Here is a 57,671-nt window from a genome sequence, read left to right on the forward strand (position 1 = left end):
AAGCCCCGACACTTTGACCATCGATTTCCAATTGGCGACAGGCACCTATGTGGGACAGCTGGCCTCCGAAGTCATCAACGGCTGCACCAACCTGCTGTTAAGCAAACAACACTAAGGACCAAAATGAAGACAACAATACTGGCCTTTGCCATGGTCCTCGGGCTTGGCCTGAGCCACGCCCCTGGGGCGCTGGCCCAAATAAGCAGCAAATCAGGCGCTATGGTCAAAGTCGAACGTGCCTACGAAACCAGTCTGGCGCTAGGGAGCAGTACCAGCATCGCCCTGAACTTCAAGGGACCGGCCAATACCGCCCTGGAAGTGCGCTACACCACCGACCCCGGTCTGCAGCTGGAATCCACCAGCCACACCGTGCTGCATACCAACCAGGATGGCTTGGCGTCAGACAGCCCCACTCTGCGCACCCTGGCCGAAGGGCGGCAGTATCTGAATATTTTCATCCGTCAAAACGGTCAGCAGCAGGCCGTATCTGTGCGCATCACAGTGGGCCAGGGCAAGGCTGCCAAACGGCAGAAAAACACCCAACAACTGACCACCCCCGAAGGACAGAACCTGATCATCCTACCGTCTGAATAAACCGGTTCAAACGGCCAGATCCAGCGGCAGGTCGGAAATATCCTTAAGCCGCCTGCCGTCTACCATGACGCGCAGCAAGTCTTCAGCGTCATCCATCCCTAAGCTTCGGATCGTGTCTTGCAGCTCATACAGGGCAAAATGGTAGACACAGTCAATATCACCGGTCCCCAGCGCAATGGAAGCCAATCGGCTGGGGGTGGGTTCTGCCGTGACCGCCATGATATGGGGCAAATGTCCCTTGCGGTTGCGCATCAGATTCAATGCTTCGGATCGGGAATTCTGTGCCCGATCGCTGCGAATGGTCCACTTGCACGAAATACTGGCATGCAACAGAGGTTTCCCACCGTTGTTCCTGCGCAGACTGGCCAAGGTGGAAACCCCCATATCGACCAACTGGCCTTGCGCGTTGACCGCCTCGTCTTCTTCCAGCTGGCGCACCACCACGATATCAGGGGTAATCGTGTAATCACTGCCCAGGGCTGCTGCTAATTCAGGGTCTTTTTTGGCTGCATTATCCAATGCAATCAAATGCGCGTATTGCTCGTATCGGGCAATTTCCAGGCGATTGCGACTGGACACCTGATGCACATCCCAAGATCCGGGCCGAAGATGATTCAAGTGCGTGAAGGTTTCCTGTATGAATTCAGCACAGACGCTTTCGAATTTATCACCAGCTGTCTGGCCTGCGCTCCGTTCGCTTATGGTTTCCGCCTGCAGGCGTTCGGCAATGCCCTGAGCAATTGCCTTGCTTGCCCTGTTGCTACTGTCCGCATTGCTGACGACACCAGCTGCATTGATGGTCAGGATAGACTTTAGAAGATTGGCATGAAAACGCTTACGCGCCAGCAAAAAATGCGCCGTTTCAGTCATCAAGCCACCCTGAAAATACGTTTTGCGCCCAGTGCAATCGACAGCTGCCGAGCCACTGCGGCGGCTACCGGAGGGGGAAAGGCGTTGCCAATCTGACGATAGGCGGCGGTTTTTCGCCCGAATATCTGCCACGCATCCGGAAAGCCTTGAATTCGTGCGGTCATCCGCGTAGTCAGGCGCGGCATGCCTTCAAAATCTGGTCCCGGCGCAGCATCCCAAAGACCCATCCCATCCACCCCAAGCGCAGCCCAGGCGCGCTTCGCCCGGGTCGGCCCCAGGTCTGGACCCCCATGTTTCTTAGAGCCGCCCACCAAGGTAGGGGCAATCGCATTTGCCTGCTCGACCCAGCGATTTACACCGCGCCAGCCGTTTTCCGCCATCAAATCGCGCAGCAACTCACCCACCGTAGGCGGTTGAATGCCCAACGGATCAGGCCAAGAGAAGTGATCCGCCAAATCCTTGCGAATACCGACGAAAATAACCCTGGGGCGCAGTTGTGACACCCCATAATCTGAAGCATTATGCAGCCGCCATCCAGGGACATAACCGAGCTTTTTCAGCTGATTTTCAACCTTGCAGCGATAATCCTCGAACACAGCATCCAACAATCCCCTGACATTTTCCAGCATGACTGCCCGAGGCCGGATTTCGTCAACCAGACGGATGGCTTCAGGAAATAAATCGCGCTCGTCCTGATCACCCAGTTGCTTGCCAGCCTTCGAGAATGGTGGACACGGAACACCTCCAGCTACCAAATCAACGCCTTGATAGGGTCTGCCATCAAATGTCTTGATGTCACCTTCGATGACGTTCCACTCAGGGCGATTTAGCCGCAAAGTCTGACAAGCTGCCGGTTCAATTTCAATCAAGGCAGAATGACCAAAACCACCCTGTTCAAGCCCCAAAGCCTGTCCTCCTGCGCCTGCGCATAATTCGACGGACGTGAAAGGGGTGACGGGGAGTTGGCGCATGAATCCTCCTTTGGTGACACAGGCAGCGATCTTCGCGCAAAACCCATATTGAACCAAAGATACCCAAATCAGCATCTGAAGACAATGGGTCGAGCAGCTTTGAGCGCAGCGTCTATGCGAGCACACAAACAGCAAAAAACCCGCAAGACAATGTCTACGCGGGTTTCGCTTTTTCTGATGTCAGTAGACATCGTACTGAATTGGACTTCTTTATAAAAGAAGTGGTGCCCAGGAGAGGACTCGAACCTCCACACCTTGCGGCACATGGACCTGAACCATGCGCGTCTACCAATTCCGCCACCTGGGCACGGCATAACGTGTATGCTATTGCTTTCGTTGAATCCGCCGCATTTTTTGTGCGCCGCCTCAGCGAAGACAGAACTATACAATACATTTTTTTTGGATGCAAACAGCCTTTGAAAAAGCGAACCAACAACGACAATAACCGCGACGCTTCTCCGGTGCCGACGACCGATCAACCCTCTGATTTCGACCCTAACATCCCCAGCCGCGAACAAGTGCTGTCGATGCTGCGCCAGGCAGGAAAACCCTTGTCCCCCGAGGCCCTGGCCGATATCACGCAGGCTTCAATCCCCCTATCGACCGGATTCATCCGCCGCATCAAAGCCATGGAGCGCGACGGCCAGGTGCGTTTTAATGCCCAGGGAAGGTTGCAAATTTGCGACAACACCAACTTTATCGACGGGATCATCCAAGGGCACCGCGATGGCTTCGGTTTTCTGATCCCAAATGACGGCAGCCGTGACCTGTTTCTGTCGCCACACGAAATGGCCAAAGTCCTGCACGGCGACCGGGTGCGGGTCAAACCCAACGGCGAATACCGGGGCCGCCCCGAGGCCGTCATCGTCGAGGTCCTGGAACGCCGCACGGTAAAGCTCGTCGGCCGCTTCCTGAAAGAACATGGCACCTTCGTCGTTGCCCCCGAAGACCAGCGTATCAAGCTCGATATCCTGATTTCCCCCGCCGACACGGGCGGTGCCGAACCCGGCCAGGTGGTCGTGGTGCAGATCCTGCGCCAGCCCGCCAGCCATATTCAACCCCTGGGCCGCGTCATCGAGGTCCTGGGCGAGATCGACGACCCCGGCATGGAGATCGAGATCGCCGTGCGCAAATTCGATGTGCCGGTTGACTTCTCAGCCGCCACGCTGCGCCAACTGGAAAGCCTGCCTGATCATGTGCAGGACGGCGAATACGCCGGGCGCATCGACCTGCGCGACATCCCCTTCATCACCATAGACGGCGAGGACGCACGCGATTTCGACGATGCCGTCTTTTGCATGGCCGCCGACCTGGGCACCGCCACACGCGCCCGCCCCGGCTGGCGACTGCTGGTGGCGATTGCCGACGTCAGCCACTATGTACAGCCCAACAGCGCCCTGGACGAAGACGCCATCGACCGCGGCACCAGCGTTTATTTCCCGCGCCGGGTCATCCCCATGCTGCCCGAAGCCCTGTCCAATGGCGTCTGTTCACTGAATCCGGGCGTTGATCGCCTGGTGATGGTCTGCGACATGATGATCCCGGCTGGCGGCACAAAATCCGGCACAGTAACGGCCTATCAATTCTACGAAGCCGTCATCCATTCACACGCCCGCACCACCTACACCGACATCTGGGCCGCCTTGCAGCAGCCCACCGGCCCCGCCGCCCAGAATCTCGGCGACCTGTACCCACACGTGCAGACCGCCTACGAGCTTTTTCAGTCTTTCGCACAAGCTCGCCGCAAGCGCGGGGCCATTGATTTCGACACGGTAGAGACCCGCATCGTCTGCAATCCTCTCGGGCGCATCGAAAAAATCGAACCCTATGTGCGCAACGACGCCCATAAACTCATTGAAGAATGCATGCTGGCGGCCAATACCTGCGCCGCAGATTTCGTCGTGCGCAACAAGCGCCAGGCCCTGTTTCGGGTACACGATGGCCCCACCCCGGAAAAACTCCAGGCCCTGCGCGAATCTCTGCGCCTGCTGGGACTGACGCTGGACGGCGGCGATGACCCCCAGACCGCCGACTACGCCAAGCTGATCCAGATCAGCCGTGCCCGGCCCGACTTCGACGCCATCCAGACCATGTGTCTGCGCTCCATGCAGCAGGCCATCTACAGCCCCGAGCAAACCGGCCATTTCGGGCTGTCCTATGATCACTACGCGCATTTCACCTCGCCCATCCGGCGCTATCCGGATCTGCTGATGCACCGCGTCATCCGTGGTATTTTGCACAAGGCGCCCTACCAGCCACCCACCCTGCCAGGTGACATGGCCGATCCCACCCTGCCCGCCAAAATCCGTGAACACGATGCCTGGGATGCCCTGGGCGCCTTGCTGTCAGCACGCGAACGCCGCGCCGACGACGCCTCGCGCGACGTACAGGCCTGGCTGAAATGCTGGTTTGTGCGTGAACACGTGGGCGAGGTCTTTAGCGGTCACATCACTGGCGTCACCAGTTTTGGCGTCTTCGTCACCCTGGACACACTCTACGTCGAAGGTCTAGTTCACATTTCCGAGCTAGGCGGCGACTACTTTCAGTTCAACGAAGCCCTGCACGAACTCCGCGGCGAACGCTCCGGGTTCCGTTATCAGTTGGGCGACGCACTGCAGGTTCAGGTTTCACGCGTAGACCTCGAAGCCCGACGGATCGACTTCCGCCCAGTCCGCGGCGAAGACTACAAGACCCTGCAGGCCGACATCGAAGGCGAACCACGCAGCACCGAGTCCCGTCCCCACAAAAAGGCCGCCAGCACCAAGCCCGCAGCCCTACGTGGCACGACAGCCCGACAGCGCCGCGCCGAAATCAAACGAGCCACCCGCCAGGCTGCACCTCGCAAGCGACGCTCCTGACCTTCATAGGCCAACCACCATGCGTCCTGCGCCCACAGGACGCCCCACTCCCCGATTTTGCCACACAGGAAAACCATGTCTTCCCAACAAATTCTGGCCGGTTTTCATGCCGTACAGGCCCGCTTGCGCCATGCCCCCGACTCCATCCGGGATGTGTACCTGGACACTACCCGGCAAGACGCCCGCATGCAGCGCTGCATCCAGCAGTTGGAATCCGCCAATGTCCGCTGGCACGCCGCCGACGCGCAACGTCTGGAGGGCCTGGCCCGAGGCGTGCGCCACCAAGGCATCGTGGCCCTGGCCCAGGCACGCCCTCTGGCCATTGCCGTCGACGAGGTCCTGGATGTACTGGAAGACCGCCAGGAACCAGCGCTACTGCTGGTGCTCGACGGCGTCACCGATCCACATAACCTGGGCGCTTGTCTGCGCACCGCCGACGCCGCCGGGGTACATGCCGTGATCGCCCCGAAGGACCGCGCGGTGGGCCTGAACACCACCGTGCAGCGCGTGGCCTGCGGCGCAGCCGACACAGTGCCCTACCTGATGGTGACCAATCTGGCCCGCACACTGCGATCCCTGCGGGAACGCGACATCTGGCTAGTGGGCACCGACGACAGTGCCAGCCACAGCCTGCACCAGGTGGACGCCCAGCGCGCCATGGCCTGGGTCATGGGTGCCGAGGGCGAAGGTATGCGCCGCCTGACCCGTGAAACCTGTGACGAACTTGTCTCCATCCCCATGCTGGGGTCGGTCGAGAGCCTGAACGTCAGCGTGGCCAGCGCCGTCTGCCTGTACGAGACCGTGCGCCAACGCACCAAACCCTGATCCTCTTGCGCGGCCTGCCGAAGCACGCTTAAGCACTTTTAGACATATAGGCATGCGCAAAGCAAAAGCCCGCCCGGGTGCATAATCCTAGTTTTCTCCTATCTGCTGCCACTTTCATGTCCGAGCCAGGTTTCACCACACAAACTGTCCACTTCGGCCACCGGGCCGACACCACGCACGGTGCCGTGCACGCCGCCATCCACCCCTCGACCGAATACACCTACCGCGACGCCCACGAACTGGCAGCCGTGTTTCAGAACCGCCAGAAGGGCTATACCTATGCCCGCACCGGCACGCCCACCACGGCGGCCCTCGAAGCCCAGGTCAACACCATGGAGCGCGGCATCGGCACACTGGCCTTTGCCACTGGCATGGCGGCCCTGAATGCGGTGTTTTTTGCCCTCTTGCGCCAAGGCGATCATCTGGTCGCCAGCAAATATATATTCGGCAACACCAACAGCCTGCTGATGACGCTGGAATCCTTCGGGGTAGAGTTGACCCTGGTGGATGCCACGGATGTGGCCCAGGTGCAGGCGGCTTTACGCTCCAACACCCGGATGGTGTTTGTCGAAACCATCGCAAACCCCGGCACCCAGGTGGCGGACCTGAAAGCGATTGGCGATCTATGCCAGGCGCATAAACTCGTCTACGTGGTGGACAGCACCCTGTCGTCGCCCTACCTGCGGCCCAGCCGGGATTTTGGCGCCTCGCTGGTGGTCAACTCCTTGTCCAAGCATATCGGCGGCCACGGCAATGCGCTGGGGGGGGCCGTCACCCAGACTGGCCTGTACGACTGGGCGGATTTCCCCCACATTTACGCACAATACCGCAAGGACGACTCCCACACATGGGGATTGCTGCAAATCAAGAAAAAGGGCCTGCGCGACATGGGTGGCACCCTGTCCTCCGACATCGCTCACCGGCTGGCGGTCGGTGCCGAAACACTGGGCCTGCGCATGGACCGCATTTGCAGCAACGCCCTGGCGCTGGCCCAGTTCCTGGAAACCCAGCCCCTGGTCGAGCGCGTCCAGTACCCCGGTCTGGCCAGCCACCCCCAGCACCAGCGGGCCACGGATTTCTTCGGCCCGCACTACGGAGGGCTGCTGGGGGTAGTCCTGAAGCCGGAGGTCGATGTGTTCGCCTGCCTGAACCGCCTGCAGGTCGCTGCACTGGCGACGCATCTGGGGGACAACCGCACGCTGATCTTGCCGGCCGCACACACGATTTATTACGAAATGGGCCCCGAGCGCCGCGCCCTGATGGGCATACCCGATGGCTTTCTGCGAATTTCCGTGGGGATCGAAGATCCGTCCGATCTGCTGCAAGACTTCGCCAGCGCCTTGGCAAACGGTTAAAATCCCCCTTCCGGCAACTGTCCGACAATATTAGAAGCGTCAGGAAACACGCGGATCTCCAGCGCTTTTCTCTTGACAGCAAAGGCCATTCAAAGGCCTAATACGGCTTAACCACCAAACAGACAATAACCTTCAGGGGTAATTTTTAATGAACAAAACCGAGCTGATCGAGCATATTTCCTCCAAGACCGATCTCTCCAAGGCCGACGTGGGTCGCGCCCTGGAAGCCTTCATCGGTGCCGTCAAGACCACCCTGAAGAAAAAGGACTCGGTCACCCTGGTTGGCTTTGGCACCTTCGCCGTCTCCGAACGCGCTGCCCGTACCGGGCGCAACCCGCGCACCGGCGAGGCCATTAAAATCAAAAAAGCCCGCGTGCCAAAATTCCGCCCAGGCAAAGCCTTGAAGGATGCAGTGAACTAATCCCCATCCCTGGCACAGCCACCTTCGGGTGGCTTTTTTAAAATCCGGCACAATCGCCTGATTTGCCCAACACCGTCGGCCCAGATATAATTGCGCCCTGACTTTGCCGGGACGTATAACTGGTTCGGGCAAAATCATCCGGGTGCTTAGCTCAGTTGGTAGAGCGGCGCCTTTACACGGCGTAGGTCGGGGGTTCGAACCCCTCAGCACCCACCATCTCCCGGAAAACCCAGGCCACAATGGCCCAACGGTCATCTCCCAGCCGTACAATTCCGACATGACTCAAACAGCCCACCCACCCGGCGCATTTCGCTGCGGCCTGGATACGCTCGCCCAATTCGATGAAATCATCGACGTCCGCACCCCGGCTGAGTTTACTGATGACCATCTCCCCGGCGCCCTCAATGCCCCGGTGCTCAGCAACGAAGAACGCGTCCGGATTGGCACCATGTACGCCCAGGAATCCGCCTACCAGGCCACGCGCCTGGGGGCAGCCCTGGTGGCACGCCACATCGCCGACTATCTGGAAACCCTGTTTTCCGACCGGCCCCGTAATTGGCGACCCTTGATCTATTGCTGGCGTGGCGGCAAGCGCTCCGGCGCCATGACGACCTGGTTCAACCTGATCGGCTGGCGGGCGCGGCAACTGGATGGCGGCTACAAGACCTGGCGGCGCCACGTCATCGATCAACTGGCCATGCGCCCCGACAAGCTGCAATTCGTGGTGCTGACCGGCCCGACAGGCTCGGGCAAGACCCGATTGCTGCAGGCCCTGAACCAGGCTGGCGCCCAGACGCTGGATCTGGAAGGGCTGGCCTGCCATCGCGGCTCTTTGCTGGGAGCCTTGCCCGATCAGCCCCAACCCAGCCAGCGCGGCTTCGAGTCCGTCCTGTTTCAGGCCCTGGACGCGCTGGACCCTGAGCGCCCCGTTTTTGTCGAAGCCGAGAGCCGCCGTATCGGTCAAATCAGCCTGCCCGACCAGTTGCTGCACCGCATGTACGCCGGACGCTGCGTGCGGGTGCAAGCCAGCCTGCCACAGCGCATCGGATTTTTACTGCAGGATTACGCGCATCTATTCCAGACTCCGGACGACTTTGGCCAGACCCTGTCACGCCTGGTGGGCCTGCATAGCCGCCAGACCATTCTCGACTGGCAAGCGCTGATCCAGCAGGACCGGCGAACCGAACTGTTCGAAGCCCTGGTGTGTGAACACTACGACCCGGCCTATCGCCGCAGCAGCCAGGGGCATTACAGCCAACTGGGCCAGGCCATCCAATTTGATTTCGACCCCACGGCCAGCGATGGCCAGGGCCAGGCCGTGCGCCTGCTGGCGCAGCTGGGCCTGACGCCCAGCCAGTAGCCTTAATATCCTGACATATGGCGCGGCGAACTTCATCCCAACCGTGCCTTCGGAGATCTGAATGAGCAACACCACGATTCCCAGACTGACATCCCTATCCCATGGCGGCGGCTGCGGCTGCAAGATCGCCCCGGATGTACTGGCCAAGCTGATGCACAACACCCTGCCGATCGGGCCATTTCCTGATCTGATGGTGGGTACTCAGTCCTCGGATGATGCGGCAGTCTATCGCCTGAACGACGAACAAGCCCTGATCGCCACCACGGATTTCTTCATGCCCATCGTGGACGACCCACACGACTTCGGACGCATTGCCGCCACTAACGCCCTGTCGGATATCTACGCCATGGGCGGGCGCCCCATCATGGCATTGGCCCTGGTGGGCATGCCGCTAAAAACCCTGCCGCACGACACCATCAGCGCTATTTTGGCGGGTGGCGCTGCGGTCTGCCAGGCGGCAGGCATCCCCATTGCCGGCGGCCATTCTATCGACTCAGTCGAACCCATCTATGGCCTGGCGGTCATGGGGCTGGCCCATCCCGACCACATCAAGCGCAATGACCAGGCCCAGGCAGGCGACCTCCTGATCCTCAGCAAAGCCCTGGGGGTGGGCGTGCTGTCGGCCGCCCTAAAAAAAGACCGATTAAACGCCGCTGGCTATCAAGCCATGATAGACAGCACCACGCGCCTGAACACCCCAGGCGCACAGCTGGCCGCCCTGGATGCCGTACACGCCCTGACGGACATTACAGGCTTTGGCCTGCTGGGCCATACCCTGGAAATGTGCCGGGGCTCTGGCCTGCAGGCGCAGATCGATTATGCGGCTTTGCCCTGGCTGCCCGACGTCCCCGCACTGGTGCGTGACGGCATCCTGACCGGGGCATCCGCCCGTAACTGGACAGCCTGCCAAGCAGGGGTCACCTTGGACGCCACTCTGCCTCCCGAGGCCCAGGCCCTGCTGACCGATCCACAGACCTCTGGGGGTCTGCTGATCGCCTGCCACCCGGACATCGGCGATCAAGTCATGGCATTGCTACAGGCCGACGGCTTCACCCAGGCCGCCCGCATCGGCCACCTGTCTGCAGGCCAGCCCCACATTCAGGTATCCTGATTTCCTTTACTCCTTGAAGACTGCCCAGGATCGCTCATGACCACGCCGCTGATCATCGCCCGCAACTCGGATACCCAAGCCGCTCTGCTGCCGCAAATGGCCAATCGACACGGCTGCATCACCGGGGCCACCGGCACAGGCAAGACCATCACCCTGCAGGTGCTGGCCGAGGCCTTTTCGCGCATCGGCACCCCAGTCTTCATGGCCGATGTCAAAGGCGATCTCAGCGGTATTTCACAGGCGGGCATCCCCTCCGAGAAACTCAATAAGCGCCTGCAAAGCCTTGGTCTGCCCGAGCCTGTCTGGGGCGCCTGCCCCACCACGCTTTGGGATATTTTTGCTCAGCAGGGCCATCCGATTCGGGCCACGGTTTCCGACCTGGGACCCATGCTGCTGGCGCGTATGCTGGAACTCAACGACACCCAGGAAGGCGTGCTCAATATTGCTTTTCGCGTGGCCGACGACGAAGGCATGATGGTGCTCGACCTAAAAGATTTGCGCAGCATGCTGCAGTATCTGGGCGAACACACCGCAGAGCTGCGCACCCGCTACGGCCAGGTATCCACGGCCTCTATCGGCGCTATCCAACGCAGCCTGCTGCGCCTGGAAACCGAAGGCGCCGAGCAGTTTTTCGGCGAGCCCATGCTGGATGTATTTGATTGGTTGCGCACCGATGCCCAAGGCCGGGGCATGATCAATATCCTGGCCGCTGACCGTCTGATGCAAGCTCCCCGGCTCTATGGCGTATTCCTGCTATGGATGCTGGCTGACCTCTACGAACGCCTGCCCGAAGTCGGTGACCTGGAAAAACCAAAGTTTGTGTTTTTCTTTGATGAAGCCCATTTGCTGTTCAAGGACGCCCCCAAAGCGCTGCTAGAGAAAATCGAGCAGGTCGTGCGCCTGATCCGCTCCAAAGGCGTCGGGGTGTACTTCATCACACAAAACCCCAGCGATATCCCTGATACTGTGCTGGGGCAATTGGGCCACCGCGTACAGCACGCCTTGCGCGCCTTTACACCCCGCGACCAGAAAGCGGTACGGACAGCCGCCCAGACCATGCGGCCCAACCCCACCCTGGACATCGAGTCCGCCATCACCGAGCTGGCCGTGGGCGAGGCCCTGGTATCTCTGCTGGACGCCAAGGGTCAGCCCAGCCCCACCCAGCGCGTCTGGATGGCTGCCCCCGGCAGCCGTATCGGCCCGGCCACAGATACTGAACGCCAGGCACTGCAGGCCGCCTCTCTGTTGGGCGGCAAATACGACCAGACTCTGGATCGCGAATCCGCTTACGAAATTCTGCTGCAGCGTGCCCAAACCGGCACCGGCATCCAGGACCAGAAAACCGCCCAGGGCAGCAACAACGAGGGCGGCGGAGGAATCCTCAGCGACTTCCTGTTCGGCTCGGTCGGCCCCCGCGGCGGGCGCCGCGAGGGCATGGTCCAATCGGTCGCAAAAAGCATGATGCGCAATGCCGCCAATCAACTGGTGCGCGGAATTTTGGGATCCTTGGTAGGTCGGCGCCGCTAAAGCTTGCAGCCAAAAGCACCGCCTGGGATTTTCCCTGATGGGGGCAGGCATGCCGACCTGCCCCAGTCTGCTAAGGTATCAGCTTTGCCTGACTCTGGACGGGATACCCCATGCCTCAATTACTCACGCGCCACACCGCTTTCCATGTGGTCGTCGGCCTGACCCTGCTATGCGCCTTGCTGGCAATGCTGTTCAGCGCGGCCTGGTGGCTGCCCTGTTTGTTGTTTCTCGCGCTATCCGCTCTGGGGGTCTACGACCTGAATCAGACCCACCATGCCATCCGCCGCAACTACCCAGTCATCGGCAACCTGCGATTTCTATTCGAATACGTGCGCCCGGAGGTCCGCCAGTACTTCTTCGAAGACGACACCCTGAAAATGCCGTTCTCCCGGGTGGATCGGTCTCTGGTCTATCAACGCGCAAAACAGCAAATGGACCAACGCCCCTTTGGCACCCAGGGCGACGTCTACGATCAAAGCTACCAATGGATCAATCACGCCATGGTGCCCAAACATATCCAGAACACGGATTTCCGCATCACCGTCGGAGGGCCGGACTGCACTCAGCCCGTGGATCTGTCGGTCTTCAACATTTCCGCCATGAGCTTTGGCGCCCTGTCAGCCAATGCAGTGCGTGCCCTGAACAAAGGCGCGGCTCTGGGCAATTTTGCCCATGACACCGGCGAAGGCGGGGTCAGCACCTACCACCTGGAACACGGCGGCAGCCTGATCTGGAACATCGGATCGGGCTATTTCGGCTGCCGCCAGCCAGACGGCAGTTTCTCGCCCGAGCGCTTTGCCGAAATGGCCCGCCGGGACAACATCCGCATGATCGAAATCAAGCTCTCGCAGGGGGCCAAGCCCGGCCACGGCGGTGTGCTGCCCGCCCCGAAAGTCACCCCGGAAATTGCGGCGGCCCGGGGCGTACCTGCAGGCAAAGACTGCATCTCGCCATCCAGCCACAGTGCATTTGACAGCCCCATCGGCCTGATGAAATTTATCGCGCAATTGCGCGAATTGTCCGGCGGCAAGCCCATCGGTTTCAAGCTGTGCATCGGCCACCCCTGGGAATGGTTTGCCATCGCCAAGGCCATGCTGGCGACCGGCATTACGCCGGACTTCATCGTGGTCGATGGCGCAGAAGGCGGCACAGGTGCCGCCCCCATCGAATTCGTCGATCATGTCGGCACCCCGTTGCGCGAAGGACTGCGGCTGGTACACAACACGCTAGTGGGCATCGGTCTGCGCGAAAAAATCCGCCTGGGCGCTTCCGGCAAGGTCATCAGCGCCTTCGACATGGCCCATATCATGGCGCTGGGAGCCGACTGGTGCAACAGCGCCCGGGCCTATATGTTTGCCATCGGCTGCATCCAGGCCCAGGCCTGTCACACGGGCCGCTGCCCCACCGGGGTGACCACCCAAGATCCAGAACGCCAAAAGGCCCTGGTCGTGACCGACAAGTCCGTGCGGGTGGCCAACTATCACGCCAATACTCTCAAGGCCCTGGGTGAACTCCTGGGCGCAGCCGGACTGCAACACCCCTCCGACCTGCGTCCCCACCACATCGCCCGGCGGCTGGCCAACGGCGAGGTCCGTGTGCTCTCGGCCCTGTATCCCGACCTGCAAAAAGGCGAACTGCTGGCAGGCAAGTTCCGCAATACGATTTTCCGTACTTCCTGGCCCATGGCTCAGGCGGAATCCTTCGAACCGCTCTATAGCCTCAGCGCAGCCCTGTCCGGTCACACAGACCAAAACATTCCCGACACTCCCCACCCCGCATAAAAAGCCATAAAAAAACGGGAAGGCTCACGCCTTCCCAAAACACTCTACAGAGGGCCCCTCAACCCTCTGTCCTCTCTGCTGCAATACGTAGTCAGGCGACCTTTTCCTCGTCGAACTGGGCCTCTTCGGTGGAGCCCGCCAAAGCCGTGGTAGACGACTGGCCGCCCTCAATGGCCTGGGTGACGGCATCGAAATACCCCACGCCAACCTCGCGCTGGTGCTTGACGGCGGTGAAGCCCTTGTCGGCCGCCGCGAATTCTTTTTCCTGCAGCTCCACAAATGCGCTCATTTGCGTGCGGGCATAGCCATGGGCCAGCTCGAACATGCTGTAGTTCAGCGCATGGAAGCCCGCCAGTGTGATGAACTGGAACTTATAGCCCATAGCGCCCAGTTCGCGCTGGAATTTAGCGACCGTCGCGTCGTCCAGGTTCTTTTTCCAGTTGAATGATGGCGAGCAGTTGTAGGCCAGCATCTTGCCCGGGAATTGACGGTGGATGGCCTCGGCGAACTTGCGAGCGTATTCAATGCTGGGCGTGGAGGTCTCGCACCAGATCAGATCGGCATAAGGCGCATAGGCCAAACCACGGGCAATGGCCTGATCCAGGCCGGCACGCGTGCGGTAAAAGCCTTCCACCGTGCGCTCACCCGTGACAAACGGTGCATCATTCTCGTCGATATTGCTGGTCAGCAGGTCAGCGGCCTCGGCATCGGTGCGCGCCACCAGCAAGGTGGGCACATTCAGCACATCGGCGGCCAAACGGGCAGACACCAGCTTAGCGACGGCCTCGCGGGTCGGCACCAGTACCTTGCCACCCATATGACCACATTTTTTGACAGAGGCCAGTTGGTCTTCGAAGTGCACCCCGGCGGCACCCGCCACAATCATGGACTTCATCAACTCGAAGGCATTCAGCACACCGCCAAACCCAGCTTCGGCATCCGCCACGATGGGCGCGAAGTAATCGGTATAGCCCTCGTCGCCTGGGTTCTTGCCTTCCATCCACTGGATTTGATCGCAGCGGGTCAGCGAATTGTTGATGCGAGTCACCACGCTAGGCACGGAGTTGGCGGGGTACAGGGATTGATCGGGGTACATTTCGCCCGAGATATTGGCATCCCCGGCTACCTGCCAGCCCGACAGGTAAATGGCTTTCAGACCAGCCTTCACCTGCTGCATGGCCTGGTTCCCAGTCAGGGCGCCCAAGGCATTGACATAGTCCTCGGTGTGCAGCAAACCCCAGAGTTTTTCGGCACCACGGCGGGCCAGCGTGTGTTCCACCACCACCGAGCCACGCAAGCGCACGACTTCATCGGCACTGTAGCCCCGTTTAATACCTTGCCAGCGGGCGTCTTCAGCCCAGCTGCGTTGCAGATTGCGCACTTCCGTTTCGCGAGAGGTCATGATGTTGCTCCTGTGTCATCAATTAAGGATTCGATGAGAAACAGTCTACGCCTATGCTGCGGCGCACACATGACTTATATCTTATATAAGACAAGAATTTTAATTGTTATTATTCAATTGCTTATGAATTATATTTCATGTTATGAAATTAATTCCCTGATCATGAAATGCATTCAAGCGCACTGCAACATAGAAATTTCACATCCTAAAACCACTTTTTCATCATGTGAAATATGCCCCTGACAACAGTACAATGCAAGATTGCATTATCGGATCAGCCTCCGGCTACGCCAGGAGCTGCCCAAGCAGGGCCCGCTTCTTCTATTGTTTACCAGGCATCATGGAAATCTCTACACTCGCACACAGCCCGCTGGGCCACCACGCCACAGGGTCCGATCACTACGACCCCGCCCTGCTGTTTCCCATCGCCCGGGCAGAAACCCGCGTCGACCTGGATCTGCCTCAAGCCCCCCACGGGGCCGATATCTGGAACGCCTATGAACTATCCTGGCTGAATGCCAAAGGTCGACCGATCGTGGCCATGGGACGTTTTACCTTTGCGGCAAGCAGCCCACACTTGATCGAGTCGAAATCCTTCAAACTCTATCTGAACAGCTTCAACGAAGAACGATTCGAATACCCAGAAATCGTGCAGCAACGGCTGCATACAGACCTAAGCCGCGCTTGCGGCAAGCCTGTCCACGTGGAAATCCTGTCGGTGCGTCCCGCTTTTGAACTCAGTTGCACACCCCTGCGCGGCACCTGCATCGACGACCAGGATATCGAGTTCGAGGCGGCGGCTGCCCCCACGCCCAATACCCTGGGTCTATCGCAGCCGGCGCCTTTTGTGCGCGAGACCCTGGTCACGGAACTGATGAAGTCCAACTGCCCCGTCACGGGCCAACCGGATTGGGCCAGCCTGCAGATCCAGTATGCCGGCCCGCGCATCGACCACGCCGGGCTGCTGCGCTATATCGTATCGCTGCGCCAGCACGGCGAATTCCACGAACTCTGCGTAGAAAAAATCTACGGGGAAATCATGGCGCGCTGCGCCCCCGAAGAACTGCTGGTATACGCCCGTTATACCCGCCGCGGGGGCCTGGACATCAACCCGTGGCGGGCTAACTTCCAGCCCAAGGAAATCGGGCAAACACGCACGCTGCGGCAATAGGGCTGATTCTGCTGGCTTTCCTTTTTTGTACAACTTAATACAAACTAAGCCTAGGCATGTAACATCGTCTCATCCTAGAATAACAAGCGTTTCTGAATAGAAACAAAGTGCAAGCGCAGATTTATGCCTCAAGAATACCAGCCAGAAGCTGGTAGCTCCGATTTGCGTTCGGGTGCACCGGATAATCATCCAGGCACCCAGTCTAAAGGCCAGATCCTTTCATGAAGGTTCTCTCCATATTCGGCACACGCCCTGAAGCCATAAAAATGGCCCCTCTGGTGCAAGCCATTCAACAATCCCCCACACTACAAAGCGTTGTCTGCGTCACCGGCCAACACCGGGAAATGCTGAATCAGGTCACGTCCCTATTTGGCCTGCAGGCCAACCATGACTTACACGTCATGGTGCCCAACCAGACGCTCAACGGTCTATTCGGACGTACCCTGGAACGCCTGGACACCGTCCTGACGACAGAATCCCCCGACCTGGTTTTGGTGCATGGCGACACCACTACGGCATGCGCGGCGGCGATGGCCAGCTTTCATCGTGGTATCGCTGTGGGCCACATCGAGGCAGGTCTGCGCACTGGCGATCTGCGCCAGCCCTTCCCCGAAGAAATGAACCGGCGCGTCATCGACAGCTTCAGCCAATGGCTGTTTGCCCCCACGGCACAGGCAGCTGCCAACCTAGCACAAGAAAACCTGTCTGGACAGGTGCTGATCACCGGCAACACCGTTATTGATGCCTTGGCCTGGACCTGCGCCATCTTGGCACCGGGCTCTGAGCACGACCTGGCGCTATGCGCCAAGTACCCTTGGCTGAACCCCGATAAGCGTCTGATTCTGGTTACCGGCCATCGGCGGGAAAACTTCGGCCATGGCTTTGATGATATCTGCACCGCCCTGGCCGCGCTGGCAGCGCGCCAAGATGTGCAAATCGTCTACCCCGTCCACCTCAACCCTAAGGTGCGCGATGTTGTCATGGCCCGCTTGGGCCAGTTGCCGGCAATCCGATTGATCGACCCATTGGCCTACCTGGATTTCGTCTGGTTCATGCAGCACGCCCACCTTATTCTGACGGATTCTGGCGGGGTACAAGAAGAAGCCCCCTATCTAGGCAAACCGGTACTGGTAATGCGCGAAGTCACCGAACGCCCAGAGGCCGTGGATGCCGGGACGGTCGTGTTGGTGGGCACCAGCCCACAGCGTATCCAAACCGAGGTCGAGCGCCTGCTGGACAACGCTGCCCACCATGCCAGTTTCTGTCGCCGCATCAACCCTTATGGCGACGGGCACGCCAGTGCCCGCATCGTGGCTGCCCTAGCTGGTGAATCCGTCAACGAATTCCAAGCACCCCCGCAGCACTAATCCCAACCATACAAGTATGGCCTTAATTGCTTTGCGATGGACAAAATCATGCCCGTAACCCGACATTTACCCATGCTTTTCCGGCAATCTCTATTGACCTGCAGCTTGGCGCTCTATGCTCTTTCGATCCCCAGTGCCGCCCAGGCCAGCCCGGCCAGTGATGCACTAGAAAACATTCAAAAAAACACCTGGATCGAGCGCACCATCACTTTGCGCGACGCAGGCCTGACGGACCCCATCACGTTAAGCAACAACGATATGCGTCAGGAGTTTTTCTTCCCGGTACCACGCGACATCACACTATCGGACGCACATGTACAGTTTCAAGGAGCCTACCTGAAAAGTACGGCCAACTTCGCCAGCCTGGCCCTGCTGATAGATGAACAGCCCGCATGGGGCGCACGCGTCAAAGACCACGATGGCCAATTGGACACCCGCCTGCCGGTATCCAACGGCCTGCACGAAAACGGCTTCGTCCGTTTGGGCATCGACTGGAGCTTCAACACACACCTGCGCGCCTGTGAAATTGATCGCTCCAGAACCAATGCCCTGACAATCGACCCAGATACTCAACTGCGCTATCGCTACGATTTGCATACCTTGCCCTCGCTAGAGTCCGCTTGGGGCACACTGCCACATGACGTTATCTTGACAATTCCAGACGAGCAGCTGGATCGTACTGCCTACGACAGTGCCTGGCGGCTGGGGACAGCGCTGGAACGTAGCGGCCGACGGGTCACGGTGCAAGCATTGCCCAAGGTTGGATCGCAGGTACACATCAACAAACTGGCAGTCCCAGAAGGGCTGCTCGGCATCCCGGCTTTCGACGCCCTCAGTCAGCCCGGCACCCTGACTATCCAAAATGATGCGCAACTGGCTGCATTGCTAATTTTGCAGGCACGGGCCGTGGTGGGTGATGTCGCCCTAAGCAACCCGGCATTCGCAAGCCGCATCCAAGCGATGATTGTCGCTTTGGAAGCTCAACTACAGACCGATCCAGAAGCGCTGGCTCAGTACAAAAATTGGGTGAAACAACGTATACAACTGCCATTTTCCCAATCCAATCAAGACAATATCGCCGTCACATTGCTGGGCACCATCCCCCTGATTGTTGTCAAAGACAATGCCGGTTTGCAAGCAGCAAGCCTATTTGACTCGGTCTGGAAGGGCTTGCTAAAAACCAAGCAACTAAATGCCATTCTGGCGCATCCCCCGGTGAACGACACCCACCACAGCATCCCCCTGGATAGCCTGGGAGGCAACACCAGCAGCTTCAATGTCGTGGCGCAGGGCGACTGGTTTGCCAACTTCCCACTGGGTGCCGTCGTAGCCAATGGGCGCGTCCCCAACCAACTGCTGATCGATGTGTCCGCTGCTCCCGGAGCCTCCGCCACTCAGCCTGTCGCATCGGTCTTCTGGAATGGCATTCTGTTGTCTGCACAACGCCTGCAAGCTCACGGCCACCCGGAACGTCTGTTGGCACAGGTCCCTGGCTACGCACTGGGCGTCTCCAATTCAGTGCGCGTCTCATTTCAACGCCAGCCTAGTTCAGCGGATTGTGACGAAATCCCCCAAGGATTCCCAGTAGATGTCCTACCCACTAGCCACGTCAGACTAGGCCCGAGTGGTGCTGCGGATTCCTTCATTGGAGTACTGCCCAAACTAACTGATACCCCCGACCTGATTCTGCCCGAGGCATACTTACAACACGCAGCCGACTCGCTGAGTCAAGTGGTGCGCCTAAGCAACGCCAGCGCACTGTCGCCTTGGGGTGCCCGGCTAGTCCTAGCCAAAGACGGCGAAACCATCACCCCCGAACGCGCTTTCCTGTCCATGGAGGTGCCCATTGCGGGGACCACGCCCCGCATCTTGGTGGCGCAAAACCACCTGCAAATCAACGGCCAACGCACTGACTGGCTGGATGTAATCGGCCTAAATGACCTTAGCGCTGCAGAAGTCACCAAGGCGGGGGAATACAGCGGGATTCTCTGGCATGCACTGGGTACGCAATCCTCTGCGGCCAAGCGCCCCTTCGTCCTGAACCGGGGCGACCTGGTGGTGATCGGTAACACCGGACCAGCTGTTTGGATCGACAGCAGCAACCCCTCGGCCAGTTTGCCGCCTGGTGCCGAAGGCAGCCCATTTTTCGAGTGGCGCAACTATCTGTCATGGGGTATTCCTGTGGGGGCATTCATCCTGTTCCTGATCTTGCTGACCATGCTGATGGCACGTCGGGCGCGCAGCAAACGTCGCCCCGAATAAGCGAAAAAGGCAGATTACGCCATGACGTCACTGTATTGGCCCTATCTGATCGCCGACTACTATCGCGGTGTCGAAATCGCCACCGCGATAGTCGGGGTGCTGATCCTGATATCGGGCCTAGACGATTTATTCATCGACCTGTGGTATTGGCTGCGCAGGGTATACCGCTATGTCGCTGTCACACGAAAATACTCCCCCCTGAGTGCCGAACAAATCCGTGCAAAACCAGAGCAGCCTTTAGCCATCATGGTACCTGCCTGGCAAGAATACGACGTGATTTCTGCCATGCTGGAAAACATGGTATCTACCCTGGACTATAAGGAGTACCGCATCTTCGTTGGCACCTACCGTAATGATGCCCGAACCATCCGCGAAGTCGAACGGATGCGAGTGCGCTACCGGCACCTGATACGAGTGGAAGTGCCACACGACGGCCCCACCTGCAAGGCAGACTGCCTGAACTGGATTGTGCAAGCGATTTTTGCCGACGAAGAAAAGATTGGCACCCCATATGCCGGAATCATCCTGCACGATAGCGAAGATATCCTGCACCCGCTGGAACTGAAGTACTACAACTACCTGTTGCCCCGCGTGGATTTCATCCAACTGCCGGTGACTTCGCTAGAACGCAAATGGTACGAAATGGTGGCAGGTACCTACATGGATGAATTCGCCGAATCCCATGCCAAGGACCTGGTTGTACGCGAAAGCCTGGTCAACGAAGTTCCTTCCGCCGGGGTGGGTACCTGCTTTTCACATCGGGCCATTGCTAAACTGGCGGCCCAAACCAATAACCAGCCCTTTAATTCCGACACGTTGACGGAAGACTACGATATCGGTGCCCGGCTGGGGAAAATGAACATGAAACAGATTTTTGCCCTGTTTCCCGTAGATTATGTGGTCAAGCGCAGTTCCATGTTTCACCCCAACCTGGATCGCACCAAAGCCCTATCCATGCCCCTGGGGGTACGCGAGTATTTTCCCAATACGTTTCGCACGGCTTACCGCCAAAAAACACGCTGGCTGCTGGGGATCGGATTTCAGGGCTGGGAGCAGATCGGCTGGAAAGGCTCGCTGGGCGTCAAATACCTGCTGTACCGGGATCGCAAGGCGCTGTTCACCTCGTTTGTGACTATGTCGGCCTACGTGCTGTTCGCCCATTTCTTGATTTTTTTCATTCTGTTTAACGCCGGCATCTGGACGCTGTACTACCCATCGATATTTGCTACCAATAGCTGGCTGATGCCCGTCATGGTGGCCAACGCCATTGTTTTGCTGCTACGCATCATCCAGCGCTGCTATTTCGTCAACGCCATCTATGGTTGGGAACACGCCCTGCTGTCTATCCCCCGACTGATTGTCGGCAACTTTGTCAACGCCATGGCGGCCGCACGCGCTTGGCGGCTGTATATCGTGCACCTGATCACCGGCAAGCGGCTGGCTTGGGACAAAACCATGCATGACTTCCCATCTACCGACCAACTGGCTGCCCAGCGCCAACTGCTGGGTGACCTGCTAGTGTCCTGGCAAGCCATCGATAGCGAAAAATTAAAACAGGCGCTGGAAATTCAGGCTAATGAAGGCCGCCGCCTAGGTGAAATCCTGACAGAAAAAGGCTGGCTGGATCACGACACATTGAATGAAGCCGTACGGTTTCAGCAAGTGGGGGCTGAAGCATGAAACCCGGCATCGGCATCCTGACAGCACTGATCTGCCTGATGATGATTCAGGCTTCTCCAGTCGCCTTGGCCCAGGCGACTAGCCCAGAAACTACGGATCAAGCTACTCCCGAGAGCGAGGCTTGGACCTTAGCAGACCAGGCCTTCAAGGCATACGATCAGAAAAAATTTCAAAGAGCAGCCGATTTGGCGCATCGATCCATCCTATTGCAACCAAATAATGCACAGGTCTGGTTGCTCCGAGCGTATGGACTACAAAATGCGGGAAAACTCAAAGAAGCCCTACACGTTACAAACGAAGCACTCGCCCAAGGATACCGTAACGACGGTTTACTCGCCGCCCAGAAAAAATCTCGAAGCGGCTCTCCGGCCTGTTCGAGCGCCGCAAGCGCATAAGGTTGCCGGAACCATGTCTTCACCTGCCTATAAGGCAGGCACTGCAGCCTACAAAGCCTACGAGGAAGGTCAATACGATGTGGCCGAAAGCCGCGCCCGAGAATCCTTGCGCCTGCAGCCCAAAAACCCTGGTCTGCAAGGCTTGCTGGTCTATGCCCTAGAACGCCAGGGCAAAACCAAAGATGCCGCCGCTGCCGCAGACATCGCCATTCGGCTCGCCCCAAAAGATCAGGCACTCACCGCTTTGCGTGACAGAATGCATCGGCTGCTGGCCCCAGAACCTGCACGACTGGCTTGGCACGCCTACCAAGACGGCGACTATCCCCTTGCGACACGCAATGCACGAGCCGCCGTCCAAGAAGCACCAGATATTCAAAGCTACTATTACCTGTGGATCGGATCCTTGCTGAAACAAGGCAGTTTCCAGGACGCGTTGGATGCCACCAACCTAGCACTCAGCCAGGATGACGAAAACGCAATGTCACTGGCCCTGCAAGGCTTCACCCTGATGCAATTGGGCCGTGACACCGACGCACGCGCCGCCCTGGAGCGAGCCACTGCAGCGGACTGGCTGACAAAGCAAGAAATCTCGACTATTAAGAAGATCTCGGCAGACACGCTGCGCAACCGCACAAGTCAACGGGTGCCTGGCGTCTTTTGCACAGAAGGTGGTGGAGATATTCTCTGCGGCTTGTTGCCAGCAGGTTTTACCTCTGCCGGCGGAGGCCCCGGCTACGAAGCTGCATCCCGCGCCTACGCTGCACTGGCCCAAGAACACTATCAAATCGCAGCTCAAGCTGCCCACGAAGCCGTATTGGCCGAGCCAGACGATATCGCCTACCAGCTACTGGAGAGCAATGCCCTGAGCTTGGCCGGCCATGAAACTCAGGCGCGAAACATCTATCAATCGATCGATGCAAGCCAAGTCCCACCAGAAAGTATGCTGGGAGCAGCATACAGTGCCCTGAGACTATCTGAAAACGAGCAGGCCAAGCAGTGGTTCATGAAAACCATCGATGCGGCGAATGCGGACGAAATCGAATTAGAACCCCAGCAAAAATTTAACATTAGGCAAGCAGTATCAGATCTTGATCGCAGCTGGGGGGTTAACTTGGCTTTGGGCTACGGCACGGTGGGCGTGATGGATCCAAGCTTTGCGCCTTCACTCAATGATCGCAAAACGCTGCAATCATCAGAAGAAATATACTGGCGCCCCCCAGTGATCGGCAACCGCGACGGCAGCACATTCGAAGTCTATGCCCGCCTAAACCAGGCCTTATATGACGGAACTGGCGGGGCAACCGGGTGGTCTACATCCCAAGGCTCCGTGGGTGCCCGCTGGAAACCATTCAAACGACAAAATTTTGTATTTGCCGTTGAGCGCCTGTTCCCTGTCGGTCAACACAGCCGATCCGACACTCTGCTGCGGGCGGCATGGTCTGCTGGCGAAGGTAGCGGTCTGCGGGTGGACGAGACGCACTGGCCGTATTGGTCTATTTATGCCGAAGGCGATTACTTCATAGAAAACCCCCAAACCTTGGGCACACTAGAGGCCCGGTATGGCAGAGCCTACCGGATAGACAAGCTATCAAACCGCTTGGTCGTTGCCCCCTATCTCGCCTTGAATGCGGGCTACGACAACTTGCTGGCTGATCGCTCTACCATAGGGGTAGGTCCCGGCGTGATGATCCGAAAATGGTTCAGGGAAGACGAATATCATGCACCCCGTTCGTTTGTAGACTTTACTTTGCAGTACCGATTAAAAATCCTAGGTGGAGATCGATCGGAAGGCATATTCGCCGGTATTTATTTCGCCTACTGAGAACCAGATGAAAAATCCTATATTTCCTTCTATCCATAAACTGAAAGCAATACTGATCATGGCAGGCACACTGCTGGCTGGGATTGGCCTGTCCCATGCAGCACCGGCTGATGATATGGCTCGCCTATATGCCTTACCCCCTGCAGGATCAGTCTATGTTCGCGTCGTCAATGCCACAAACCGCCCACTTGACGCCTCGCTGGCTGGGCAGGTAAATCTCCATCTGCCCCCCAATGGGGCCAGCATGGTTTCTGGATACTATCCTGTCGACGGTAATGCACTCTTGTCACTCTCGGCCGATCAACAAACCCTCTCCGCTGACCCCGCCCCGCCCGGCACTAGCTTTATTTCCTTGCTTGTCTTAGAGGGGAGCGAGGGCCTGCATACCCGAACCATCGCAGACAAGGGTGTCGCTGCAGACGGTCTGAAAGCCGAATTGGCTGTATACAACCTCATCCCTGGATGCACCGCCCAGATCGCACTGGAAAGCGGGCAATCGGTCTTCACCGATATCGATTTTGAAAGCAGAAACGTCCGCGCCATCAATCCGGTCAGCACGGGCCTGGTGGGCCGCTGCGATGCGCAAAAATCCTCTGTGTTCATGCTGCAAAACTTGAAAAGCGGCGATCACTTCAGCTTATTCCTGATCGGCAATTCTCATGCGCCTATCCTAATCGGTGCACTGAACCAAATAATGCCGACGAGCCAGTAATACAGCCTTCCGCCTCTTTTTTAATAGGAACAGACAATGATGATAATGTACCAGTTCAAAAAATGGCTCTCCTTGGCAGCCCTCTGTGCAGGTCTCGCGGCAGCACCATCAGCACATGCTCAGGCAGTGCTTGCAGGTCAGGATGCCTGGCTGTTTTACGGTCACGACAACATGACAGATGCGGGTCAAAACAGCATCACCCAGTCGGTAGATCTGATGAAACTAGCCTCGAGCGCACTGCAGGCCAAGGACATCGGCCTGATCATCTTGGTTGCCCCTATGAAAGCACGATTTTACGAAGATAAACTACCTGCCAGCACCCAAATTGCAGCGGGCGTAAAAGACCGCTATACAAGAATCATCAACGGCCTAGACGGGGCTGGGCTGCTGGCACCTAACCTAACGCCCATACTAAAAAAAGTCCAACAAGGAGAACAAACCGCCTTTTTGCAAAAAGACTCACACTGGACAGCCTGGAGCGCAGAAGCAGTAGCAGCCGAAACTGCCAAGATCATCTCGGGAAAATGGAAACTTCAGGGCGAAGCGGGATCAGGCCAGAAATTAGGGCCCTGGACCAAAGAGCGCCACTTTTCTGATTTTGCCCAGTTGATGACTGCAGATCAACGAAAAAAAGTGGGGCCGCAGATCTACGTTGTGCGCACAGCCGGAGCACAATCAAACGGCTTGCTCGACACACAGAAAGCGCCAGTGCATGTCATCGGCAACAGTTTCGTACAGCCCTATCTCGGGTTTACCCAAGCATTATCTGCTGACTTAGACCGCCCAGTGGGCTTGACCTGGAAATACGGTAATTTTGGGCCTTGGTCAGTGTTTCTTGACTATCTTGAATCACCCGAATTCAAGCAGGCACCGCCCCAAGTCATTGTCTGGCAATTGAATGAAACACAAATGCTATACGGCCCCGACGCAAGCGGACAATGGGATGCCAGCTCGTTGATATCCCCTGCCACATGGCGCGACCGAATCAAGAATGCCTTGAAAAACTGATACTGCATGTCTGACGTCACCACCGTACCAAACGCCACACAAGCAAAACCAAAAGTCACACACAAACTGGTTTCTCTGTGTTTCTTGAGCCTGATTCTGCTCGGGTTTGTCTATGGCATATATCAAATCTTCTCCCAGCAACTCATTGCAAAGGGAATAGCCCCGTGGCTTAACGGAACAGCGGAAAAACAGCTCGACGACAAGCTGATGTTGCCTGGCTACGAACAGTTTCAGACATGGGACGCCGCATGGCGCTACCGGCTGCTCGGTCAATTAGGGCCACAGGTGCAACAAGGATGTCCAGGCTGGCTGTTCTACACCGATGGCCTGCGCTCGCCGATTGTCGATCCATTGCAGGCTCTTAAGCAGCGCGTCTTGCTCATGCAGTCACTAGCCGCCCGTCTGCGCACTGCAGGGCTTGAACTTTTGGTGGTCGCAGTGCCCGATAAATCACGCATCCTATACGAAAAATTGTGCGGTCTACACCGCCCACCCAGCACCCAGGCCATCCTGCACCAATGGGGTCAGGCTGTAACAGCACAACACATTCCCTATGTAGCGCTGGTCGATGTGTTGGCAACAAACCCTACTGGTAATTATTATCGGACGGACGTACACATGACACAAACAGGGGCCGCACAAGCGGCGCGGGCGGTGGCAACCCTGGCTAGGCCTCTGGTAGACGGACAAGGCGACACGTCCTATCAGATCACAAAAGCAACGCACCCCGAGCAGCGTGTAGGCGACTTATTGACCTTGGCTGGCTTAGCCGACGCGCCTAACGGATGGCGCCCCCCTCCCGACCAATACACACCGGAAACTTTTTCTTTAGCTGACACAGGCGGCGGCTTACTGGCAGAAGACTCACCTATTAAAGTCCTACTGGCGGGCAGTTCAAATTCACGACGCAGTAATTTTGCCGAGCAACTCAGCCGCGACTTGGGCCAGCCGATTTGGAACCTAAGCCGCGATGGCGGAAAGTTCGCTGACGCCCTCTCGAATGCTTTGGAAAATCAGGCTGATTGGCCCAAAAGTCTGAAATTGATCATCTGGGAAATGTCAGAAATGTCTTTATATGCGCCCTTAACCGAGGGCGAAAAAAAAATCTCTTGAGAACCTGTGATTTTCAAGATCAAAGCGTAATGATTTGGACTGATTTGGACTAATAATGCTGAACTTTGATTGGTTGCCAAAATCCAATAATTGGGGACGGGAACTGAATACCGCCTTCCAGACCCAACCACCGACATGGGCCGATTTGATTCGCCTGGCCAATGAAGACATCGATTTCATCCAGACAGCGCGTTTCGACAAAAAACTGTCTTCCAGTTTCATGAACCAGATCCCCATAGGCTATGCCCTGCCTCCGGTCAAGATCGCATTACTGGGCAGCTCTACGCTGGATCATTTGATTCCGGGGCTACGCGTCGGAGCCGTGCGCAACGGATTCTGGCCTATTTTTTACACGCCAGACTATGGGCAATATGTTCAGGAAATACTAAATACAGCATCTGGCTTACATCAATTCAAGCCTGATACTGTTGTTTGCGCACTGGATCAGTTTCACCTACTGGGCGATGATGCCACTAACCTGCCCCCCCAAGCAGCTGACGAACGCTTACAAGAAGCCTTGGCCACTTTGCAGATGCTGTGGCAACGCGCCCACGAGCAATTTGGCGCTCAGGTGATCCAGCAGGCTTTGCTGCCTACACAGGCACCACTGATGGGGCATAACGAACACCTGATGAAGAACTCAGACCTATCGCTCGTCAAACGTTTAAATCATCTGATCCGAGAAGCCGCCCCAGCGCATAGCGTCGATATTCTTGCTCTTGACATGCTGGCCGAGCATGACGGACTGGCCGCTTGGCACGATGTACGCCTATGGCATCGGGCCAAACAATACATTACTCCGTTGGCGGGCCCCTACTACGGAGAACACATCGCTCGCCTGATCAGAGCACGGCACGGCGGCAGCGCCAAGTGTCTGGTATTGGACCTGGACAATACTCTCTGGGGAGGCGTGATCGGCGACGATGGGTTGGCTGGCATCATCCTGGGACAAGGGTCTGCCGAGGGTGAAGCTTTCCTGGCGTTTCAACGCTACGCACGGGCACTTTCACGCAGAGGCATTATTCTGGCGGTATGCTCCAAGAACGACATGCACAACGCTATGCAGCCATTTGAGGCTCACCCCGACATGCTGCTGCAACTAAAGGATATTGCCTGCTTTGTCGCCAATTGGCAGGACAAGGCCACCAATCTACGACACATTGCCAAAACATTGAATATCGGCCTGGATTCCCTGGTATTCGTCGATGACAATCCGTTTGAAAGAAACCTGATTCGACAAGAGCTACCCATGGTCCGGGTGCCCGAGCTACCAGAGGACCCTTCTTTTTACGTCGATACCGTAGCTCATTCAGGCTATTTTGAAAGCGTTTCCCTGACACCGGAAGACTTGCAGCGTACAGCCCAATACCAAGCTAACCTGCAACGCTCTGCGCTGCTTGAAAGCAAAACTGATCTGGGCGCTTATCTGAATAGCCTGGAAATGGTGCTTGAATGGGACCATTTCAATCAGACAAACTTGCCAAGAATCGCCCAACTGATCAATAAATCCAATCAGTTTAATTTGACGACCCGCCGCTACACGGAAGAAGATGTAGGCTTGATGATACAGGCTGGCCAAGGCGCTTTGCTCAGCCTACGTCTGACCGATCGTTTCGGTGACAATGGCATTATTGCCGTCGTCATTGCATTGCCTAACCACACACCTACCTGTCCGGCCAACACCTGGCGCATCGACACCTGGCTGATGAGCTGCCGAGTGCTGGGCCGCCAGGTAGAACAAGCGACGCTACAGGTATTAGCCCAGCTGGCCAAGGCTGCAGGCCAGCAATCCCTCATCGGCGAATACCTGCCCACCGCCAAAAACAGCATGGTTGCCGAGCACTATAAAAACCTAGGTTTTGACTGCATCCAAAAAGCAGACGATGGGACCACGCAATGGTGCCTGCCACTAAACGAATTCAACCCCGGCCCCGTGCCAATGAACATCAAGGAGTCAACATGAACGACAAAGAAATTCTTGTCACATTAAACGATATTTTCCGCGACGTGTTGGATGACGACGATATCAATATCACCGAAAACTCCAGTGCAGCAGACTATGAGGAATGGGACTCGCTGGCAAACGTCAACCTGATCGTTGCCGCTGAAATGCGTTTTGGCGTGCGCTTTCGTACCTCTGAAGTCGAAGGCTTGCGCAATGTTGGTGAGTTGATCGCCTTGATCAAAAAACAGCTGATTACCAAAGGATAATCATGTCGGTTGGTCGGATGTATCGGGAATCCCGGCATGCTTTTTAATTCACTTCCATTTCTTCTGCTTTTTCTGCCAATTTCTTTAGGTGGATACTACTTGGCCGGACATATCCGGTCATCCTGGGCAGCAGCATGGCTTTGTTTTGCCTCATTGGTATTCTACGGCTGGTGGAACCCACCTTTCGTCTTGTTGCTGCTTGTGTCAATTTTGTTCAATTACAGCATCGGACGATTGGTATTGGCTTCAGAAGACCACCCCCAGCGACAACTATCCATTCTGGTCACCGGCGTGGTTATCAACCTGGGGGTGCTGTTCTATTACAAATATATGATGGCGGTATTCTCCATCCTGACGGGATACGGCTTGGTCACGCATGGAGCACAAGACATCATCCTGCCGCTTGGCATCTCGTTTTTCACGTTTACCCAGCTTGGTTTTCTGCTGGACTGCCGGGCAGGTGCCGTCAAGGAAAAAAGCTTCATCAGCTACGTGCTGTTTGTCACCTTCTTTCCTCACCTGATTGCGGGCCCGATTCTGCATCACAAAGAGATGATGCCGCAATTTGCGGACGCCAAAATCTACAGATTCAATGTGGAAAACATTTCTATCGGCACCACTTTGTTCGTCATCGGGTTAGCAAAGAAAGTCCTGATTGCCGACAATATCGCCCCCTGGGCCGAGGCGGGCTTTGACGCCCCTGTTGGTCTGCAATTTCTCTCTGCCTGGGGCGTCGCCCTAGCCTATGCACTTCAGCTGTACTTTGACTTTTCCGGCTATTCCGACATGGCCATGGGTTTAGGGAAAATGTTTGGTATCCGCTTTCCTCTAAACTTCAACTCGCCCTATAAATCCACTGGCATCATTGAGTTCTGGACCCGCTTTCATATGACGCTGACCCGTTACCTGACGGCATATATATACAACCCAGTCGCCATGGCAATAACCCGATCACGGGCAGTCAAAGGATTTGCCGTCGGGAAGAAAGGGCTCAAGACACCCAGAGGTTTCTCTGAAATGGTGTTGTTTCCCACTCTGTTCACCATGGGGCTGGCGGGCGTCTGGCACGGGGCTGGATTGCAGTTCCTGATTTTCGGCCTGCTGCATGGATTCTATTTATGCGTGAATCATGCCTGGCGCCAGTTTGGCCCCAAAAAAACCACATCATCGGCTGGCTGGTCGCATGCGGCCTATGTAGGGCTGACCTTTCTATGCGCAGTCGTGGCGCTGTTGTTTTTTCGTGCCAACAGCACTAGCGACGCCTGGGCTCTGATTCAGGGCATGGCCGGGATCAACGGAATGGAACCGTGGGCACCGCTACTGCACCCCATTCAACTCATGCTACATCCGGCCTCAGGCTGGAGCAGTATGGATCTGGTGCATCTGCTGCTGGAACGCTGGGCCCAGGGTTTTCTGATCATCATACTGCTGCTGGTCGTATGGTTTGCACCCAACTCAGTCCAACTGCTGGGCGCTTACTCTCCCGCTCTGGAGGGGGAGATTCCTGGCGTCGCGCCCTGGATGCGCTGGCGACCTTCAGCCACTTGGCTGCTGCTGACTCTAATCGTCCTGATCTACGCCGCTTTCAATCTGCACTCCACAGCACGATTCCTGTACTTTCAATTTTAATGAGCGCATATGACGAACACACCGTCCAAGACATCCTTGCAAAGCCTTGGGTGCACTTTTCATCATATTGGCATTGCCTGTAAAAACCTTGACCGCGAACAGCAGGTCTGGGAGCAATTGGGTTATACCCAGGAATCCCCCGAATTCGCAGATCCTATCCAGAAAATAAAGGGGCGGTTTCTGACCGGTCCTGGACCGCGCCTAGAGATTCTGGCCCCTGGTGGGGAAAGCTCTCCGGTAGAAGGCTTCCTTAAGCGGCGAACCAAGATGTACCACCAAGCTTTTACCACGCCGCAATTTGATGCAACCCTGGTAGCGCTGGAGTCCACTGGAGCGCGCAGAACCGCCGATCCTGCCTCAGCCATCGCCTTCAGCGGTCGTCGGATTGTGTTTCTTCTGCTACCAAATGGAAACCTCATCGAAATTATCGAATCGCCTACAGATGCGCCATCAACACCCTAATTCCCGCCACTGTGCACGCAAAATATGGGCTGCCTCGGTATTGTTGGTTAACCAAGGGTAAGCGGAAAAAGCAATTATTTTACGGGCACCAGATGCTTCGAAACGGCATATCTGCTGCCTGACTCTTTCTGGCGCACTAGTCACTGCGTTGAAATCGCTGGAATCCAGGCCGACAGGCCGCTGTTGCTGAAACAACTCGATGATCAGATCGAATGCAATGCCCTGCGATTGCAAAGATTTTTGCAGCTGATTCAACGCATCCAGATCAGGCTGGCCATAGATGCCCGCACCATCTTGAATCAGCGGGTAAACCTGGGCACCATACTGGACTATACCGTTCCATACAGCAGCCAACGTCTGCGGAGTATCCAATTGACTGCAATAAGTAGAGATAGACGGCACCACTTGGCTATTTTGCCATAAGGTAGCTGCTAATTTTTTTAGCCAATCTGCCAATAACAGTACCTTCTGATCGTACCCCCAGCTGTACTGTTCGATTTCGTAAGGGATATACCACCCTTTAAATGCAGGGTGGGCAGCCCAGGTCTTGTCCTGGACCAGCACAGCAGCATCTGCCACCGTCTCATCAAAAAATCGACTGATCTCCGATAAACTATCGCTGCCCAGCACCTGCTGCCAGCGGCTATCATGCGGCAAGCCGATCACCAGCGTCATCCCCTGTTGTCGCGCGATTTCCAACAAGCTCTGCACGGTTTGATCCGACAGCATCCAGTTGTCTTCCCCGTGAGTCCAGCCCAACCATTGGATATATACCTGCCGAAAACCAAGGTGACGGGTCTCAGAGAAAATCTTGCGCCAGTCTTTTTCTGACATCTGCAGGTGTTCTTTCCAGGGCTGGAGAAAAGTAGCCGCCCAAGGGGTACCCGCAGCACATCCCCCGATCAGCCCGCTACCGACCATCAGTGCGGCGATCAGCAGCTGCCGACGCCCCGGACTGGCTGGATGCCCTTCAGGGTCCAGTGGTGGGTGGATATCAGGCGCTGTTACTGGCGACCCCTGTGGCCAATCCATAGCATGCTTACCCCTTGACCTAAGATCGAGCCTGGATTTCCGGCCACGCCTTTCTCAGGTAATAACACATGGACCAGACCGTCAGAATAGCGGCGATCACGATCAGAATCGTGCCCACGAGCTGGGTGGAGACGCCTTCGACGGGTTGCCAGTACAACAGGCACGGAATGGCAATCATCTGGGAGGCGGTCTTGAATTTACCCAGCCTATGCACGGCCACACTGCTGGCTGCCCCGATTTTTGCCATCCATTCGCGCAGGGCTGAAATGGTCAGTTCGCGCCCAATGATGACCAGGGCTATCAACATATCCACGCGCCCAAGTTGCAGCAGAATCAGCAGGGCAGCCACGACCATGAGCTTATCCGCCACGGGGTCCAGAAAAGCCCCAAAGGCCGAGGTCTGATTCCAGCGGCGTGCCAGATAGCCATCGAACCAATCTGTGACGGCCGCAATGATGAAGGCAATGGCGGCGGCGCAATCGCGCCAGCCAGAGGCCGTCCAGGTGTCTGGCAGATAGTACAGACACACCAGCAATGGAATCATGGCGATGCGCAGCCATGTCAGGGCGATAGGAATATTGAACGGCATAATAGGTGTAATACTACCTGATCCGACTGGCCTTCGACAGGCTGGCAACGCATGCAATCTAGCGCAGCGCGTGATAAATGCGCTCGGCCAGCTGTCGCGAGATCCCGGCCACGCTGGCCAGTTCGTCGATGCTGGCATCGACCACGCCGGTGAATCCTCCAAAGCGCGCCAGCAGATTGCGGCGCCGGTGCTGGCCGACACCCTCGATATCTTCCAGACGCGAGACATTGCGGGCCTTCGCCCGGCGCGCACGCATGCCTGTGATGGCAAAGCGATGGGCCTCGTCGCGGACTTCCGCCACCAGCATCAAGGCGGCCGATTCCACCCCCAAGGCCACGGATGGCCGGTTATCCACAAACACCAGGGTTTCCAGACCGACTTTGCGATGGTCGCCTTTTTTGACTCCGACGATGCGGCTGACATCCAGACCAAGCTCCTCGAACACTTGGCGGGCCACACCCACCTGACCTTCGCCGCCATCGATCAGCACAATATCCGGCATGGCAACGTCGCCATCGGCAACGCGGGCATAGCGCCGGCTCAAGGCCTGACGCATGGCGGCATAGTCGTCGCCAGGCTCGATCCCCGCAATATTGAAACGACGGTACAAGGAATGCTGCATGGCATGGTGCTGATACACCACGCAGGACGCCTGGGTGGCCTCGCCGGCGGTGTGACTGATATCAAAGCATTCGATATGCAATGCGGCCAAGGCCTCGTCATCGGTATCCAGATCCAATTCAACCGCCAAAGCACGGGTGCGGGCCTCGCGCGCGCTAGATTCGGTCAGTCGCTGGGCCAGGGCCAGGCGGGCATTGCGCTGGGCCTGATCCAGCCAGGCTCTACGTGTGCCCTGAGGGCGCATCAGCACGCGGATTTTATGGCCATGCTGCTGAGCCAGCATGGTGACCAGATCAGGATCGGGCACGGCATGACTGCACACCAGGACGGGCGGGGCAGGATTATCTGCATAGTGCTGAGCCAGAAACGCCGCCAGCACATCTTCGGCGGCTTCATCCTGGGCCACCTGGGTGGGAAACAGCGGCCTATCCCCCAGGTGTCGACCGGCACGCACCATCGCCAGATTGACACACACACGCCCGCCAGATATCTCGACGGCGATAATGTCGGCGCTGTCATCGCCCACCTGTTCCATGGTCTGTTGCTGCAGCACCTTGGCCAAGGCCCGCATCTGATCGCGCAATGCAGCGGCCTGCTCAAAATCCTGCGCATCGGCAGCCGCCATCATGCGTTTTTCGATATCTTCCATGACCTCGGTGGTGCGCCCCTCCAGAAAACGGATGGCGCGGTCCACATCGGCCTGGTAGTCCTCCAGCGAAATCTTGCCCACGCAAGGGGCCGAACAGCGACCAATCTGATACAGCAGACAAGGCCGCGTCCGATGGGCATAGACGCTGTCTTCACAGGTACGCAGCTTAAAGACTTTCTGCAGAATGTTGATGGTCTCGCGCACCGCCCAGGAATTCGGATAAGGTCCAAAAAAATGGCCCTTGCCCTGGGTACTGCCGCGGTAGTACACGATGCGCGGGGCCTCGTGATCGGTGATGTGCAGATAAGGATAGGATTTATCATCCCGAAACAGAATGTTGTAGCGGGGCTTGAGGCGCTTGATCAGGTTGTTTTCCAGGATCAGGGCTTCAGCCTCGGTGCGCGTGACCGTGATTTCGGTACGCACCACCCGCGCCAGCATATGTGCGATGCGCGGGCCATGGCCGGATTTCTGGAAATACGAACTGACCCTGCGCTTCAGATCGCGGGCCTTGCCGACATACAGGACGGTACCTTCGGCATCCAGATGCCGATACACCCCCGGCAGGTGCGGCAGATCAGCCAGGAAGGTTTTCAGATCGAAAGTTTCGGGCACGCAAATACCTGGGGTCGGATAACAGCCCAGTCCAATCAGGAGCCGGGGCGGAAGGCATCAGGCGACGGATACGGCGTACTGCCTGGAAATCCAGTGGTCGGCCAGCCAGACCCGCCAACAATTCATCGGCCAGATCGGGACGATTGCACACCAGCACCATGTCGCAACCTGCCGCCAGAGCGGCCTGAGCACGGGCATGAATGTCGCCCGCCACGCTGGCGCCTTCCATCGTCAGGTCGTCAGAAAACACCACGCCCTCGTAGCCCAGTTGTTCGCGCAGGATCCCGGTGACCCAGTGGCGCGAGAACCCGGCCGGACTGGGATCGACCTGGGGATAAATCACATGGGCAGGCATCACGGACGGGATGACCAGGTCTCCCAGCCAGCCATAGGGGGCGGCATCAGTCTCCAGGATTTCATCCAGGGTGCGATCATCCACCGGAATGGCATGGTGGGAATCAGCCGCCACCGCGCCATGCCCGGGAAAATGCTTGCCACACGCCGCCATACCGGCCTGAGCCAGCCCCTGCACCAGCGCCCGCGCCAATAAAGCCACCACGGCAGGGTCACTGTGAAATGCGCGATTGCCGATGACCTGGCTGACGCCATAATCCAGGTCCAGGACTGGCGTAAAGCTGAAGTCCACCCCGCAGGCACGTAGCTCGGAGGCCAGCACAAAGCCGACTTCAGTGGCCCCATGCAGCGCCGCCTGAGGGTCTTGCTCATACCACCGTCCCAGGGTGTGCATGGCCGGCAGCGGGGTAAAGCCATCGGTGCGAAAACGCTGCACGCGTCCGCCCTCGTGGTCCACGGCAATCAACAGGGATTCGTCACGGGCCGCATGGATGGCTGCGCACAGAGCAGTCAACTGGGCACGATCAGCAAAATTACGGGTAAACAGAATAACGCCGCCTACCTGGGGATGACGCAAGCGCAGTCGTTCGGCCTCGGTGAGTTCAACACCGTCGATGTCCACCATCACGGGACCGGGGGGCAGGATTTCAGGCATGGGGTTTGCTAGGTGCATGTCAGGAAAGGGACTCGATGACCACAAAGGCGGCCACCATATTGGATTCGTCGGTCATGGAGACATGGGCGACCCCGAAGCGGGCATCGTACCAGTCCTTCAAGGGGCTTGACAGGTAGATTTCTGGGGCTCCGCCCCGGCGGTTGAGGATTTGCACACGCGACCACGTCATGGGCATATGGATGCCCAGGCCAATGGCCTTGGAGAAGGCTTCTTTGGCGGCAAAGCGGGTTGCCAGATACAAGACCCCCCGGCGCGGGTCGCGCGCTGTTCGCCGGGCATGCACCAGCAGTTCGTCTTCGCCCAGAATACGCTGCGCAAAACGCAAGCCATGACGATCGACTATGCGTTCTATGCGATCCACCCGCAATAAATCCGTCCCGATACCGGCAATATTGGACATGCAAAGCCCCCTGGATGTGTCACAACTTCAGAAAATGTTCCCGATAGTGCTTGAGCTCATTGATGGACTCCTGGATATCGGCCAAGGCCTCGTGCTTGCTGGCCTTGGTAAAGCTGCGATAGACCTCGGGCTTCCAACGCAAGGAGAGTTCCTTGAGTGTGCTGACATCCAGGTTGCGGTAATGGAAATAGGCCTCCAGGCGGGGCATGTATTTCACCATGAAGCGGCGATCCTGGCCGATGGTGTTGCCGCACATGGGGGATTTTCCCGTTGGCACCAACGGGGCCAGGAATTCCAGCAAAATGTCTTCAACCTGAGCTTCAGTCAGGGTAGAGGTCCGCACGCGCTCGATCAAGCCGCTTTTGCCATGCGTGGACTGGTTCCACTTGTCCATGCCGTCCAACACGGCAGCAGGCTGATGCACCACCAGCACCGGCGCCTGGGCGACCTCGGTCAGGTCGGGTTCGGTCACTATCAGGGCGATCTCCAGGATGCGCTCTTTTTCGGGGTCCAGGCCAGACATTTCCATATCTAGCCAGATCAGACGCTGATCGTTCGCTGTCATCACCTATAATCCTTGATAGTAAAACCCCGATTTTCGCACATTGGCCACCCCGACATGCTGACCATTCTTTTTATCGCCTGCCTGCTCGGTGACCTCTGCATCCGTTATTGGCTGGCATTTCGTCAGATCCGCCACGTGCAGGCTCACCGCGATGCGGTGCCCGCCGCCTTTGCTGAACATATCGCCCTGCGCAGCCACCAGCGGGCAGCCGACTATACCGTCGCACGCTGCCAATTAACCATGATAGAACGCGTCGTCGAAGCCGCCATCCTGCTGGCCTTGACGCTGATGGGCGGACTGCAACAGATGGACCTGATCCTGGGGCGGCTGATCGACACTGAACTCTGGCGCCAGTTGGCGCTGGTGGGCTGGGTGCTGGCACTGCTGGGGATTGTGGGCATGGCCTTTACCGCTTGGCGCACCTTCCGCCTGGAGGCCCGTTTCGGTTTTAACCGCATGACGCCGCGCCTGTTCATCAGTGACGCCCTGAAAATGCTGGCGGTCACCCTGGTGTTGGGCACCCCGCTACTGGCGGCTATTCTATGGCTGATGGACTCCGCCGGACCAGACTGGGCCTGGTGGGCCTGGGGAGTCTGGGTAGTGTTCAATCTCCTGACACTATGGCTATATCCCAGTTTCATCGCCCCACTCTTCAATCGGTTTACCCCACTCGACGACCCGCTTCTCGGCCAGCGCATCCAGCAGTTGGCCGAACGCTGCCATTTCGGCCTGGACGGTCTGTATGTCATGGACGGCTCACGCCGCTCGGCCCACGGCAATGCTTATTTCACAGGCTTTGGCCGCCACCGCCGCATCGTGTTTTTCGACACCTTGCTGGCGCGCCTGAATACCGACGAGGTCGAAGCCGTCCTGGCTCACGAGCTAGGCCATTTTGCCCATCATCATATTTTGCGACGCATCACGATCAGCTTTGTCACGGCCGGCATTTTCCTGCAACTATTGGCCTGGGTGTCCGGCCAACTGTGGTTTTACACGGACCTGGGCGTACTGCCTCAGTTAGGACGGCCCAATGACGGCCTGGCGCTGGTGCTGTTCATGCTGACCCTGCCGGTGTTCACATTTTGGGTGGCGCCCCTGGCCAGCCTGCTGTCGCGACGCGACGAATTCCAGGCCGACCGCTATGCCGTACAACAATGCGGGGCCCAGCCGCTGATCAGCGCCTTGGTCAAGCTCTACGACGACAATGCCGCCACCTTGACCCCCGACCCCATCCATTCAGCCTGGTACGACAGCCATCCCCCGGCTGCGGTGCGGATTGCTCATTTACGCAATGTCTGAGGCCTCCACCTTGCAGGGCCGCATCGTTGCCGCCCATGGCCGCCACTACCGGGTAGCCATTGCCGCCACAGAGCAAACCCGTCACTGCTACACCCGGGGCAAGAAAACCGGCTTGGCCGTCGGCGATCAAGTCATCATCCAGCCCGAGGGCCTGCAAGAAGGGGTCATTACCCAAACCCTGCCGCGCCGCAATCTGTTCTATCGGTCAGACGCCCAACGCAGCAAGATCTTCGCCGCCAATATCGACCAGTTGCTGCTGGTATTGGCTGCCGAACCAGAATTCTCGGATGATCTGGTCGGGCGCGCCCTGGTGGCTGCCAGCAGTGCGGGGATTGCCGTTCAGATTGTGCTGAACAAGGCTGACCTGCCCAGCACGGCTGTCGCCCGGGCCCGCCTGCGCACCACAGAATCCCTGGGAGTACCCGTACTGACCATCAGCGCCCTGGACCCAGACCAGGTGCAGCAGAATCTGGCACCCCTGCTGCGGGATCGTTGCACGCTGCTTCTGGGCCAAAGCGGCATGGGTAAATCTACTTTGCTGAATGCCCTGGTGCCAGAAGCCCAGGCGGCCACGCAAATGCACTCAGAGGCCCTGGGTACTGGGCGCCACACCACGACAGACACGCGGCTGTACGTGCTGCCTGGCGGGGGTGATCTGATTGACTCTCCGGGTTTCCAGGCTTTTGGCCTGCATCACCTGAGCCCGCGTGAAATCGAGCAGGGCTTTCCGGAGTTTGCCCCAGCGATCGCCGAATGCCGGTTTTACAACTGCACCCACCGGCACGAACCCGGCTGCGGGGTGCTGGCAGCCATGGCCAGCGGCGCTATTTCTGCCAGCCGACACGCCCTGTATCTGCGCATCCTGGCCGAAAACGAGGCTGCTAAACGCTTTTAGCGATTAGGGTGGTGGTCAGCCAAGCCCGCCGAAGCAGCCAGAAAATAGTAGAAGTTACGCAGCAATATCGCGGTGGCACCCCAAATGAAGTATGACTGCCAGCGCACAGAGAAATAACAGCGGCCATGCCCCCAGGCGGTCTGCAACTGGTGCAGGCGATACTGTGTGGGGTCCATCAGCACCCGCAACGGGACTTCAAAGACTTCGGCGACCTCGGACTGGTCCGGCACAAGACTAAAGCCTGGCAGCAGTTCTCCGACGACCGGCGCCATCAGAAATCCCGTCGTGGTCAGCAGGCTGGGCTGTATCCCCATGATTTGCACAGACTGGCGCCCGACACCGATTTCCTCGTGGGTTTCACGCATGGCCGTATCCACGGCATCGATATCGCCGGGTTCAATACAGCCGCCAGGAAAGCTGATCTGCCCCGCATGGTCATGCAGATGAGCGGCGCGCCGGGTAAATAGCATGTTCAGGCCGTGTGTGCGCTGCACCAAAGGCATCAGCACCGCCGCATGCCGCGCCGATGCATAGGCTGGCCCTGCTGGCACGAAAGACTCGGCAAACAAAGGTTCGACCTGCCAAGGAACGCTGCGCAAAAAAGCATCACGAATGTAAGCAAGCTGCAAACACTCGTCAGGCAGGACTGGCAACGGTATCCCCGGCAAAACAGGCTGCGAGGTCGGATCAAAAGTATCCGAGCGCTGAAAATCCGGGGGTAAAATCTGGAGTGCCATGAGCCACAAGCGCCTAACAGCAGAAAGACCAATTATCGGCAGGAAGCGAGCTGATGGCAAACCCGAACAAAAAAAGCACCCCATGGGGTGCTTTTTTTGATACCTGCAAACAGCCGGAAATTACACGGCCTTGCGGACGAGCTTTTCCTTGATGCGGGCGGCCTTGCCGGTACGACCACGCAGGTAGTAGAGCTTAGCGCGGCGAACATCACCACGGCGCTTGACCTCGATGGAGGCGATCTGCGGGGAGTACAGCTGGAAGGTACGCTCGACGGCTTCGCCGGACGAGATCTTGCGCACGGTAAAAGCGGAATTCAGGCCACGGTTGCGGCGACCAATGACCACACCTTCGTAGGCCTGGACACGGCGGCGCGTGCCTTCGATGACGTTCACGCCAACGATCACGGTGTCGCCCGGGCCAAAGGCCGGGATGGTACGGCCTTCGCTCAGGCGCGCAATTTCTTCTTGTTCAAGGGTTTCGATGAGATTCACAGTGGGCTCCGAAGCATCATGGATAGGGCTATTGGATAGATTTAGCGCCCTGGCAGAGGATGCAGTAAACCAAAGATTATATCAGAAACCCAATACGACGCCGAACCACATCAGCCCTGGAACCATGGCCGCCCACAACACGACCATGAGGATGTCTTGAACGATTCTTATCATGAGGTCTCCTGGATCTGCTTATCTACTGAGTTTATATACAGCTTTATAGAAACTGTAATTAAACACAGTTGTTTGTGCAAGCTCAAAATTGCAACAGGCCCGGCGAAAACCGGGCCTGCAGATCCTGCAAAAACCTGAAAACCGCTTACAGATCAGGCTGCGGGGTAGTACGCAGATAGGGACGCACTTCCTTATAGCCCTTGGGGAACTTTTCTTTCAGAACAGCCGGATCCTTCAGTGACGGAGCAATGATGACGTCCTCGCCCTGTTTCCAGTTCACCGGCGTGGCCACGCTGTAATTGTCGGTCAGTTGGATAGAGTCCAGAGCACGCAGAATTTCATCAAAATTACGGCCGGTGCTGGCCGGGTAGGTCAGGATCAGACGGATTTTTTTGTTCGGATCGATCACGAACACCGAGCGCACCGTGGCCGTGGTACTGGCGTTGGGGTGGATCATGTCGTACAGATTGGCAACCTTGCGGTCTTCGTCGGCCAGGATCGGATACTGGACATCGGTATTCTGGGTGTCGTTGATGTCCTTGATCCAGTCGATATGCGACTGCTTGCCATCAACTGACACAGCGATGACCTTGGCACCGCGTTTGGCGAAGTCACCGGACACAATCGCCGTATAACCCAGCTCGGTTGTGCATACTGGGGTGAAGTCAGCGGGGTGGGAAAACAACACGCCCCAGCCATTGCCCAGCCATTCATGAAATTTGATCTTCCCCAGTGACGAATCCTGTTCGAAGTCGGGGGCTACATCGCCCAGACGCAAAGTGGCCATCAAAAACTCCTTGAAGTGTCGGCTGCCCGGACAGTCCGGGCAACCAATTTGTTTAGACACTTAAGATTCTTGCAGAATATAGAACATTGTTGAAATACTTCTGAGTTATATCTATATCTGATTTGCCTGTGCATACTGGTTCGCCAGCCCCCCGGCCTGGACGGCGGCATTCAGCGCGGCCGCACGCGGCAATACATGCACGGCAAACTGTACGGCAGTGGCAATCTTGCGGCTGTAATAAGCATCGGTCGTCCCGCTTTGCAAAGCCGCCACTGCAGCCAGTGCCGCCCGCCCCAACTGCCAGCCTGCATGGGCCGTGCCTGCCAGCATCAGACAAGGCACGCTGCCGACGAACACGCTGCGGATGTCCTCGCGCACATGGGCCAACACAAAACCCACTGCCGACTCATAGGCCAGAGCGGCATCATCCAGCGCCTGGGCAATATGCTGCAAAGCCTGGGCGTGCTCCCCGACAGCCGCGCGTAGCGCAGCCACGGTATCGCGCATCGCCGCAATTTGCCCCAAGGCCACCTGCCCCCCATCGCGCACGATCTTGCGACCGATAAAGTCATTGGCCTGGATCGCCGTGGTGCCCTCGTAGATCGGCAGAATGCGGGCATCGCGGTAATACTGCGCGGCGCCGGTTTCCTCGATGAAGCCCATGCCGCCATGCACCTGCACCCCCAAGGACGCGACCTCTAGGGAAGACTCTGTCGAGTAGGCCTTGACGATAGGCACCGAGTATTCATAGATGGCCTTGGCCTGTGCCTGCTGGGCCGGATCAGCCGCATGGGCGGCCTTGTCGCGATATCCGGCAGCGACATAGGCCACCGCCCGCGCGCCTTCGGTCAGCCCTCGCATCATGCCCAGCATGCGGGCAACATCGGGATGATGATCGATGGACACTGGGCCACTTGAGCCTTCCAGCGCATTGCCCTGAATACGATCGGCAGCATAGGCGCGCGCATGCTGCAAGGCGCGCTCGGACACGGCCACCCCCTGCAGGCCCACGGCATACCGGGCGGCATTCATCATGATGAACATGTATTCCAGGCCGCGATTTTCCTGGCCGATCAGATAAGCGACAGCCCCCTCGCCCACCTCGCCCTTATTGGAGCCATACAGCAGCACTGCAGTGGGGCTGCCGTGAATGCCCAGCTTATGCTCCAGGGAAGCACAATACACATCGTTGCGCGGACCCAGGCTACCGTCATCCTGCACTAGAAACTTAGGCACGATGAATAACGAGATTCCCTTGACGCCCTTGGGGGCATCGGGGGTGCGGGCCAACACCAGATGGATGATGTTCTCAGCCAGGTCGTGATCGCCGTATGTAATGAAAATCTTCTGGCCGCTGATGCGATAACTGCCATCATCCTGGCGCACTGCACGAGCATTCAGCAGTGCCAGATCCGACCCGGCCTGAGGCTCGGTCAGATTCATGGTGCCGGTCCAGCGGCCTTCCAGCAGCGGGGGAATAAAACGTGTTTTCTGTTCAGGCGTACCCACCATGGACAGCGCCTCGATCACCCCGTCAGTCAGCAGCGGACACAAGGAAAATGAGAGATTGCCTGCATTGAAGCTCTCGGTCACGGGGGCGGACACTAGCTTTGGCAGACCCTGGCCGCCAAATTCGGTTTCGTGGGGCAGGCCCTGCCAACCGCCTTGAGCATACGCCTGGAATGCCGCCTGGAAGCCCGGTGTGGTCCGTACTGCGCCATCATGCCACTGGGCAGGCTGGGTATCGCCAGCCCAATTGAGCGGGGCGATTTCTTGTTCGACAAAGCGGGCGTTTTCTTCCAGCACGGCATCCACGAGGTCATCCGAGACCTCTTCATAGCCGGGCAATGCCAGCACGCCGCCCAGATCAGCCAGTTCACGCAAAACGAAACGGATATCCTGGGTAGGAACCTGATATGTCATGGTTTTTCCTGTGGTGCGCACATGCCGGCCACAGGACCCCTGCATATGCATTGAGAAAGCGAGCCCAGGAGGAACCCCCTGAAGGCCCGCAAACAGACGATGCGTTACAGTGCGCCGGTAAGTTCGGGCACTGCCTGGAACAAGTCAGCCACCAGACCATAATCAGCCACCCCGAAAATGGGTGCTTCGGCGTCCTTGTTGATGGCAACGATGACCTTGGAGTCCTTCATCCCGGCCAGGTGCTGGATAGCACCAGATATGCCCACTGCGATGTAGAGCTGCGGCGCGACGATCTTGCCGGTCTGGCCCACCTGCCAGTCATTGGGGGCATAACCTGCATCCACGGCGGCACGCGACGCGCCCAGCGCCGCACCGAGCTTATCGGCCAAGGCCTCCAGGAGCTTGAAGTTCTCTGCGCTGCCCAGACCCCGGCCACCGGATACCACCACCGAGGCGGCAGTCAGATCCGGGCGATCGCTCTTGGCCAGCTCGCGGCCGACAAAGGACGACTTGCCGGAATCCGCGATGGCGTCGATGGTCTCGATGACAGCACTGCCACCGTCGGCGGCCACCGGGTCAAAGCCGGTGGTACGCACCGTGATGACCTTTTTGGCATCCGTAGATTGCACCGTGGCCAGCGCATTGCCGGCATAGATAGGCCGCACAAAAGTATCGCTGGATTCAACCGCAATAATGTCGGAGATCTGGGCCACATCAAGCTTGGCTGCCACGCGCGGAGCGATGTTCTTGCCGGATGCGGTCGCGGCAAACAAGATGTGGCTGTAGCCACCAGCCAACTGCAGCACCTGGGCGGCCAGATTTTCGGCCAGGCCATCGGCCAGGGCTGGCCCATCGGCCAACAGGACTTTGCTGACCGAGGCAGTCTTGGCAGCCTGATCCGCCACAGTCTGGGCACCCAAGCCCGCCACCAGCACGTCGACATTTCCACCCAGGGCTGCCGCCGCCGCAATGACATTGCGGGTCGAGGCACCCAACTGGGCATTATCGTGTTCAGCAATAACCAGAATGCTCATTTACACCACCTTCGCTTCGTTTTTCAGTTTATCGACCAACGTTGCCACATCCGGCACAACCACGCCTGCCGAGCGGCTAGGCGGCTCGGTGACCTTGAGGGTCTTGAGGCGCGGCGCGGCATTGACCTGCAGATCCGCCGGCGTGACGGTCTCCAGGGGTTTTTTCTTGGCCTTCATGATGTTGGGCAGCGTCACGTAGCGCGGCTCGTTCAGGCGCAGATCCGTGGTAATCACCGCAGGCAAGGCCAGGCTGAGGGTTTCCAGGCCGCCATCGACCTCGCGGATGACCTGGACACGGCCATCCTGGACTTCGACCTGGCTGGCATTGGTAGCCTGCGGCCAATCCAGCAAGGCGGCCAGCATCTGGCCGGTCTGATTGGCGTCATCATCGATGGCCTGCTTGCCCAAAATCACCAACTGGGGCTGCTCTTTTTGGGCCAGTGCCGCCAGGATCTTGGCCACGGCCAGCGGCTGAAGCTCCGCATCGTCCTGGACCAGGATGCCGCGATCGGCCCCAATGGCCATGGCGGTACGCAGGGTTTCCTGACATTGAGTCACCCCGCAGGACACGGCCACGACTTCGGTGACCACGCCTTTTTCCTTGAGGCGGACAGCTTCTTCGACGGCAATTTCGTCAAAGGGGTTCATGGACATTTTGACATTGGCAATATCCACGCCAGTGTGATCAGATTTGACGCGTACTTTGACGTTGAAGTCTACGACGCGCTTGACCGGTACCAGGACCTTCATCGAGCTAACTCCTGAGTAAAGAGAGAATGGAATATGGACATAGGAACTGAAAAAACGGTCCCCGATGCATGCTAGTAACCCCCCAGCGCCCGCACATGCGCCACCGCGCTGCGTCCCAGGGAAGACAGGTCATAACCGCCTTCCAGGAAGCTGACGATCCGCCCTTGAGCAGACTCGTCAGCGACCTCGACCAGGCGTTGGGTGATCCAGGCGTAATCGGCCTCGACCAGTTTCAGGCTGCCCATGTCGTCCTCTCGGTGGGCATCGAATCCTGCGGAAATCAGAACCAGCTGTGGCTGAAATCGGCGCAAGGCCGGCAACCAGCGAGCGGTGACGATATCGCGCACGACCTGACCATCCGAATAGGCATCCACAGGCACATTGATCATGTTGGGCCCAACGTTTTCCTGGCGGGTGTCAGGAAACAGCGGGTATTGATAAAAACTGCACATCATGACACGTTCATCGTGCACAAAAACTTCTTCGGTGCCATTGCCATGGTGTACATCAAAATCAACGATGGCGACACGATCAAGCCCATAGCAATCCTGGGCATAGCGCGCGGCAATCGCGATATTGTTGAAAAAGCAAAACCCCAGCGCCTGGCTTGGTCGGGCATGATGGCCTGGGGGACGTATGGCGCAAAAGGCCGTCTTGGCCTGCCCCGTCAGGATTTCGTCCAGGGCGGTCAAGCCCGCCCCCGCAGCGGCCCAGGCGGCATCCAGTGTGTGCGAATTCATCACGGTATCTGGATCAACCGGAAAATAGCCTTCAGCAGGGGAGTGCCGACGTAAAAAATCCAGATAATCAGGCGTGTGTATCCGCAGCACATCCTCAGGCTGTGCTGAACGCGCCTGCTGTGGCATCAAAAACCCCATCAAACCGCTGGCGACCAATTGATCGGATACCGCATCCAGGCGCGAGGGGGATTCCGGATGCCAGTCGCCCATTTCATGCAGGCGGCAGGCGGGATGAGTAATATATAGCGTCTCCATAAGGGCGATTATGTTCAGACCAACCCGTTTTTTGCAAGTTGCCGTAGCGTCGTTTTTCTTATCGGGCTGTGCCAGCAGCCATGGCGACCACGGCAGCCTTCCGGCAACAGGCCTCGATAAGGCCCAAAATCAAACAATCGTTTCAAACGATCGTATCAATTCTAACAGAACTCAAAAATCCGGCCAAGCCTCTCTTAAAGCCGGAGACTTCGTCAATACGAATGGTGTCTTGTTCGCTGAAATCCAGGCTTTTGCCCGCCAGACCGCAGCTGACCAACAAATCCCGGAAAGCCAGGTAGAGGCGTTGTTGCGCAATGCGCGCTACAACGAAACCGCCGTACGTTTGATGACGCCCCCCTCTCGCAGCGGCCGCATCCGTCGTGCCTGGCAAAGCTACCGCCAACGCCATGTGGACCCCATCCGCACCCGCCGGGGGGTGGCTTTCTGGCAGGACCACCGCCAGACACTAGATCAGGTCAGCGCCCGCACCGGGGTGCCACCATCCATTCTGGTGGCCATTATTGGCATCGAAACCGTCTATGGCCAATACACCGGCGACTACCGGGTGCTGGATACCCTGACGACACTGGGCTTTCGTTATCCAGACCCGAAGCGCCCCGAGCGACAGGCCATGTTTCGCCAGCAACTGGCCGACCTGATTCTGCTGGACCATCAGGGACAGTTGGACGCATACACGGTCGAGGGCTCTTTTGCAGGGGCCATGGGTTTGCCGCAATTCATGCCCGGCAGCCTGATGCGCTACGCTGCCGACGGCGACGGCGATGGCCGAATCGACCTGGCCAACAATGTGGATGATGCGATTGCCTCGGTGGGGCGTTTCTTGCAGTTGCACGGCTGGGTACGCGATGTGCCGGTATTCGCGCCTGTCAGGCTGCCTGAGCGCGTCGCCCCCTTGTTGCAGGAAGGCCTGGCGCCCACCACGGATTGGACGCGCCTGCAGGCCGCAGGGGCCCAGGCCCTGCCGGGGCGACGCAACAGCCACTGGGAAGCCCAGCCCTTAGGGGTGATCGATTTGCAGGATGAAATCCGGGGCACCCACGATTACCGCACAGTAACGCCGAATTTCTTTGCCATTACGCACTACAACCGCAGCTATTTCTATGCCGCATCGGTGGCCGAGCTGGCCCACGAGATCGCTGATCGTGTCGGTTATGGTGATCCTGACAGCTTAAATTGATTGACCGTGCGCCTCTGTTTGGCAGCAGAGGCGTCAGCCGAACACGCCAGTGGACAGGTAGCGGTCGCCTCGATCGCAGACAATAAAAACAATCGTGGCATCGCGCACCGTCGCCGCTACCCGCAAGGCGGCCACGGCTGCACCCGCCGAGGATATACCGCCAAAAATGCCTTCCTCGGCAGCCAAGCGACGCGCCATGGCCTCAGCCTGGTCTTGGCTGATCGGCTGGAAAGCGTTGATCTGATCCGGGCGATAGATACTGGGCTGATAGGCTTCAGGCCATTTGCGGATGCCGGGAATATGCGCCCCATCGGCTGGCTGGGCGCCAATCACCTGGATCGCTGGATTGCGCGAGCGCAGATAGTCTCCGACCCCCATGATGGTGCCGGTGGTGCCCATGGCACTGACAAAGTGCGTGACCTGGCCATCCGTCTGCTCCCAGATTTCCGGGCCGGTGGTTTCGCGGTGCGCGCGCGGGTTGTCTTCATTGGAAAACTGGTCCAGCACCACGCCCAGGCCATCGGACTGCATCTGCAAGGCCTTATCACGGGCATATTCCATCCCGCCCTGATCGGCGGGCGTCAGGATCAGCTGCGCCCCATAGGCGGTCATGGCAGCACAGCGCTCTTGGGACGAGTTGTCCGGCATCAGCAGAATCATGCGGTATCCACGCACTGCAGCGGCCATGGCCAGTGCAATACCGGTATTGCCGCTGGTGGCCTCGATCAAGGTATCGCCAGGACGAATGTCGCCACGCTGCTCGGCCTGGCGGATCATGCTGAGCGCAGCACGGTCCTTGACAGAGCCTGCCGGGTTATTGCCTTCGAGTTTTGCCAGAATGACATTGCCGCGCGTATCTCCGGCATCCCCTGGCACACGCTGCAGGCGCACCAGGGGAGTGGAGCCGACAATGTCTTCAATAGTGGGGTAGGTTTTCATGCCGAAATCATACACCCGCCATCCATGCCCGAATCGCGATGGACTGCCGACAAAATAAGCTTATGAAAATATTGTCTGAATCGATACAGTCTCAGTTGGACTTTCGGCCTGCCCAAGGCTAGCGCCTGGGCTTTGAAAGCAGTGCATCGTCGGCGACCTGATTGGCGGCCTGTTTACCCTGACCAGACAAACGGCTTCCACCCCCGTCGATGGTCAAGCCGGCGGATTGCAACGCCTGGGCGCGACGCGGACCTATGCCGCGCACTCGATCCGACAAATCAGCAAATGAAACATAGCTGCCGCCACGGGTGCGTTCCTCCAGAATGATCTGGGCGGTTTTTGGGCCAATGCCCCGGATGCCGCGCAGTTGATCCAAGGTAGCGGTATTCAGATCCACCGCACCGACAGCCCCCGCCCAGGCGGCCATGGCAGCCAATCCGGCAACGCCTAATACCCGCGACAGGCACACAGCGGGAGACGGATAAGGAGATTTTTTGGCGCGCGCCTTGACCAAGGCGTACACCAGCGATGCGGGCATAGCCCGACCCCGCGATCCGGCGATACCGGTCGGGGCTGAAGGGCGGGCCACCGTATCATGCAAAAACGGGTTCATGAGCAGACTCCTGGATAGATTGGAAATGTCTGTCCATGATGCCGTGAGATCAAGCGTCATAGAGGTGGGCTTGATCGGATTTGTCACAGTGATCAGACGCGCAACTGGCCACCATCCAGCAGGCGCTGCACATAGGCGTTGACCCCGGTTTGCACATCACAGAACGGATGGTCGTAGCCTGCCGCCCGCAACTGGGCCAAATCGGCCTGAGTGTGGCTTTGGTAACGACCCTTGAGGTCTTCCGGAAAAGGGATATAACGCAACTGCCCTGCCCCGACCAACTCTGCCAATGGCAGGGCCAACTGCCCCTGGTGGACACGCAGGCTGTTGACCACGGACTGCGCCACATCATTGAAGGGTTGTGCCCTGCCTGTGCCGCAGTTGAACACGCCGGAGACTTCTGGATGATCCAGGAAATGCAGGTTGACCCGGACCACATCATCAATAAAGACAAAGTCGCGCTGCTGACCGCCATCGGGGTAGCCATCCCAGCCCCCAAACAGGCGCACATGGCCTTGTTCGACGAACTGATTCATATTATGGAACGCAACCGAGGCCATGCGGCCTTTGTGCTGCTCCCGCGCACCATAGACATTAAAATAGCGCAGGCCCACGACCTGGGCGGTCAGACGCCCCATTCGGCGGCGCAGCACCTGATCGAACAGCAGTTTTGAATAGCCGTAAACATTGAGTGGGGACTCGTTGGCAGGATCTTCAAGATAGCGCGGCCCGGCGCCATAGACTGCGGCAGACGATGCGTAGATAAAGGGAACTTCGCGCACCTGGCAGTATTCAAAGAGTTCGAGCGTGACCCGAAAATTATTGTCCATCATGAAGTGCCCATCGCGCTCGGTGGTGTCCGAACAGGCTCCCTGATGGAAAATTGCCTCGGGGCGCTGCAACTGGCCACTGGTCACCTGCTGGCGAAATTCGTCCTTATGCAGATAGTCGGCAATCTGCAGATCCACCAGATTGCGAAATTTATCGCCATCGGTCAGGTCATCGACCGCCAAAATATTAAAGATACCCCGGGCATTCAGGCCTCGCACCAGGTTGCTGCCGATAAAGCCGGCCGCGCCAGTAACCACGATCATGAGGAGAGCTCCTGTGCAGTAACAATGGATGTGCCGAGCTTGCCGACCACGATGCCGCCGGCTCGGTTGGCCCAAGCCATGGAATCAAACCAGCCCAGCCCCGCAGCCCGGACAGCGGCCAGCGTCGCCAGCACCGTATCCCCCGCTCCCGATACATCGAAGACTTCGTGCGCCAGGGCATCCACATGCTGGCGCCCCGCCTGGGTATACAGAGTCATGCCCTGTTCGGAACGCGTGATCAACAGCGCCTCCAGGGAGAGTTCCTGGCGCAGCGCCTGGGCGCGCTGGGTGAGATCGTCCTCGGATTCCCAGCGGCCAACAGCGTCCTGCATCTCGCTGCGGTTGGGCGTGACCAGCGTCGCCCCGACGTAGCGTTTATAGCGATGGCCCTTGGGGTCGACCAGAATCGGCAAACCGACCTGACGGGCTGCCTGGATCAGGTGTTCTACCTGAGACAAAGCGCCTTTGGCATAATCGGACAGCACCAGCAAATCATAATCCGCCAGGCAGGCTTGCAACTTGTCTTGTAAGGCTGTCAAGGCAACTGGTCCGGGGCTTTGTTCAAAATCCACCCGCAACAGCTGCTGCTGGCGCCCCAGCACGCGCATCTTCAGGGTGGTGTCCATGCCAGAAGGGTCTTCGACCAAGCCATCATGCACGCCGGCATCACGCAGCAAAGCCCGCACCTGGGCGCCGGCCTCGTCAGCACCGATAATGCCCAGCAACCCCACCTGGGCGCCCAGCGCGGCGATATTGCGCGCGACGTTGGCTGCGCCGCCCAGACGATCTTCACGTCGGGCAACCCGCACCACCGGCACAGGCGCTTCGGGCGAGATGCGCTCGACCTCGCCAAACCAATAGCGATCCAGCATGATGTCGCCGACCACAAGAATCCGTGCGGCCCGAATAGCCAAAGACGGAAACGGACTCATCGAATTTCCTCCAGACGGCGTGGCCGGTAGGTTTCCCAGGCATTGCAACCTGGGCACTGCCAATAGTAACGGCGGGCCTCGAAGCCACATTGGCTGCAAGCATAGCGGTCCAGTCGTTGGGTGTGTTTGTGGATAAGACTGCGCAGCAACCCAAGATCAGCCCCTGGAACAATGGACTGGCGGGCAGAAGGGCCCGCATCCTGGGTAAGCTCGACCTCGAGGAGACGATCCAGCCCCAGCAGCGAAGGATGGGCCTGCAGCGCCTGGCGGCCATAGGCCCAGGCGGGATCGGCCCCCTGCTGAGCCCGCAAGGCGCGGAACACCACATTGAAAAGATCCAGCGTGGGTAACTGCTGGTATTGGGCCTGCAACACAGCCAAGCCATCAGCGGCCCGTCCCAGCGCCACGTAGCAGTCCAGCAAGGACTGGGCAACCAGGCCAGCATATTCCGGCGCGATCTTCAGCACATCCAGCAACTGCAGGCGCTGGGCATCCAGATCGCCCGATTGAGCAGCCAGTTGGGCACGCAGCAGGCGAATCCGCGTCTCGGCGGCAGGCGTGGCGCCATTCTGGCGTGCGGCGTTCTCCGCCGCATCCAGGGCTGCAGCCACGGCCTGGACATCCACGGAACTGGCGGCCAGCATGGCCTGGGCTCTTTCGCAATGATAGTGACACAGCTGCGGCACGGCCTCGTCGGCACGCCCATGCAGTTGCTGAACTGTCTCGATGGCGCGCAGCCAATCGTGCTCGGATTCGTAAATCCGGATCAGGGCACGAATGGCCTCCTGGGCATGCCGGGTATGCACAATGGCCTGGAACCCTTGTTCAGCGCGATCCAGCATACCCGCCTTAAAAAAGTCCTGGGCCAGGGCCAATTGGGCGTTTTCGCGGTCGGTCTGCGGCAAATCCTGGCGCGAGAGCAAGCTTTGATGGACTCGGATAGCGCGCTCGATTTCGCCGCGACGGCGAAATAGGCTGCCCAGGGCGAAATGCAGCTCGGTGGTTTCGGGGTCCAGCTTGGCGACCTCGATGAATGCATCAATGGCGCGGTCGGGTTCCTCGTTGAGCAGGAAATTCAGGCCTTTGAAGTAGGAATCCGGCAAGGCCCTGGTTTCGGACAGCATCTGCCTGAAATCAAAACGGGCTGCAATCCAGCCCAGGCCAAAAAGCACGGGAACAAAGATCAGCCACCAAGTTTCGAAGTCCACGGTATCCCCATTACAGCGGCGCCAAAGGCGCCACGGTTTCAGGGATGACGGGGCCGGAGGCGGAATGAGGATGAGCCAGCGCATCCTGGGCACGCGACAGTTCCCGACGCAAGCGGTTGATTTCGCGGCGGCGGCGCAATACAGCGGACACGGCCAGCAGCAGGCCAAAGACGGCCCCCAGCACAAAAGCCACCAGCATGACGACAATCAGGGGGACTTGTTGCAGCACATGATCCGCAAAAAAGCCGACATCGACCGGCGCTGTGTTTTTCAAGGCGAAGAGCAGCACAATGATGAAAATCACCAAACGCAGCAACCAGATCAAATAGCGCATATGCCAAGCTCCTAGGGGGAATACCAATATTGTAAGGGGAAAACCTTGCGACAGCCCCGATCCCTGCCTCGCAGGCGGCGCCAAACAGCAAAAAGGCGGCCCGAAGGCCGCCCCGAATCATTCCTTATCCAACTGCCTGAACCAGGCAACCGGATAGGGCCGTCATTCGTTAAAGTACTGCATCTGATACAAGTCAGCCACGGTGGCCGGTCCGTCGGAGTCGGCGGCAGCCGACCCCTGATCCACGCGTTCGCGCAGTTCCTTGCCCGGCTTGAAGTGCGGCACCAGTTTTGCTGGCACCATCACGGTCTCGCCGGATTTCGGATTGCGCCCTATGCGTGGCTGGCGTTGTGACAGCGAAAAACTGCCAAAGCCACGGATCTCGATGCGTTGGCCCTGCGCCAGAGCGTCAGCCATTGCATCAAGAACCGTCTTGACCGCCAGATCCATGTCGCGCAGCGCCAGTTGTGGGTGGCGCCCCGCAAGCACAGCAATCAGCTCGGACTTGGTCAGGCCAGGCATCAGTTGTCGCGCTGCTCGTTCAGCTTGGCCTTGAGCAGGGCACCCAGATTGGTGGTGCCTGACGAGGCGCTGGCTTCAGTCATGCGCTGGATGGTGTCGGCGGTTTCGGCGTTATCGCGGGCCTTGACGGACAGCTGAATGGAACGCGCCTTGCGATCGACGTTGATGATCATGGTTTCGACCTGATCGCCATCCTTCAGCACCGTGGTGGCGTCTTCGACACGACCAGCGGAGATTTCGGAAGCACGCAGATAGCCTTCGACATCCACTGACAGCGTAATGACCGCGCCCTTGGGCTCGACGGACTTGACGGTGCCGGTGAGGACAGCGCCCTTGTCGTAGGTGGCCACGAAGTTGTTGAACGGATCGCCATCGAGCTGTTTGACGCCCAGGGAGATGCGTTCCTTGTCGGTATCGATGCCCAACACCACGGCGTCGATTTCGTCGCCCTTTTTGTAGTTGCGCACAGCTTCTTCGCCGGTTTCCGTCCAGGAAATATCGGACAGGTGAACCAGGCCATCGATGCCGCCGGGCAGACCGACGAACACACCAAAGTCGGTGATGGACTTGATCGCGCCGTGGACCTTATCGCCACGCTTGAAGTTGGCGGCAAAGTCTTCCCAAGGATTCGGGCGGCACTGCTTCATGCCCAACGAAATACGACGACGGTCTTCGTCGATTTCCAGGACCATGACTTCGACTTCTTCGCCCAGCGTGACGACCTTGCGCGGATCGACGTTCTTGTTGGTCCAATCCATTTCGGAGACGTGCACCAAGCCTTCGATGCCGGCTTCGACTTCGACAAACGCACCGTAGTCGGTGAGGTTGGTGACCTTGCCGAACAGACGGGTACCCTGCGGGTAGCGACGGCCCAGACCGATCCAGGGATCTTCGCCCAGTTGTTTGACACCCAGCGAGACGCGCTGTTTTTCCTGGTCGAACTTCAGGACCTTGGCTTCGATTTCCTGGCCCACGGACAGGACTTCGGAAGGATGACGCACGCGACGCCATGCCATGTCGGTGATGTGCAGCAGACCATCGATGCCACCCAGATCCACGAACGCGCCGTAGTCGGTGATGTTCTTGACGATACCCTTGATGACCACGCCTTCGTGCAGGTTCTCGAGGAGCTTTTCGCGCTCTTCGCCCATGCTGGCCTCAAGGACGGCACGACGCGACAAGACAACGTTGTTGCGCTTGCGATCAAGCTTGATGACCTTGAATTCGAGGGTCTTGCCTTCGTAGGGGGTGGTGTCCTTGACGGGACGCAGGTCGACCAGGGAACCCGGCAGGAAGGCACGGATGCCGTTGGTCATGACGGTGAGACCACCCTTGACCTTGCCAGTGATGGTGCCGTTGACCAGTTCGCCGGATTCGAGGGCCTGTTCGAGTTGCAGCCAAGCCGACAGGCGTTTGGCGCGGTCGCGCGACAAGATGGTGTCGCCATAGCCGTTTTCCAGGGAATCGATGGCCACAGAGACAAAATCGCCGTCTTCGACTTCGAGTTCGCCCTGGTCATTGAGGAATTCCTCGAGGGGAATGTAGGCTTCAGATTTCAGACCAGCATTGACGACGACGAAATTATGGTCGACGCGCACGACTTCGGCGGAGATGACCTCGCCGGAGCGCATGTTCTGATCCTTGATGCTGGCAGCAAACAGATCGGCAAAGCTTTCGCCGCCTAGGGCGGCTTCGTGGGTTAGGGTGGACATGAAAGAGTATCCATAGGCCCAAAAGGGCTGACACGCCAGGACAGAACCCGGCGGAGTGAAGAAAAATCCTGCCAGATGGCAACCGACACAGCGGTTGTTATTGCATCAAGCAGGTCCGCGTGCCGACCACAGGGCCAGCACTTGCTGTACCACCTGATCCACCCCCAGATGGGATGAGTCGATGGTGACAGCATCATGCGCCGCGACTAGCGGTGCATGCACCCGACCCCGATCCCGGGCATCCCGGTCGCGAAGGTCACTTAAAAGGTCGTCTAGGTTAGCAGAAATACCCTTGTCGTTCAACTGTTTATAGCGCCTTTGGGCGCGCACATCGACAGCCGCATCCAGAAATATCTTGAGGGGCGCATCCGGAAATACCACCGTTCCCATGTCGCGCCCATCGGCGACCAGTCCTGGAGCCAGTCGGAAATCCCGCTGACGCGCCAGCAAGGCCGCACGCACCGTCGGCCAGGCGGCCACCTGCGAGGCCAGATTGCCGATGCTTTCCTGACGGATTGTGTGCGTCACGTCCTCGGCTTGAAACAGAACGGCCCCGGACTCAAAGCGCACATCCAACTGGCGTGCCAGGGCAGCCGCCTGGGACTCGTCATCGAGATCCGCACCTGAACGTTGGACGGCCAGCGCCGTCAAGCGATACAAGGCACCGCTATCCAGGGCATGCCAGCCCAGATGGTCGGCCACACGCTGGGCAATCGTACCCTTGCCCGATGCGGTCGGCCCATCAATCGTGATGACGGGCGCCAGATTGGGTGCCGTATCGGCAGACGAGGGATTCATACAGGGCTCCAAGCGGGCTCAGGGCTGCAACAGCCGCTGAAAATCAGCAAAATAATGGGGGTAAGTCTTGGCCACGCAGCCCGGGTCCAGGATGGTGACAGGCACGGGTCCAAAGGCCGCCAGCGAAAAACACATGGCCATCCGATGGTCGTCGTAGGTGCCGATCTCGGCGCTGCGCCAATCACCAGCGGCCAGGGGATACACCGTCAGGCTATCCGCATCGGATTCCACCCGAGCCCCCAGGCGGGAGAGCTCCGCATGCATGGCGGCAATCCGGTCGGTTTCCTTGACGCGCCAGCTGGCGATGTTGCGCAAGTGGCACGGACCATCGGCATACAGGGCCAGCACCGCCGCTGTCATGGCGGCATCGGGGATCAGATTGAAGTCCCGGTCAAAAGCCCGCAAGCGCGCTCCCCGGGCTACCTCGCAGCCCTGCACGACGAGCGCATTGGACTGATAATCCACCTGGGCGCCCATGTCCTGGATCACTTCGGCAAAGGCCAGATCCCCTTGGATGCTGTCGCGCCCCACCCCCTGGATATGGATGGGGCCACCGGCAATGGCGCCCAAGCCCAGAAAATACGATGCGGACGATGCATCGCCCTCGACCTGATAAGCCCCTGGGCTCTGGTAGGATGCCTGCGCAGGAATCACAAAGCGCGTCCAGCCGTCGTCGCACTGCACTGCTACGCCAAAGCGGGCCATCAGGTTCAGAGTGATCTGGATATAGGGGCGGGAGATCAATGGACCATCCAGCTCAATCACGACATCCCGGCCCAGGCGGGCCGCCGCCACGGGCGCAGCCATCAGCAAGGCCGTCAGAAATTGGCTGGAGACGGAACCCCTGACCCGGATTGGCTGGTCCAACTGCAAATCACTGGGCCGCAAGGTCAGCGGTGGATAACCAGGCTGCTGATCGTAGTCCAACTGGCAACCCAGCATGCGCAGCGCATCGACCAGATCGCCAATGGGACGCTCGTGCATGCGCGGCACCCCCGAGAGGCGATAGTCTCCCCCCATCACCGCCAAGGCTGCCGTCAAAGGCCGAAATGCCGTCCCGGCATTGCCCAGAAACAAATCAGCCTGACGCACCGGCCAGACAGCAGCACCGGTAATGAGCCAGACACCTGGCCCCTCAGCCTGTATATCCACCCCCAGGGTCTGCAGGGCGGCAATCATGACACGGGTGTCGTCGGAGTCCAGCACGCCGGACAGCTCGGTCGTTCCACGCGCCAGCGCAGCCAGCAGCAAGGCCCGGTTCGAAATGCTTTTGGAGCCAGGCAAGGCCACCAGCCCACTGGCCTGCGTGGCCGGATTCAAGGTCAGGAAAGGAATGGATGAAGTCATGGCATGCGTCCACCCCAGAACCGCCGCGCCAAAGCCGACTGTTCAAGCAGGGTTTCAAGAGTTTCAGGATGGGATTCGTCCTGCAGCGCAATACGCCACTGCTGCAGAGTCTGTTCAAAATCGTCTAGTTCGTGCAGTACGGCCTGGCGGTTCGAGACAAAGATATCGCGCCAGACCTCGGGTGAGCCGGCGGCGATTCGGGTGAAGTCACGAAAACCAGTTCCCGCTAGATTCAGCCGGGTATCGGCATCTTCCGCATGCGCCACCTGGGCCATGAACACCGCCGCCAAAAAATGCGGCAAATGGCTGACACAAGCCAAGGCGCGGTCATGGGCAGCCGGGTCCATCAGCTGGACGCGGGCCCCGCACGCTTCCCAGACACGAATCAACCAATGCTGCACCGTCCCGGCAGTTTCGTCGAATGGCGTCAGGACAACCTTGCGGCCGTGATACAGCATGGGATCAGCTGCCTCGGGACCCGTCATTTCAGAACCCGCAATCGGGTGCCCCGGCACAAACTGCGGGTAGCGATCACCCAGCGCCTGCCGGGCCAGCCGGGCCACATCCGCCTTGGTGCTGCCTGCATCGGTCACAACGGTGCCGGGTCGCAGAATCGGCGCCAGCGTCTGCAAAATACCCGCCATGGCCCCCACCGGGGTGGCCAGCAAAATCAGGTCGGCCTGGGCGGCAGCCTGGCGCAGATCGGCCACGGCATCGATCAAGCCCAGATCCTGGGCTTTTTGCAAAGCAAGCGGATGACGCCCTACCCCCAAAACCCGACCCACCTGTCCAACGCGCTTCAGAGCGGCAGCAAATGAGCCACCAATCAGGCCCGTACCCACGACCGCCAGCACAGGCACCAGAGGCTCGGGCACAGACGTCATGGATGCAGAATGCTGGTCAAAGCCTGTACGAAACGGGTGTTTTCCTGGGGCAAGCCGATGGAAACGCGCAAATGCTGCGGCAAGCCATCACCAGCCACTGGCCGCACGATAATTCCCCGGCGCAATAATTCACCATTGATCCGGGCGGCATCGCCCACGTGCACCAAGACAAAATTGGTATGGCTGGGGACAAAATCCAGCTTCAATGCAATAAAGGCTTCCTGGAGCTGCTGGCGGCCCTGCCGGTTCAACGCATAAGTCTGAGCCAGAAAGTCCGTATCGGCCAAGGCCGTGCGGGCAGCCACCTGAGCCAGGGCATTGACATTGAAGGGCTGGCGCACCCGATTGAGCAGATCGGTCAGGCCAGGCTGCGCCAGGGCGTAACCCACGCGCAACCCCGCCAGACCATAGGCTTTGGAAAAGGTACGGGTCACGATGAGGTTGTCATATTGACGCACCCACTGTGCGCTATCAGCACGCTCTTCAGGGTCCAGATAGTCATCATAGGCCTCGTCCAGCAAGACCGTGACCTGATTGCCATGGCGATCTCGCACGGCCTGCAAAAAAGCCTGGATCTGGGCAGGCGGCACATGAGT

Annotated in this window: 53 protein-coding genes and 2 tRNA genes (2 of these 55 running past the window's edge); 26 read left to right on the forward strand and 29 right to left on the reverse strand. The window is 58.4% G+C overall.

Going from position 1 to position 57,671, the window contains the following annotated elements; translation table 11 throughout:
* Both VDP81_RS02520 and VDP81_RS02525 read left to right on the forward strand, forming a co-directional pair.
* A protein-coding gene (locus VDP81_RS02520; protein ID WP_323011427.1) for a hypothetical protein crosses the window boundary here: on the forward strand, positions 1 to 115 show its 3' portion. It extends 1,550 nt beyond the left edge of the window; 115 of the gene's 1,665 nt are visible here — the last part of the coding sequence; its start codon lies beyond the left edge, outside the window; its stop codon occupies positions 113 to 115.
* An 8-nt stretch (positions 116 to 123) separates the two neighbouring features.
* Positions 124 to 594: a hypothetical protein gene (locus tag VDP81_RS02525; protein ID WP_322994567.1), complete on the forward strand. Its 471-nt coding sequence runs from the start codon at positions 124 to 126 to the stop codon at positions 592 to 594.
* 6 nt (positions 595 to 600) lie between these two features.
* Here the strand turns inward: VDP81_RS02525 and VDP81_RS02530 are convergent, their stop codons facing one another.
* The 3 genes from VDP81_RS02530 to VDP81_RS02540 form a co-directional block, all read right to left on the reverse strand.
* Positions 601 to 1,464 carry an NgoMIV family type II restriction endonuclease gene (locus VDP81_RS02530; protein ID WP_323011428.1) on the reverse strand — a complete coding sequence of 288 codons (864 nt, stop codon included), beginning with the start codon at positions 1,462 to 1,464 and terminating at the stop codon, positions 601 to 603.
* Positions 1,464 to 2,435: a DNA cytosine methyltransferase gene (locus VDP81_RS02535; protein ID WP_323011429.1), complete on the reverse strand. Its 972-nt coding sequence runs from the start codon at positions 2,433 to 2,435 to the stop codon at positions 1,464 to 1,466. The genes VDP81_RS02530 and VDP81_RS02535 overlap by 1 nt, the downstream gene beginning before the upstream one ends.
* A gap of 222 nt (positions 2,436 to 2,657) precedes the next feature.
* A tRNA-Leu gene (locus VDP81_RS02540) sits at positions 2,658 to 2,742 on the reverse strand.
* A 109-nt stretch (positions 2,743 to 2,851) separates the two neighbouring features.
* Between VDP81_RS02540 and rnr the strand changes: the two genes are divergently transcribed.
* From rnr to VDP81_RS02585, 9 genes are all read left to right on the forward strand, one after another.
* Positions 2,852 to 5,293 (forward strand): ribonuclease R, encoded by a 2,442-nt coding sequence (gene rnr, locus VDP81_RS02545; RefSeq protein ID WP_323011430.1) that lies wholly within the window; start codon positions 2,852 to 2,854, stop codon positions 5,291 to 5,293.
* Between the two features lie 75 nt (positions 5,294 to 5,368).
* Positions 5,369 to 6,118: a 23S rRNA (guanosine(2251)-2'-O)-methyltransferase RlmB gene (gene rlmB, locus VDP81_RS02550; RefSeq protein WP_322994563.1), complete on the forward strand. Its 750-nt coding sequence runs from the start codon at positions 5,369 to 5,371 to the stop codon at positions 6,116 to 6,118.
* Between the two features lie 116 nt (positions 6,119 to 6,234).
* Positions 6,235 to 7,473 (forward strand): cystathionine gamma-synthase family protein, encoded by a 1,239-nt coding sequence (locus tag VDP81_RS02555; protein ID WP_323011431.1) that lies wholly within the window; start codon positions 6,235 to 6,237, stop codon positions 7,471 to 7,473.
* Between the two features lie 148 nt (positions 7,474 to 7,621).
* Positions 7,622 to 7,894: an HU family DNA-binding protein gene (locus VDP81_RS02560; protein ID WP_322994561.1), complete on the forward strand. Its 273-nt coding sequence runs from the start codon at positions 7,622 to 7,624 to the stop codon at positions 7,892 to 7,894.
* 140 nt (positions 7,895 to 8,034) lie between these two features.
* Positions 8,035 to 8,110: transfer RNA gene (locus VDP81_RS02565), tRNA-Val, on the forward strand.
* A 61-nt stretch (positions 8,111 to 8,171) separates the two neighbouring features.
* Positions 8,172 to 9,254, forward strand: a complete 1,083-nt coding sequence (gene mnmH, locus VDP81_RS02570; protein ID WP_323011432.1) for a tRNA 2-selenouridine(34) synthase MnmH — start codon at positions 8,172 to 8,174, stop codon at positions 9,252 to 9,254.
* Positions 9,255 to 9,315: 61 nt separating this feature from the next.
* Positions 9,316 to 10,365 carry a selenide, water dikinase SelD gene (gene selD / locus VDP81_RS02575; protein ID WP_323011433.1) on the forward strand — a complete coding sequence of 350 codons (1,050 nt, stop codon included), beginning with the start codon at positions 9,316 to 9,318 and terminating at the stop codon, positions 10,363 to 10,365.
* A 36-nt stretch (positions 10,366 to 10,401) separates the two neighbouring features.
* Positions 10,402 to 11,892, forward strand: coding sequence for a DUF853 domain-containing protein (locus tag VDP81_RS02580; RefSeq protein ID WP_323011434.1), 1,491 nt, complete (start codon positions 10,402 to 10,404; stop codon positions 11,890 to 11,892).
* A 110-nt stretch (positions 11,893 to 12,002) separates the two neighbouring features.
* Positions 12,003 to 13,673 (forward strand): FMN-binding glutamate synthase family protein, encoded by a 1,671-nt coding sequence (locus VDP81_RS02585; RefSeq protein ID WP_323011435.1) that lies wholly within the window; start codon positions 12,003 to 12,005, stop codon positions 13,671 to 13,673.
* A 91-nt stretch (positions 13,674 to 13,764) separates the two neighbouring features.
* Here the strand turns inward: VDP81_RS02585 and aceA are convergent, their stop codons facing one another.
* Positions 13,765 to 15,075 (reverse strand): isocitrate lyase, encoded by a 1,311-nt coding sequence (gene aceA / locus VDP81_RS02590; RefSeq protein WP_322994556.1) that lies wholly within the window; start codon positions 15,073 to 15,075, stop codon positions 13,765 to 13,767.
* A gap of 340 nt (positions 15,076 to 15,415) precedes the next feature.
* Here aceA and queF point away from each other — a divergent pair, with 340 nt between their 5' ends.
* The 12 genes from queF to VDP81_RS02650 all read left to right on the forward strand — a co-directional run bounded on the left by queF (position 15,416) and on the right by VDP81_RS02650 (position 30,907).
* A complete protein-coding gene (queF, locus tag VDP81_RS02595) occupies positions 15,416 to 16,246 on the forward strand; it encodes an NADPH-dependent 7-cyano-7-deazaguanine reductase QueF (RefSeq protein ID WP_322994555.1) in 831 nt (276 codons plus the stop codon).
* 221 nt (positions 16,247 to 16,467) lie between these two features.
* Entirely contained in the window at positions 16,468 to 17,613 is a 1,146-nt protein-coding gene (gene wecB / locus VDP81_RS02600) for a non-hydrolyzing UDP-N-acetylglucosamine 2-epimerase (RefSeq protein WP_322996990.1), read from the forward strand.
* 48 nt (positions 17,614 to 17,661) lie between these two features.
* Positions 17,662 to 19,875, forward strand: coding sequence for a hypothetical protein (locus tag VDP81_RS02605; protein WP_322996991.1), 2,214 nt, complete (start codon positions 17,662 to 17,664; stop codon positions 19,873 to 19,875).
* A 21-nt stretch (positions 19,876 to 19,896) separates the two neighbouring features.
* The gene (locus VDP81_RS02610; RefSeq protein WP_322996992.1) at positions 19,897 to 21,555 is read left to right on the forward strand and encodes a glycosyl transferase family protein; all 1,659 of its coding nucleotides are present in this window, start codon (positions 19,897 to 19,899) and stop codon (positions 21,553 to 21,555) included.
* 246 nt (positions 21,556 to 21,801) lie between these two features.
* Positions 21,802 to 23,772, forward strand: a complete 1,971-nt coding sequence (locus tag VDP81_RS02615; RefSeq protein ID WP_323011436.1) for a bacteriophage N4 adsorption protein A — start codon at positions 21,802 to 21,804, stop codon at positions 23,770 to 23,772.
* 7 nt (positions 23,773 to 23,779) lie between these two features.
* Positions 23,780 to 24,484 (forward strand): hypothetical protein, encoded by a 705-nt coding sequence (locus VDP81_RS02620; RefSeq protein WP_322996994.1) that lies wholly within the window; start codon positions 23,780 to 23,782, stop codon positions 24,482 to 24,484.
* A gap of 36 nt (positions 24,485 to 24,520) precedes the next feature.
* A complete protein-coding gene (locus VDP81_RS02625) occupies positions 24,521 to 25,492 on the forward strand; it encodes an alginate O-acetyltransferase AlgX-related protein (protein ID WP_322996995.1) in 972 nt (323 codons plus the stop codon).
* 6 nt (positions 25,493 to 25,498) lie between these two features.
* Positions 25,499 to 26,605, forward strand: coding sequence for an alginate O-acetyltransferase AlgX-related protein (locus VDP81_RS02630; protein WP_323011437.1), 1,107 nt, complete (start codon positions 25,499 to 25,501; stop codon positions 26,603 to 26,605).
* A 55-nt stretch (positions 26,606 to 26,660) separates the two neighbouring features.
* Complete coding sequence (locus VDP81_RS02635) at positions 26,661 to 28,568, forward strand: HAD-IIIC family phosphatase (protein WP_322996997.1); 1,908 nt, start codon at positions 26,661 to 26,663, stop codon at positions 28,566 to 28,568.
* Positions 28,565 to 28,816 carry an acyl carrier protein gene (locus VDP81_RS02640; protein ID WP_322996998.1) on the forward strand — a complete coding sequence of 84 codons (252 nt, stop codon included), beginning with the start codon at positions 28,565 to 28,567 and terminating at the stop codon, positions 28,814 to 28,816. The genes VDP81_RS02635 and VDP81_RS02640 overlap by 4 nt, the downstream gene beginning before the upstream one ends.
* Positions 28,817 to 28,852: 36 nt before the next feature.
* Entirely contained in the window at positions 28,853 to 30,445 is a 1,593-nt protein-coding gene (locus VDP81_RS02645; RefSeq protein ID WP_322996999.1) for an MBOAT family O-acyltransferase, read from the forward strand.
* Between the two features lie 9 nt (positions 30,446 to 30,454).
* Positions 30,455 to 30,907, forward strand: a complete 453-nt coding sequence (locus VDP81_RS02650) for a VOC family protein (RefSeq protein ID WP_322997000.1) — start codon at positions 30,455 to 30,457, stop codon at positions 30,905 to 30,907.
* Here VDP81_RS02650 and VDP81_RS02655 read toward each other — a convergent pair.
* From VDP81_RS02655 to orn, 6 genes are read right to left on the reverse strand one after another with little or no spacing between them, the layout of a single operon-like run.
* Entirely contained in the window at positions 30,896 to 31,939 is a 1,044-nt protein-coding gene (locus VDP81_RS02655; RefSeq protein ID WP_323011438.1) for a DUF4434 domain-containing protein, read from the reverse strand. The two genes, VDP81_RS02650 and VDP81_RS02655, sit on opposite strands and share 12 nt — an antisense overlap.
* 19 nt (positions 31,940 to 31,958) lie before the next feature.
* A complete protein-coding gene (pgsA, locus tag VDP81_RS02660) occupies positions 31,959 to 32,528 on the reverse strand; it encodes a CDP-diacylglycerol--glycerol-3-phosphate 3-phosphatidyltransferase (protein WP_323011439.1) in 570 nt (189 codons plus the stop codon).
* A gap of 58 nt (positions 32,529 to 32,586) precedes the next feature.
* Positions 32,587 to 34,413: an excinuclease ABC subunit UvrC gene (gene uvrC / locus VDP81_RS02665; RefSeq protein WP_323011440.1), complete on the reverse strand. Its 1,827-nt coding sequence runs from the start codon at positions 34,411 to 34,413 to the stop codon at positions 32,587 to 32,589.
* A complete protein-coding gene (gene nagZ, locus VDP81_RS02670) occupies positions 34,376 to 35,422 on the reverse strand; it encodes a beta-N-acetylhexosaminidase (RefSeq protein ID WP_322994542.1) in 1,047 nt (348 codons plus the stop codon). Before nagZ ends, uvrC begins: the two co-directional genes overlap by 38 nt.
* Positions 35,423 to 35,441: 19 nt before the next feature.
* A complete protein-coding gene (acpS, locus tag VDP81_RS02675; RefSeq protein ID WP_323011441.1) occupies positions 35,442 to 35,843 on the reverse strand; it encodes a holo-ACP synthase in 402 nt (133 codons plus the stop codon).
* Positions 35,844 to 35,862: 19 nt separating this feature from the next.
* Complete coding sequence (gene orn, locus VDP81_RS02680; protein ID WP_323011442.1) at positions 35,863 to 36,408, reverse strand: oligoribonuclease; 546 nt, start codon at positions 36,406 to 36,408, stop codon at positions 35,863 to 35,865.
* Positions 36,409 to 36,462: 54 nt separating this feature from the next.
* Between orn and VDP81_RS02685 the strand changes: the two genes are divergently transcribed.
* Together VDP81_RS02685 and rsgA are read left to right on the forward strand one after the other, a co-directional pair.
* A complete protein-coding gene (locus VDP81_RS02685; protein WP_322994539.1) occupies positions 36,463 to 37,707 on the forward strand; it encodes a M48 family metallopeptidase in 1,245 nt (414 codons plus the stop codon).
* Positions 37,700 to 38,602: a ribosome small subunit-dependent GTPase A gene (rsgA, locus tag VDP81_RS02690; protein WP_322994538.1), complete on the forward strand. Its 903-nt coding sequence runs from the start codon at positions 37,700 to 37,702 to the stop codon at positions 38,600 to 38,602. The genes VDP81_RS02685 and rsgA overlap by 8 nt, the downstream gene beginning before the upstream one ends.
* On the opposite strand, the gene VDP81_RS02695 is transcribed toward rsgA, so the two are convergent.
* The 7 genes from VDP81_RS02695 to VDP81_RS02725 form a co-directional block, all read right to left on the reverse strand.
* Positions 38,599 to 39,339, reverse strand: coding sequence for a CoA pyrophosphatase (locus VDP81_RS02695; RefSeq protein ID WP_323011443.1), 741 nt, complete (start codon positions 39,337 to 39,339; stop codon positions 38,599 to 38,601). The two genes, rsgA and VDP81_RS02695, sit on opposite strands and share 4 nt — an antisense overlap.
* 120 nt (positions 39,340 to 39,459) lie before the next feature.
* Complete coding sequence (gene rplS / locus VDP81_RS02700) at positions 39,460 to 39,831, reverse strand: 50S ribosomal protein L19 (RefSeq protein WP_323011444.1); 372 nt, start codon at positions 39,829 to 39,831, stop codon at positions 39,460 to 39,462.
* 319 nt (positions 39,832 to 40,150) lie between these two features.
* Positions 40,151 to 40,792, reverse strand: coding sequence for a peroxiredoxin (locus VDP81_RS02705; RefSeq protein ID WP_322994535.1), 642 nt, complete (start codon positions 40,790 to 40,792; stop codon positions 40,151 to 40,153).
* Between the two features lie 111 nt (positions 40,793 to 40,903).
* Complete coding sequence (locus VDP81_RS02710; RefSeq protein ID WP_322994534.1) at positions 40,904 to 42,715, reverse strand: acyl-CoA dehydrogenase; 1,812 nt, start codon at positions 42,713 to 42,715, stop codon at positions 40,904 to 40,906.
* 104 nt (positions 42,716 to 42,819) lie between these two features.
* Positions 42,820 to 43,749, reverse strand: coding sequence for an electron transfer flavoprotein subunit alpha/FixB family protein (locus VDP81_RS02715; RefSeq protein ID WP_322994533.1), 930 nt, complete (start codon positions 43,747 to 43,749; stop codon positions 42,820 to 42,822).
* Positions 43,750 to 44,499 carry an electron transfer flavoprotein subunit beta/FixA family protein gene (locus VDP81_RS02720; protein WP_323011445.1) on the reverse strand — a complete coding sequence of 250 codons (750 nt, stop codon included), beginning with the start codon at positions 44,497 to 44,499 and terminating at the stop codon, positions 43,750 to 43,752. It abuts the gene before it with no gap.
* A gap of 71 nt (positions 44,500 to 44,570) precedes the next feature.
* Positions 44,571 to 45,494 (reverse strand): histone deacetylase family protein, encoded by a 924-nt coding sequence (locus VDP81_RS02725; protein WP_323011446.1) that lies wholly within the window; start codon positions 45,492 to 45,494, stop codon positions 44,571 to 44,573.
* Between the two features lie 229 nt (positions 45,495 to 45,723).
* Between VDP81_RS02725 and mltB the strand changes: the two genes are divergently transcribed.
* Positions 45,724 to 46,692 (forward strand): lytic murein transglycosylase B, encoded by a 969-nt coding sequence (gene mltB / locus VDP81_RS02730; RefSeq protein ID WP_323011447.1) that lies wholly within the window; start codon positions 45,724 to 45,726, stop codon positions 46,690 to 46,692.
* Positions 46,693 to 46,725: 33 nt separating this feature from the next.
* Here mltB and cysM read toward each other — a convergent pair whose 3' ends face one another.
* The 12 genes from cysM to hisC all read right to left on the reverse strand — a co-directional run.
* Positions 46,726 to 47,631: a cysteine synthase CysM gene (gene cysM, locus VDP81_RS02735; protein WP_323011448.1), complete on the reverse strand. Its 906-nt coding sequence runs from the start codon at positions 47,629 to 47,631 to the stop codon at positions 46,726 to 46,728.
* A gap of 118 nt (positions 47,632 to 47,749) precedes the next feature.
* Positions 47,750 to 48,244 carry a ComEA family DNA-binding protein gene (locus tag VDP81_RS02740; protein WP_323011449.1) on the reverse strand — a complete coding sequence of 165 codons (495 nt, stop codon included), beginning with the start codon at positions 48,242 to 48,244 and terminating at the stop codon, positions 47,750 to 47,752.
* Between the two features lie 92 nt (positions 48,245 to 48,336).
* Positions 48,337 to 49,338, reverse strand: a complete 1,002-nt coding sequence (gene rfaD / locus VDP81_RS02745; protein WP_323011450.1) for an ADP-glyceromanno-heptose 6-epimerase — start codon at positions 49,336 to 49,338, stop codon at positions 48,337 to 48,339.
* Positions 49,335 to 50,270, reverse strand: a complete 936-nt coding sequence (rfaE1, locus tag VDP81_RS02750) for a D-glycero-beta-D-manno-heptose-7-phosphate kinase (protein ID WP_322994526.1) — start codon at positions 50,268 to 50,270, stop codon at positions 49,335 to 49,337. The genes rfaD and rfaE1 overlap by 4 nt, the downstream gene beginning before the upstream one ends.
* On the reverse strand, positions 50,267 to 51,478 hold the full coding sequence (gene lapB, locus VDP81_RS02755) for a lipopolysaccharide assembly protein LapB (protein WP_323011451.1): 1,212 nt from the start codon (positions 51,476 to 51,478) through the stop codon (positions 50,267 to 50,269). Before lapB ends, rfaE1 begins: the two co-directional genes overlap by 4 nt.
* A gap of 10 nt (positions 51,479 to 51,488) precedes the next feature.
* Complete coding sequence (locus VDP81_RS02760; RefSeq protein ID WP_322994524.1) at positions 51,489 to 51,812, reverse strand: LapA family protein; 324 nt, start codon at positions 51,810 to 51,812, stop codon at positions 51,489 to 51,491.
* A 162-nt stretch (positions 51,813 to 51,974) separates the two neighbouring features.
* On the reverse strand, positions 51,975 to 52,325 hold the full coding sequence (locus VDP81_RS02765) for an integration host factor subunit beta (protein ID WP_322995351.1): 351 nt from the start codon (positions 52,323 to 52,325) through the stop codon (positions 51,975 to 51,977).
* An 8-nt stretch (positions 52,326 to 52,333) separates the two neighbouring features.
* The gene (gene rpsA, locus VDP81_RS02770) at positions 52,334 to 54,046 is read right to left on the reverse strand and encodes a 30S ribosomal protein S1 (protein WP_322994523.1); all 1,713 of its coding nucleotides are present in this window, start codon (positions 54,044 to 54,046) and stop codon (positions 52,334 to 52,336) included.
* A gap of 105 nt (positions 54,047 to 54,151) precedes the next feature.
* Positions 54,152 to 54,844 carry a (d)CMP kinase gene (gene cmk, locus VDP81_RS02775; protein ID WP_323011452.1) on the reverse strand — a complete coding sequence of 231 codons (693 nt, stop codon included), beginning with the start codon at positions 54,842 to 54,844 and terminating at the stop codon, positions 54,152 to 54,154.
* A gap of 18 nt (positions 54,845 to 54,862) precedes the next feature.
* Positions 54,863 to 56,191 (reverse strand): 3-phosphoshikimate 1-carboxyvinyltransferase, encoded by a 1,329-nt coding sequence (gene aroA, locus VDP81_RS02780; protein WP_323011453.1) that lies wholly within the window; start codon positions 56,189 to 56,191, stop codon positions 54,863 to 54,865.
* The gene (locus VDP81_RS02785) at positions 56,188 to 57,075 is read right to left on the reverse strand and encodes a prephenate dehydrogenase (protein WP_323011454.1); all 888 of its coding nucleotides are present in this window, start codon (positions 57,073 to 57,075) and stop codon (positions 56,188 to 56,190) included. Before VDP81_RS02785 ends, aroA begins: the two co-directional genes overlap by 4 nt.
* Positions 57,072 to 57,671, reverse strand: partial view of a histidinol-phosphate transaminase gene (gene hisC, locus VDP81_RS02790; RefSeq protein ID WP_322994519.1) — the 3' portion only. The gene runs 513 nt beyond the window's last position; the window shows 600 of its 1,113 coding nt (coding positions 514-1,113); the start codon falls outside the window, past its right edge; its stop codon occupies positions 57,072 to 57,074. The genes VDP81_RS02785 and hisC overlap by 4 nt, the downstream gene beginning before the upstream one ends.

This window comes from Castellaniella sp. (genome assembly GCF_034675845.1).
Lineage (GTDB): Bacteria > Pseudomonadota > Gammaproteobacteria > Burkholderiales > Burkholderiaceae_B > Castellaniella.

What these genes read in the sequence shown, in the direction of transcription:
- VDP81_RS02650 (WP_322997000.1), top strand. Translation starts at nt 30,455, where the DNA reads ATGACGAACACACCGTCCAAGACATCCTTGCAAAGCCTTGGGTGCACT.
- VDP81_RS02685 (WP_322994539.1), top strand. Translation starts at nt 36,463, where the DNA reads ATGCTGACCATTCTTTTTATCGCCTGCCTGCTCGGTGACCTCTGCATC.
- mnmH (WP_323011432.1), top strand. Translation starts at nt 8,172, where the DNA reads ATGACTCAAACAGCCCACCCACCCGGCGCATTTCGCTGCGGCCTGGAT.
- VDP81_RS02560 (WP_322994561.1), top strand. Translation starts at nt 7,622, where the DNA reads ATGAACAAAACCGAGCTGATCGAGCATATTTCCTCCAAGACCGATCTC.
- VDP81_RS02695 (WP_323011443.1), bottom strand. Translation starts at nt 39,339, where the DNA reads ATGGCACTCCAGATTTTACCCCCGGATTTTCAGCGCTCGGATACTTTT.
- cysM (WP_323011448.1), bottom strand. Translation starts at nt 47,631, where the DNA reads ATGAAAACCTACCCCACTATTGAAGACATTGTCGGCTCCACTCCCCTG.
- VDP81_RS02635 (WP_322996997.1), top strand. Translation starts at nt 26,661, where the DNA reads ATGCTGAACTTTGATTGGTTGCCAAAATCCAATAATTGGGGACGGGAA.
- orn (WP_323011442.1), bottom strand. Translation starts at nt 36,408, where the DNA reads ATGACAGCGAACGATCAGCGTCTGATCTGGCTAGATATGGAAATGTCT.
- VDP81_RS02615 (WP_323011436.1), top strand. Translation starts at nt 21,802, where the DNA reads ATGGACTACAAAATGCGGGAAAACTCAAAGAAGCCCTACACGTTACAA.
- VDP81_RS02645 (WP_322996999.1), top strand. Translation starts at nt 28,853, where the DNA reads ATGCTTTTTAATTCACTTCCATTTCTTCTGCTTTTTCTGCCAATTTCT.
- VDP81_RS02715 (WP_322994533.1), bottom strand. Translation starts at nt 43,749, where the DNA reads ATGAGCATTCTGGTTATTGCTGAACACGATAATGCCCAGTTGGGTGCC.
- VDP81_RS02710 (WP_322994534.1), bottom strand. Translation starts at nt 42,715, where the DNA reads ATGACATATCAGGTTCCTACCCAGGATATCCGTTTCGTTTTGCGTGAA.
- VDP81_RS02655 (WP_323011438.1), bottom strand. Translation starts at nt 31,939, where the DNA reads ATGGATTGGCCACAGGGGTCGCCAGTAACAGCGCCTGATATCCACCCA.
- VDP81_RS02530 (WP_323011428.1), bottom strand. Translation starts at nt 1,464, where the DNA reads ATGACTGAAACGGCGCATTTTTTGCTGGCGCGTAAGCGTTTTCATGCC.
- VDP81_RS02620 (WP_322996994.1), top strand. Translation starts at nt 23,780, where the DNA reads ATGAAAAATCCTATATTTCCTTCTATCCATAAACTGAAAGCAATACTG.
- VDP81_RS02705 (WP_322994535.1), bottom strand. Translation starts at nt 40,792, where the DNA reads ATGGCCACTTTGCGTCTGGGCGATGTAGCCCCCGACTTCGAACAGGAT.
- aroA (WP_323011453.1), bottom strand. Translation starts at nt 56,191, where the DNA reads ATGACTTCATCCATTCCTTTCCTGACCTTGAATCCGGCCACGCAGGCC.
- rfaE1 (WP_322994526.1), bottom strand. Translation starts at nt 50,270, where the DNA reads ATGAGTCCGTTTCCGTCTTTGGCTATTCGGGCCGCACGGATTCTTGTG.
- rfaD (WP_323011450.1), bottom strand. Translation starts at nt 49,338, where the DNA reads ATGATCGTGGTTACTGGCGCGGCCGGCTTTATCGGCAGCAACCTGGTG.
- rsgA (WP_322994538.1), top strand. Translation starts at nt 37,700, where the DNA reads ATGTCTGAGGCCTCCACCTTGCAGGGCCGCATCGTTGCCGCCCATGGC.
- VDP81_RS02555 (WP_323011431.1), top strand. Translation starts at nt 6,235, where the DNA reads ATGTCCGAGCCAGGTTTCACCACACAAACTGTCCACTTCGGCCACCGG.
- cmk (WP_323011452.1), bottom strand. Translation starts at nt 54,844, where the DNA reads ATGAATCCCTCGTCTGCCGATACGGCACCCAATCTGGCGCCCGTCATC.
- acpS (WP_323011441.1), bottom strand. Translation starts at nt 35,843, where the DNA reads ATGTCCAATATTGCCGGTATCGGGACGGATTTATTGCGGGTGGATCGC.
- rlmB (WP_322994563.1), top strand. Translation starts at nt 5,369, where the DNA reads ATGTCTTCCCAACAAATTCTGGCCGGTTTTCATGCCGTACAGGCCCGC.
- queF (WP_322994555.1), top strand. Translation starts at nt 15,416, where the DNA reads ATGGAAATCTCTACACTCGCACACAGCCCGCTGGGCCACCACGCCACA.
- selD (WP_323011433.1), top strand. Translation starts at nt 9,316, where the DNA reads ATGAGCAACACCACGATTCCCAGACTGACATCCCTATCCCATGGCGGC.
- VDP81_RS02525 (WP_322994567.1), top strand. Translation starts at nt 124, where the DNA reads ATGAAGACAACAATACTGGCCTTTGCCATGGTCCTCGGGCTTGGCCTG.
- VDP81_RS02610 (WP_322996992.1), top strand. Translation starts at nt 19,897, where the DNA reads ATGACGTCACTGTATTGGCCCTATCTGATCGCCGACTACTATCGCGGT.
- VDP81_RS02640 (WP_322996998.1), top strand. Translation starts at nt 28,565, where the DNA reads ATGAACGACAAAGAAATTCTTGTCACATTAAACGATATTTTCCGCGAC.
- VDP81_RS02580 (WP_323011434.1), top strand. Translation starts at nt 10,402, where the DNA reads ATGACCACGCCGCTGATCATCGCCCGCAACTCGGATACCCAAGCCGCT.
- aceA (WP_322994556.1), bottom strand. Translation starts at nt 15,075, where the DNA reads ATGACCTCTCGCGAAACGGAAGTGCGCAATCTGCAACGCAGCTGGGCT.
- wecB (WP_322996990.1), top strand. Translation starts at nt 16,468, where the DNA reads ATGAAGGTTCTCTCCATATTCGGCACACGCCCTGAAGCCATAAAAATG.
- VDP81_RS02625 (WP_322996995.1), top strand. Translation starts at nt 24,521, where the DNA reads ATGATGATAATGTACCAGTTCAAAAAATGGCTCTCCTTGGCAGCCCTC.
- VDP81_RS02605 (WP_322996991.1), top strand. Translation starts at nt 17,662, where the DNA reads ATGCCCGTAACCCGACATTTACCCATGCTTTTCCGGCAATCTCTATTG.
- VDP81_RS02740 (WP_323011449.1), bottom strand. Translation starts at nt 48,244, where the DNA reads ATGAACCCGTTTTTGCATGATACGGTGGCCCGCCCTTCAGCCCCGACC.
- pgsA (WP_323011439.1), bottom strand. Translation starts at nt 32,528, where the DNA reads ATGCCGTTCAATATTCCTATCGCCCTGACATGGCTGCGCATCGCCATG.
- VDP81_RS02630 (WP_323011437.1), top strand. Translation starts at nt 25,499, where the DNA reads ATGTCTGACGTCACCACCGTACCAAACGCCACACAAGCAAAACCAAAA.
- nagZ (WP_322994542.1), bottom strand. Translation starts at nt 35,422, where the DNA reads ATGCCTGAAATCCTGCCCCCCGGTCCCGTGATGGTGGACATCGACGGT.
- VDP81_RS02725 (WP_323011446.1), bottom strand. Translation starts at nt 45,494, where the DNA reads ATGGAGACGCTATATATTACTCATCCCGCCTGCCGCCTGCATGAAATG.
- VDP81_RS02760 (WP_322994524.1), bottom strand. Translation starts at nt 51,812, where the DNA reads ATGCGCTATTTGATCTGGTTGCTGCGTTTGGTGATTTTCATCATTGTG.
- VDP81_RS02585 (WP_323011435.1), top strand. Translation starts at nt 12,003, where the DNA reads ATGCCTCAATTACTCACGCGCCACACCGCTTTCCATGTGGTCGTCGGC.
- VDP81_RS02720 (WP_323011445.1), bottom strand. Translation starts at nt 44,499, where the DNA reads ATGAAGGTCCTGGTACCGGTCAAGCGCGTCGTAGACTTCAACGTCAAA.
- VDP81_RS02535 (WP_323011429.1), bottom strand. Translation starts at nt 2,435, where the DNA reads ATGCGCCAACTCCCCGTCACCCCTTTCACGTCCGTCGAATTATGCGCA.
- rpsA (WP_322994523.1), bottom strand. Translation starts at nt 54,046, where the DNA reads ATGTCCACCCTAACCCACGAAGCCGCCCTAGGCGGCGAAAGCTTTGCC.
- VDP81_RS02785 (WP_323011454.1), bottom strand. Translation starts at nt 57,075, where the DNA reads ATGACGTCTGTGCCCGAGCCTCTGGTGCCTGTGCTGGCGGTCGTGGGT.